This is a genomic window from Streptomyces sp. A2-16 (assembly GCF_018128905.1).
In the GTDB taxonomy this organism is placed as follows: Bacteria; Actinomycetota; Actinomycetes; order Streptomycetales; family Streptomycetaceae; genus Streptomyces.
Genome location: NZ_CP063808.1, coordinates 7,172,198 through 7,229,537, shown reverse-complemented (window position 1 = coordinate 7,229,537; position 57,340 = coordinate 7,172,198). Strand labels below are relative to the sequence as shown.

The following is a 57,340-nucleotide window of genomic DNA, read 5'->3' as shown; positions in this document are numbered from 1 at the left end:
CCTCAACACGTGGTCCGACATCAACCCCTGCCACGTCCATCTGCGCGAGCGCGCCGAAGCCGTCAAGCGCGGGGTGTGGCAGGCCGGCGGCTTCCCGCTCGAATTCCCGGTCGCCACGCTCTCGGAGACGTACCAGAAGCCCACCCCGATGCTCTACCGCAATCTGCTCGCGATGGAGACCGAGGAACTGCTGCGGTCGTATCCGATCGACGCGGCGGTGCTGCTTGGCGGCTGCGACAAGTCGACGCCGGCGCTGCTCATGGGCGCGGCCTCGGCCGATGTCGCCTCGATCTTCGTGCCCGCGGGGCCGATGCTGCCGGGGCACTGGCGGGGCGAGACCCTCGGGTCCGGCACCGACATGTGGAAGTACTGGGACGAGCATCGCGCGGGCAATCTGACGGACTGTGAACTGCGGGAGCTCCAGGGCGGTTTGGCGCGTTCACCGGGCCACTGCATGACCATGGGGACCGCGTCCACGATGACCGCCGCGGCGGAAACTCTTGGCATGACCCTGCCGGGTGCGTCCTCGATCCCGGCCGTCGACTCCGCGCACGAGCGGATGGCCGCTGCCTCCGGCCGACGTGCCGTGGAGCTCGCCTGGACCGGGCTCAGGCCGTCCGAGATCCTCACCCGCGAGGCCTTCGAGGACGCCGTCACCGCGGTGCTCGGGCTGGGGGGTTCCACCAACGCGGTCATCCACCTGATCGCGATGGCGGGGCGCTGCGGGGTCGCGCTCACCCTGGACGACTTCGACCGCATCGCCCGCACGGTCCCGGTGCTGGCGAACGTCCGGCCCGGCGGACAGACCTACCTGATGGAGGACTTCTACTTCGCCGGCGGTCTGCCCGCCTTCCTCTCCCGGATCACCGACCTGCTCCATCCGGACCGGCCGACGGTGAACGGCACCCTGGGCGCGCAGGTGGAGGGTGCGGTCGTCCACGACGACGACGTCATCCGCACCCGCGAGAACCCGGTCGCGAGCGAGGGCGGGGTCGCCGTCCTGCGCGGCAACCTCTGCCCGGACGGCGCCGTCATCAAGCACATCTCCGCCGAGCCGCACCTGCTCAAGCACACCGGGCCCGCGGTCGTCTTCGACGACTACCGGACCATGCAACGCACCATCAACGACCCGGAGCTGAACATCACCGCGGACAGTGTGCTGGTGCTGCGCAACTCCGGTCCCAAGGGCGGCCCCGGCATGCCCGAGTACGGCATGCTCCCCATCCCCGACCACCTGCTCAAGCAGGGCGTGCGGGACATGGTCCGCATCTCCGACGCCCGGATGAGCGGCACGAGTTACGGCGCGTGTGCGCTGCACATCGCGCCCGAGTCGTACGTCGGCGGCCCGCTGGCCCTCGTACGGACGGGGGACAGCATCACCCTCGACGTCGAGGCACGCTCCCTCCAACTCAACGTGGACGACGAGGAGTTGGAGCGCCGACGCACGGAGTGGACGCCACCGCCCACCCGATACGAGCGCGGCTACGGCGCCCTGTACAACGACCAGATCACCCAGGCGAACACCGGCTGCGACTTCGAGTTCCTGGCGAGGTCGGGCAAGGTCCCGGATCCCTACGCAGGCTGACCTGTCCCACCCAGGGGCGCGGGGAACTGCGCGAGCACCCACGACGACCCGCACCCGCCACACCACAGCAAGAGGCACCCGCACCGCGCACCGGGGCCGACCTCCGCACATCGAGAAAGCGCTTCCTGCGCCACGAAAGCAAGCCGCACCGAGCCGTACCGAGAACGGAGACCCTGTCATGGCCCAAGCCGCAGCCGTGGCGAAACCGCCCGCGCCACCCCGGCGGCGCCGTGCCTCCGCCACACCGCGCAGACTGCCGTACCTGCTGATCGCGCCGGCGGCCCTGCTGATGCTGGGCTTCATCGCCTACCCGGTCATCAGCGTCTTCTACTACAGCCTCCAGAACTACAACCCCACCAAGCCGTGGCGGAACGGGTACGCGGGCTTCGACAACTTCGTCCACATCTTCACCGAGGACCCGCAGTTCTGGGACACGCTGACCTTCAGCGCCAAGTGGGTCCTCGTCGAGGTCGGACTCCAGCTGCTGTTCGGACTGGCGCTCGCACTGATCGTCAACCAGACCTTCGTGGGCCGGGCGATGGGCCGCGCGCTCGTCTTCTCCCCGTGGGCCGTCTCCGGAGTGCTGACCTCCGCGATCTGGGTGCTGCTCTACAACTCCCAGACCGGCATCACCCGTTACCTCGCCGACATGGGCATCGGCTCCTACGGCACCAGCTGGCTGTCGGACACTTCCACCGTCTTCTCGGCGGCGGTCGTCGCCGACCTGTGGCGCGGTGTCCCCTTCTTCGCGATCCTCATCCTCGCCGACCTCCAGTCCGTCTCGAAGGACCTGTACGAGGCCGCCGAGGTCGACGGGGCCAGCCGCTTCAAGCAGTTCTGGCACATCACGCTGCCCCATCTGAAGGACGCGATCATCCTGTCCACGCTGCTGCGGGCGGTGTGGGAGTTCAACAACGTCGACCTGCTCTACACCCTGACCGGCGGCGGCCCCGCGGGGGAGACGACCACCCTCCCGCTCTACATCGCCAACACCAGCGTCGACGCCCACAACTTCGGCTACGCGTCGGCCCTGACCACGGTCGCGTTCGTGATCCTGCTCTTCTGCTCGATGGTGTACCTGCGCCTGAGCAAGTTCGGAGGCGGTTCCAAGTGATCACCAAGGAGGCCACGGAGGTCGCACCTGCGCCCGTGCGCGAGACACCCGAACCGCCGCGCTCGGTCAAGCAGCGCCGTTCCTGGGACGAGGTCCCGCGCTGGCAGATCTACACACCGCTGTCGATCTACCTCGTCTTCACGCTCATCCCCTTCTACTGGATCCTCCTCTTCGCGCTGCGCCCGGCCGGCTCGACCTCGCTCGTGCCCTGGCCGATCACCTTCGACCACTTCGAGAAGGTGTGGACGGAGCGGTCATTCGGCACGTACTTCGAGAACAGCGTGTACGTCGGTCTCGCCACGCTGGTGATGACGACCCTGGTCGCGCTGGCCGGCGGCTACGCCCTCGCCCGGTTCGACTTCAAGGTCAAGAACGCGTTCATGCTGGCCCTGCTGTGCTCCCAGTTCGTGCCGGGCGCGCTGCTGCTGGTGCCGCTCTTCGAGATCTTCGCCGAGCTGAAGATGATCAACTCGCTGGGCAGTGTCATCATCGCCGAGACGGTCTTCCAGTTGCCGCTGTCGATGATCCTGATCAGCAACTTCATCAAGAACGTGCCGTACTCCCTGGAGGAGGCGGCCTGGGTCGACGGCTGCAACAGGATGACGTCCTTCAGGATCGTCGTGCTGCCCCTTCTGCGGCCCGGTCTGATCGCCGTCGGCTCCTTCGCCTTCGTGCACTCCTGGAACCACTTCCTGTTCGCCCTGATGTTCCTCAACAACCAGGACAAGCAGACGATCCCGGTCGGCCTCAACACCCTGATGAGCGCGGACAGCGTCGACCTCGGCGCGCTGGCCGCCGGCGGCATCATCGCCGCGGTGCCCGTGGTGATCGTGTTCGCCTTCATCCAGAAGTGGCTCATCACGGGCTTCAGCGCGGGGGCGGTGAAGGGATGAGACTCCGTCGGATCGCGGTGGCCGGCGTGGTGCTGGGCCTCGTGGGTGTCCTCGTCCGGGCCGAGGGGCGGGCCATGGGCCGCGTGCTCCTGCGGAGGAACGACGCGGGGACGTCCGGGACGCCCGGCGACCCGACCGACCGGACCGGCACCGAGACGACGGCGCGACGGGCCGCGACCCCACGGGAACGGCTCGCCTCCGGGTCGGGCACCGGTGATCGGACCGATCCGGTCCCGGGTCCGGGCGAGGGGGTGCGGGGGCAGTCGGTCGTGGCTTCGCGCGTGGGTGCCGAGAACAAGGCCTTCCACACCCCCGGCCACATCGAGGCCGCCGACCTGGTCAAGAGCTGGAACGGCTCCGCGCTGCACCAGACCGGCACCCTCTTCAACGGCTGTCCGGTGGACCTGCTCGCCGTCCACAACGCCTACAACTCCGGCAGTGGGCGCGATCTCACGGCGGACGTCGGCCGGCCGCCTACCCTGCACACAAAGATCGACAGCGCCGAGACGGCCGACCGACAGGTGGCGCGCGGCGCGGGCGCAGGGAGGATCCCATGAGCACCGTAGACATCGTCCTGGCGGGTGCGCGCGGCCACGGCCGCTGGCACCTGGAGAACATCCGCCGGCTTCAGGACAAGGGGATCGTACGACTGGCGGGGATCTGCGAACTGACCCCGCTGACCGCGGACGAGCTCCCCGAAGGACTGGGCACCCCGGCGCAGTCCGCCGACTTCGGCGCGCTCCTCGACTCGACGGGCGCGACGATCGCGGTGATCTGCACCCCGATCCCGACCCACACGGACCTGGCGCTCGCGGCGGCCGGGCGGGGCGTGCACATCCTGCTGGAGAAGCCCCCCGCCCCCTCCTACGCCGAGTTCCGCCGCATGGCCGACGGCGTCGCCGCGGCCGGTGTCGCCTGCCAGATCGGCTTCCAGTCGCTGGGCTCGCACGCCGTGCCCGCGATCCGCGAACTGGTCGAGGAGGGCGCGATCGGCGAGGTGACCGGGATCGGCGGAGCCGGTGCCTGGGCGCGCGCACAGACGTACTACCGGCGTGCGCCCTGGGCGGGCAAGCGGCGGATGAACGGCGTCGACGTGATCGACGGCGTGCTGACCAACCCGCTCGCGCACGCGGTCGCCACCGCGCTCGCCCTGAACGGCACGACCCGCGCCGAGGACGTCACCCGCATCGAGACCGAGCTGCAGCGCGCCAACGACATCGAGTCCGACGACACCTCCTGCGTCCGCGTCACCACCGCGAACGGCCTCCCGGTCACCGTCGCCGCGACCCTGTGCGCCGAGGACCCCGACGAGCCGTACGTGGTCGTGCACGGCAGCCGCGGCCGGATCACCTACTGGTACAAGCAGGACCGCGTGCTGCTCCAGCGGGCCGGGCACGGCCCCGAGGAGTACGAGTACGGCCGCACCGACCTGCTGGAGAACCTGGTCGACCACGTCACCGACGGCGACGAGCTGCTGGTCGTCCCCGAGGTGACCGGCGCCTTCATGAAGGTCGTCGAGGCGATCCGGCTGGCCCCCGACCCGACCCCCCTCCCGGCCACGGCCTGGCACCTGCTCCCCGACGAGGACCGCCGTGTCGTCCCCGGCATCGACGGACTCGTCGCGGCCGCCGCCGACAGCCTCGCCCTCTACTCCGAGCTGGGCGCCGACTGGGCCCGACCACACGACGCGAACGAGGTGAGCACATGACGACCCCCGATTCCCCGGTCCTGCGTGTCGCGGGCCGCCCGGTCGGCCGCTACGTCACCCGGCCCGAGCTGCCCGCCCGGCTCTCCCCGCGCCCCTATCTGCACCCCGTCACCACCCTGGCCGGCACGGCGGTCACCGAACTCGGCCCCGCCGACCACCTCCACCACCTCGGCGTCGGTGTCGCCGTTCCCGACGTCGAGGGGCACAACTTCTGGGGCGGGCGCACCTACGTCCGCGACCAGGGCCCGACCGAGCTCGACAACCACGGCGCCCAGCGCCACAACTCCTTCCAGCTCCTCGACCCCGACGGCTTCGTGGAGGAGCTGCGCTGGGTCGCCTCGGGAACCGAGCTGCTGCGCGAGCGGCGTACCGTAGCGGCCGCCGAACTGACCGCCACCGCCTGGGCGTTGGACTTCACCTTCTCCTTCACCAACGTCACCCAGGGCCCCCTGTCCATCGGCAGCCCGGCCACCAACGGCCGCCCGGGCGCGGCTTACGGCGGCTTCTTCTGGCGGGCCCGGAAGGAGGCCGCGGCACCCGAGGTGTTCACCGTCGACCGCGAGGGCGAGTCGGCGATCCACGGCACCCGCGCCGACTGGGTCGCCCTGACCGGCGCCACCTGGACACTCGTCTTCGCCGGGGCCACCGACCGGACCCGCAAGGACCCCTGGTTCGTGCGGGCCGGCGAGTACCCGGGCGTGGGCTCGTCGCTGGCGTCCGAGGAGCGGCTGCCGATCCCGCCCGGCGAGACCGTCGTACGGCGGATCGTCACCGTCGTGGCCGACGGGCGCCTGCCCGGGCCGGAAGCGGCGGCCCTGGTACGCAAGGCGGTCAGCCAGTGACACACCCGAACCCGGCGCCGCCGGTGACGTACACGAACCCGGTCCTGAACGCCGACTGGTCCGACCCCGACGTCGTCCGCGTGGGCGACGACTTCTACCTCACCGCCTCCAGCTTCGGCCGCGTCCCGGGCCTGCCGCTGCTGCACTCCCGCGACCTCGTCAACTGGACCCTGGTCGGCCACGCCCTCGAACGCCTGGAACCTGCGGGGGAGTTCACCAGGCCACGGCACGACTGCGGGGTCTGGGCGCCTTCGCTGCGCTACCACGACGAACGGTTCTGGATCTTCTGGGGCGACCCCGACCAGGGAATCTTCCAGATCAACGCCCCCGGTGTCAGGGGACCTTGGACCCGCCCGCACCTCCTCAAGTCGGGCAAGGGCCTGATCGACCCCTGCCCGCTGTGGGACGAGGAGAGCGGCGAGGCCTACCTCGTGCACGCCTGGGCCAGGTCACGCTCCGGCGTCAAGAACCGTCTCACCGGCCATCGGATGGACGTCGACGGCCTCGAACTCCTCGACGAGGGCAAGCTGATCGTCGACGGCGACCGGATCCCGGGCTGGTTCACCCTCGAAGGCCCCAAGCTGTACAAGCACGACGGCTGGTTCTGGATCCTCGCCCCGGCCGGGGGAGTGGAGACCGGCTGGCAGGGCGCCTTCCGCTCGCGCGGGTTCTTCGGGCCCTATGAGGAGAAGGTCGTCCTGGAGCAGAAGGACACCGACGTCAACGGGCCGCACCAGGGCGGCTGGGTGCGCACCCCGTCCGGCCAGGACTGGTTCCTGCACTTCCAGCAGAAGGGCGCCTACGGCAGGGTCGTCCACCTCCAGCCGATGCGCTGGGGCGAGGACGGCTGGCCGGTGCTCGGCGACGAGGGCGCCCCCGTCGCCGTACACGCAAGGCCCGACCTTCCGCCGCAGCCGGACGCGGCGCCCGCCACCGGCGACGACTTCCCCGGCGGACGCTTCGGCCGCCAGTGGCAGTGGACCGCCAACCCGCAGCCCGGCTGGGCCACACACCACTCGGGCGACGGACTGCGGCTGACCTGCGTCCGCTCCGCCGACGCGCACGACCTGCGCAGACTGCCGAACATCCTCACCCAGCGGCTGCCCGGCACGCCCTCGGCCGTCGAGGTGCAACTGCGCCTGCACAGTGAGGAACCGGGCGCACGGGCCGGACTCGCCGTCCTCGGGGACGCCTTCGGCTGGATCGGGCTCCAGCGCGGGGCCGACGGGAGCGTCCAGCTCGTGCACCGGTTCGCCGAGGGCGTCGCCGAGCAGGAGCGGGACGCCGACCGTCCCCGCATGGCCCCCGACGGGCGTGCGCGGCTGCGGATCGAGATCGGCGCGGGGGCGCGGTGCCGCTTCCGGTACGACATCGGCGAGGGCCTCCGCCCCTCGGGCCCGGTCTTCGCCGCCACCCCCTGGCGCTGGGTCGGAGCCCTGCTCGGACTGTTCGCCCTCGCCCCCCTCGGAGGCGGACACGCCGGGGCGGCAACCTTCTCGCAGTTCAGGATCGACCACCTGTAACGCACCGAACCCGTAAGCCTGTTGGGAGCCGCAATGACGCAGCACCTTCGTAGCAAGCGCTTGCAGAGACCGGGATACGGCAAGGTCCTGGCCGCTGTGCTCGGCCTGGTGGCCGCGCTGAGCCTCGGGGCGATCGGGCAGTCCAGGGCCGCCGCTGTCGAAAGGACTCCGGTCGACCGCGCGACCGACAGCCGGAGCGACCGTGCCCATGGCGACAGCCGGAGCGACCGTGCCGACGGCGACCGCTGGAGCGACCGCGCCCACGGCTTCGCCTCCCTCGCCGGTGGCACCACCGGAGGGGCCGGCGGCAAGGTCGTCACCGTCACCGACCAGGCCTCGCTGGCGAAGTACGCGGCGGCCGAGGAGCCGTACGTCATCCGGGTCTCGGGTGCGATAGCCGTGCAGCCCTTCGGCTCGGACATCGTCGTGGGCTCGGACAAGACGCTCATCGGCGTGGGTGACACCGGCGAGATCGTCCACGGAGAGCTGCACCTCAACCCAGGTACGCACAACGTGATCATCCGCAACCTGACCATCCGCGACTCGTACGTCGAGGGCGACTGGGACGGCAAGACCACCGACTTCGACGCCGTCCAGATGGACACCGTCGACCACGTCTGGATCGATCACAACCGCTTCACGCACATGGGCGACGGGCTGCTCGACATCCGCAAGGACAGCCGGTACATCACCGTCTCCTACAACCAGTTCACGCACCACAACAAGGCGATGGGGATCGGCTGGACCACCAACGTCCTGACCGAGATGACAATCGACCACAACTGGTTCCGCGGCACCAAGCAGCGCAACCCCTCCGCGGACAACCTCGCCTACGCCCACCTCTACAACAACTACCTGTCGTCCCAGGTCGCCGACGGCGACCCGGTGTGGACGTACGGGAACTGGGCGCGCGGCAGGACCCGCATGGTCATCGAGAACAGCTTCTACGACGGCGTCCAGCACCCCTACCAGGCCGACGCCACCGCCGAGTTGGTGCAGCGCGGCTCGATCCTGCGGAGGACGACCGGACGGACCGACGCCTGGGGCACGGCGTTCGACCCGCGCTCCTTCTACGACTACCGGCTGGACCCGGCCGCCGCCGTGCCCGCGCTGGTGTCCCGCTTCTCCGGGCCGCAGCAGCGGATCGGGGTGACCCTGCACGTCCCCGGTGACCACCCGACCGTGCAGGCGGCCGTGGACGCCGTGCCCGACCGGAACGCCGAACCGGTGACGATCGCCGTCGCGCCCGGCACCTACCGCGCCAAGGTGTACATCCCGGCGACCAAGCCGAACATCGTGCTCCAGGGGACTGGACAGGACCGGTCCGACACCGTCATCGTCCACGACACCCCCGCCGAGTACGGCGGTTCGACGGGCAGCGCGACGGTCCGGATCGCCGCGAACGACGTCACCGCCCGCCACCTCACCTTCAGCAACGACTTCGACGAGGCAGCGGTCGAGCTGAAGGGCGAGCAGGCCCTCGCGATGAAGACGACCGGCGACCGGATCGTCTTCGAGGACACCGCCTTCCTGGGCAACCAGGACACCCTGATGACCGACAGCCCCAAGCTGGACGTGATCAGTCGGGTCTACCTCCGCGACTCGTACATCGAGGGCGATGTCGACTTCGTCTACGGCCGGGCGACGACGGTGATCGAGCGGTCGGTGATCCGGGCGCTGAGCCGGGGCTCGGACTCCAACAACGGCTACATCACGGCCGCTTCGACCTGGACGGGCAATCCGTACGGGTTCCTGATCACCCGGTCGAGGATCGTGAGCGACGCGCCCGCCGGGACCTTCCATCTGGGACGGCCCTGGCACCCCGGCGGTGAACCCGCCGCCGTGGCCCAGGTGCTGATTCGTGACACCGAGCTGCCGGCCGCCGTGAAGTCCGCTCCATGGACCGACATGAGCGGCTTCTCGTGGAAGGACGCGCGGTTCGCCGAGTACCGCAACGTCGGTCCCGGCGCGACCCCGAGCGCCGACCGGCCGCAGCTCGCCGCCGCCGACGCGCGGACGTACACCGTCACGAACTACCTCAAGGGCACCGACGGCTGGGCCCCCCACACCCACCGCTGACCTCCCCCCACACCTTCATTTCTCCGCTGGAACCAGAAGAAGAAGAGAGCCGACCAATGAAGATCAGCATCCGCAGAAGCAGGCGCGCTGCCGCAGCCGTCGCCCTCGGGTCCGTCCTGGCGCTGACCGCCACCGCCTGCGGTGACGACGGCAGCGGAGCCGGCGGTGACAAGGGCGAGGAGGGCAGCGGCAAGGGCAAGATCGTCTTCTGGGACAACAACGGCGGTGTGCGCACCGACGTCTGGAAGGAGGTCATCGCCGACTTCCAGAAGGCGAACCCCGACATCAAGGTCGAGTACGTCGGTATCGCCTCCACCGAGTACCAGTCCAAGGTCGACACCGCCATCCAGGGCGGCGGCCTGCCGGACGTCGGTGGTGTCGGCGCGGCCATGCTCGCCGGGTTCTCCGCCCAGAACGCCCTCGAGCCCCTGGACGACCGGCTCGCGGGCTCCTCCCTGAACGGCAAGCTCAACGAGAACATGGTGGCCTCGCTGAAGGCGGCGGGCGGCGGCGACGGGACCCTGTACTCGATCCCCACCTCCGCCAACAACGGTGTGCTGTACTACCGGACCGACCTGTTCAAGAAGGCCGGCCTCGACGAGCCGACGACCTGGGACAAGTTCTACGACGCCGCGGCCAAGCTCACCGACGCCAAGAAGAACGAGTTCGGCTACACCATCCGCGGCGGGGCCGGGTCCATCGCCCAGGCCCTGGACGCCGCGTACGGGCAGAGCGGGATCACCTCCTTCTGGAACGGTGACAAGACCACCCTCAACGACCCGAAGAACGTGGCGGCGCTGGAGAAGTACGCGGCGCTGTACAAGAAGGACACTCCGGCGGCCGACCTCAACAACGACTTCACCAAGATGGTCGCCCAGTGGGACTCCGGCACGATCGGGATGCTGAACCACAACCTGGGCTCGTACCAGGACCATGTGAAGGCGCTCGGGGCCGACAAGTTCCGGGGTATTCCGCAGCCGGTCGGCTCGTCCGGCAAGCGGGTCCAGGTGTCCAACCCCGTCGACGGGCTCGGGGTGTTCAAGAGCTCGAAGAACAAGGACGCCGCCTGGAAGTTCATCGAGTTCGCCACCTCGCACGCGGAGAACTCGAAGTTCAACAAGTCGGCGGGGCAGGTGCCGTCCAACAACGACGCCGCCAAGGACGCGTGGATTCAGGGGGCCGAGCCGACGAAGCTCGCCGCGGCCGCGTTGACCGACGGGTCGACGTCGATTGTGCAGCTGCCGTACTACCTGCCCGACTGGAACACGATCTCCAAGGCCGACAACGAGCCGAACTTCCAGAAGGTGCTGCTCGGGGACATGAGCGCCAAGGACTTCCTGGACACCATGGCCGACCAGCTGAACAAGGCTCAGGCCGAGTGGAAGGAACAGAACGGCTGAGAGTTCGGGGGATCGCTGTGCGGCCGGCCGCGGGTTCGTGGTGGCCGGCCGCGCAGTCCCCGCGCCCCTAGTGGTTGGAAAGGTGCACCTGAAATGTCACTCACTCGCAGACAAGTCACCGTGGCGGCGCTCGGCGCCGTCCCCCTCGCGGCCGGCGTGACCGGCACCGCGCACGCCTCTCCGCGCAGGACCCGCACTCTCTACATCGCCGGTGACTCCACCGCCGCGCAGAAGTACGCCGACGCCGCCCCGGAAACCGGGTGGGGCATGGCACTTCCCTTCTTCCTCCACAAGGACCTCCCCGTCGCCAATCACGCGGTGAACGGGCGCAGTTCGAAGTCCTTCGTCGACGAGGGACGGCTCGATGCCCTGCTCGGCGTCATTCGGCCCGGCGACTTCCTGCTGATCCAGTTCGGGCACAACGACGAGAAGACCGCGGACCCCGCCCGCTACACCGAGCCCTGGACGACGTACCAGGACCATCTGCGCCTCTACATCGACGGCGCCCGCGCCCGTGGTGCCCGGCCCGTGCTGGCCACCTCGGTCGAGCGGCGGAAGTTCGACGCCTCCGGCAACGCCGTGCCGACCCACGGCGACTATCCGGCGGCGATGCGCGCGCTCGGCGCCGAGGAGGGGGTCGCCCTGCTCGACATCCAGGCACTGTCGCTCGCCCTGTGGCAGAAGCTCGGTGTCGAGGAGACCAAGAAGTACTTCAACTGGACCGACACCGAGCAGGACAACACGCACTTCAATCCGCCCGGTGCCATCGCGGTGGCGCGTCTGGTCGCCCGTGAACTGCTGGGTCACCGTGTGCTGGCGCCCCGGGACGTGCGCCGGCTCGACACCGGGATCCCGGAGTCCTGGATCACCTGGCCGTCGTCGGCCACTGCCTGACCACTCCTTCTGCGCAGTCGAAAGAGAGCCGCACAATGAACGCACAGAGATGGCATGAGCATGTCATAACAAAGGTGACGGCCGTGGCCGGCTGCGCCGCCCTGGTCCTCGCGGTCACCGGCACCACCGCCCAGGCCAAGGGCCACGACGACGCTCGCGAGACCCTCGCCGCCGGTGACGGCTGGGCCTCCGACGGCACCGGCACCACCGGAGGCGCGGCCGCCGACGCCGCCCACGTCCACACCGTCACCGACTGGGCCGGCTTCAAGGCCGCCCTCGTCGCCGGCGGCACCGCACCGAAGATCATCAAGGTGAAGGGGACCATCGACGCCGTCTCCGAGGGCTGCGACTCGCTCGCCGCGCCCGGCTACGACTTCGACGCCTACCTGGCGAAGTACTCGCCCGAGGCCTGGGGACTGGACACCGACCTGAGCGCCGAGCCCGCCGACAGCCCCGAGGGCCTGCGCCGCGCCTCCGCCGCCCAACAGGACCAGACGATCAAGGTGAACGTCCCGAGCAACACCACGATCATCGGCATCGGCAGGAACGCCGGGTTCAAGGGCGCCAGCCTCCAGATCAAGGCCGTCGACAACGTCATCGTCCGCAACCTCACCTTCGAGAGCCCCATCGACTGCTTCCCGCAGTGGGACCCCACCGACGGCGACAAGGGCAACTGGAACTCCGAGTACGACACCGCCGTCGTCTACGGCTCCACACATGTCTGGCTGGACCACAACACCTTCACCGACGGCTCCCACCCGGACAGCGCCGCGCCGACCTACTTCGGCATGCTCTACCAGCAGCACGACGGCGAGCTGGACATCGTCCGCGGCGCGAACTACGTCACCGCCTCCTGGAACGTCTTCACCGAGCACGACAAGACGATCCTGATCGGCAACAGCGACAGCGAGTCCACGGCGGCCGGGGACCGGGGCAAGCTCAAGGTCACCTTCCACCACAACCTGTTCTCGAACCTCGTCGAGCGCGCACCCCGCGTCCGCTTCGGACAGGTCGACTCCTACAACAACCACTTCGTCGCGAACGGCGACTACGCCTACAGCTTCGGCATCGGCAAGGAGTCCCGACTCGTCGCCGAGCACAACGCGTTCACCCTGCCGGCGGGGATCAGCGCGGCCAAGGTGCTCAAGCGGTGGAACGTCTCGCCGCTCACCGCCGCCGACAACTACGTCAACGGCACGCTCACCGACCTGATCGCCGTCCACAACGCCGAGATCCCCGCCGAGACCCTGGAGTCCGGCGCGGGCTGGACGCCCACCCTGCGCACGAAGGTCGACCCGGCCAAGAAGGTGCCCGGGATCGTCGGCCGCGGCGCGGGCGCCGGACGCGACTGCTGACACCCACCCTTCGACCGGCCGGGTCCTGACACCGGCCCCCTGACCGGCCGGGGCGGAATCCAGCGGCCGCCCCGGCCACCCACCTCACCCCCCACGCGAGGCACCCCACCCCTGAGCCGTATGTCCAAGGAGCACCCGCATGCCCTCGCACCACACCCGACTCCCCCTGTCCAGAAGGGGGTTCCTGCTCGCGAGCACCGGATCGGCGGCAGCGCTCGCCCTCGCGACGGCCCCCGCGCGCGCGGGCGCCCGGCGCCCGTTCGGCCGCTTCGGATCCCCCACCGACCGGCTCACCCCGCAGACCCTCTACGTCGACCCGAAGGGCCGCGGCGACCACACCACGGTCAAGGACGCCGTCACCGCCGCCACCGGCACCGGCCGGACCCTCGTCCTCGCCCCCGGCACCTACCGGGAGACCGTCGCCGTCGACGTCACGCGCACCGAGGCGACCTGGATCGGCGCCTCCGAGGACCCCCGCGATGTCGTGATCGTCTACGACAACGCGGCCGGCACGCCCAAGCCCGGCGGCGGCACGTACGGCACCACCGGCTCGGCCACCACCACCGTCCAGGCCGACGGCTTCACCGCCCGCTGGATCACCTTCGCCAACGACTGGCTGCGCGCCGACCACCCCGGGATCACCGGCACCCAGGCCGTCGCCATCAAGGTCCAGGGCGACCGCTCCGCCTTCCACCACTGCCGCTTCCTCGGCCACCAGGACACCCTCTACGCCGACTCGATCGCCCTCACCTCCTTCGCCCGCCAGTACTTCTCGCACTGCTACGTGGAGGGAGACGTCGACTTCGTCTTCGGGCGGGCCACCGCCGTATACGAGCACTGCCACTTCCGGACCCTGAACCGGACCGACCTGGCGAACGCGCCGTACGGTTTCGTCTTCGCGCCCTCGACAGCTGGGGCCAACCCACGCGGATACCTCGTCGCCAGAAGCCGCGTCAGCAGCGAAGCGCCCGACGGCTTCTACAAGCTGGCCCGCCCGTGGGTGCCGAGCTCCGACACCACCGCCCGGCCCTCGCTCGTGGTGCGGGACACCTGGCTCGGCCCCGGCATCGACGCGGCCGCCCCCTACACCAACATGTCGGACGCCTTCCCCTGGCAGAACCAGCGCTTCGCCGAGTACCGCGACACCGGCCCCGGCGCCCGGATCACCGTCCCGGAGAACCGGCCCCAACTCACCGCCCAGCAAGCCGAGTCGGCCACGCGGGAGGCCTGCCTCGGCGACTGGAAGCCGTGGCAGGGGGAGTGCTGACATGCGGCGACGAGCACTGATCAGCGCCGGTGTCGGCCTCGTCGTGGCGGCGTCCGCCCCGGCCCACGCGGGAACACACCGCGTCCTCCACGTCCGCCCCGGCGATTCCGTCCAGGCGGCCGTCGACGCGGTCACCGGTCCCGGCTGGACGATCGTCGTGCACCCGGGCACCTATCGCGAGGTCGTCAGCATCCCGGCGGACAAGGCGGAGCTGACCGTACGCGGCGCCGTCCGTGACCCCCGAGCCGCCGTCATCGTCCACGACAACGCCAACGGCACCCCCAAGCCCGACGGTTCGGGCACCTACGGCACCGCCGGCTCCGCCACCTTCACCTCCGCGGCCCCCGGCCTCACCGTCCGCGACCTCACTCTCGCCAACGACTGGCTGCGCGCCGACCACCCCGACATCACCGGCACCCAGGCGGTCGCCGCCTGCACCTACGGCGACCGCACCCACTTCGAGAACGTCCGCCTCCTGGCCCACCAGGACACCCTCTTCGTCGAGACGACCGCGCTCACCGCCTTCGACCGGCAGTACTTCCGCCGCTGCCACATCGAGGGAGACGTCGACTTCGTCTTCGGCCGGGCCACCGCCGTCTTCGAGGAGTGCCGCTTCCACACCCTCCAGCGGGACGTCGGCTTCACCCCCAAGGGCATGGTCTTCGCCCCCTCCACCGCCCGCGCCAACCCGTACGGCTTCCTCGCCGTCCGCTCCCGCATCACCTCCGGAGCCGAGGACGCGGCGTACAAACTGGCCCGGCCCTGGGTGCCGTCGTACGAGACGACCGCCTGGCCGTCCCTCGTGGTGCGGAACAGCCGGATCGGGCCCGGGATCGACCCGGTCGCGCCCTACACCAACATGCGCGAGACCTACCCCTGGCAGACCATGCGCTTTAGGGAGTACGCCAACTCCGGTCCAGGCGCGGTGATCTCCGTCCCCGACAACCGGCCCCAGCTGACCGCCGGAGAGGCCGCCGTGCACACCCGGCGGACGTATCTCGGGGACTGGAGGCCCTATGAGCGCCGGTGACCCGGTGGGCCGGCGGGCGTTCGTCGTGGGTGCCGGAGCGGCCGTGCCGGCCGGGGGAGCGGTGAGCCCCGCGGAAGCCGGGGTCGTGGACGGTCCGTTGCCCGACTTCCATCAGGCGCTCAAGGCCGAGTTGGACTTCCCGCTGGCCTGGGGCACTTCGCCGGTCCGTGACTTCCGCGCCTGGCGACGGACCGCTCGTGCCAAGGTCGAGGAGCACCTCCTCGTCGACCGCGAGGACGCGACGCCGTACGACGCCGAATTCGACCGGGGCCCACAAGGCGACGGCTACACACGGGAGTTGGTCACCCTCTCGCTCACCCGTCACGAGCGTGTCCGTGCCGCCCTGCTCACCCCGGACGGCCCCGGACCCTTCCCCGCCGTGCTGCTGCTCCACGACCACGGGGCGAAGTTCGACATCGGCAAGGAGAAGCTGGTCCGGCCCTGGTACGACGACACCCGCCTCGCCTCCGCGCGGGCCTGGACGGACAAGTACTTCAGCGGCCGGTTCGTCGGGGACGAGCTGGCCCGGCGCGGCTATGTCGTCCTGTGCGCGGACGCGCTCGGCTGGGGCGACCGCGGACCGATCACCTACGACCAGCAGCAGGCGCTGGCAAGCAACTTCTACAACCTCGGCTCCTCCCTTGCCGGACTCATGGCCCGCGAGGACGCCCGCGCCGCCGGGTACCTCGCCGGGCTGGAAAGGGTGGACGCCAGGAGGATCGCCGCCGTCGGCTTCTCCATGGGCGCCTACCGCGCATGGCAGACCGCCGCGCTGACCGACCACATCAAGGCCACCGCGTCCGTCTGCTGGATGACCGGCCTCAAGGAAATGATGGTGCCCGGCAACAACACCCTGCGCGGGCAGTCCAGTTACTACATGCTCCACCCCGGGCTCCCCCGGTTCCTCGACTTCCCCGACGTGGCGAGCATCGCCGCACCCAGGCCGATGCTGTTCTTCAACGGCGGGCTCGACCCGCTGTTCCCCACCGACGGCGTCCACGTGGCGTACGACAAGCTGCGCGCCGTCTGGCACTCCCGCCGCGCCGAGGAGCGGTTGCACCTGAAGACCTGGCCCGAGCTCTGCCATGTCTTCGTCGACCGCATGCAGGACGAGGTCTTCCGCTGGCTCGACGCCGTCCTGTGAACCATCCCCCCACCCGCACGAGAAGGGACCCGCTCTCCATGTCTCGTCGTACCGCCCTCATCGCCACGGCCGCCCTCGCGCTCGGCTCGGGCCTCGCCGTCCTCCCCACCCAGGCGCAGGCCGCGACCGTGGTCGTCAGCAACTCCACCGACCTGTCCAACGCCATCAAGAACGCCACCGCGGGCACCGTGATCCAGGTGCGCGGCGGCACCTACTACCCGACGGCCACCCTCCAGTCCACGGCCAACGGCACCTCGTCCTCGGCGATCACGCTCACCGCGTACGGCTCGGAGACCGTGAAGATCGACGGCTCGTCCCTCCCCGACGGCGACTGGATCTTCAAGCTGACCGCGGACTACTGGAACGTCTCCAACATCACCTTCCAGAACTCCCCGGACAGCGCGGTCGTCTGCCAGTCCTGCACCGGGACGGTGTGGAACAACATCAAGACCATCAACGGCGGCGACTCCGGTTTCACGCTCACCGGCGACGGGACCGTCAACAACACGGTCAGGAACATCGACTCCTACGGCAACTACGACGCCGCCAACCACGGCGAGAACGCCGACGGCATCGCCGTGAAGTTCGGCTCCGGCACCGGCAACCTCATCACCGCGGCCCGCCTCTACAACAACTCGGACGACGGGATCGACTTCTGGTCCTTCTCCTCGCCCGTCACCGTCGAGCACACCTGGTCCATGGGCAACGGCGTCAACCGCTGGTCCGACTCCGCCTTCGCGGGCGACGGCAACGGCTACAAGCTGGGCGGCGACGGCGAGGTCGTCGCGCACGTCATCAACAACTCCGCGGCCTGGGGCAACGCCGGCAACGGCTTCACCGAGAACTCCAACACCGGCGCGCTCGTCATCAACCGCACCACCGCCTACGCCAACAGCAAGTGGGGCTACTACTTCGCCACCAGCTCCGCGAAGCTCGGCAAGAACCTCGCGGTGAGCAACGGCGGCGGCTCGGTCAACAAGGGCTCCAAGGTCAGCTCGTCCGGCAACAACTGGGACAGCGGGATCAGCACCCCCTCCTTCAAGTCGACCGACGCCTCGACGACGTACAACGCGCGCAGCTCCAGCGGCACCCTGCCCGCCACGACGTTCCTGACGACGGGCAGCACCACCATCGGCGCGACCATGAACTGAGACCGCCCCGGAAAACCCCGGCTCAGGGTGCTTGACCCGTTTTTTACCGGGCGGGTCTCGCGCCCGCCGGGGTGACGCGCGTAGAACCTCTGTCATGCATAAGTCACTGCGTATCGCAGCCGCCACCGCGGCGTGTGCCGTCGCGGCCGGCGCCCTCTACGGCGCCGGCGCGGCCACCGCCGGCCAGTCCACGGCGAACTCCACGCACGAGCCCTACAACATCGGGCTCCTGGTCAAGGACATCGACACCTACTACGGCACCGCGGCCGACGCGAACGGCGTCTACCAGGCGTCGCCCACCAGCCCGTACGCCAAGGACCTGGCGTCCATCGACAAGGCGGCCAGGAAGTACATCGACCAGGCCGCCCGCAAGGCGCACCACAAGGGCGAGAAGCCCGCCGTGGTCTTCGACATCGACGACACGCTGCTGCTCAGCCTCGACTACGAGAAGCGCTACAACTACACGTACAACTCGACCACGTGGGCCGACTACGTGAACCGTGCCGACCGCCCGGCGGTCTTCGGCAGCCCCGAGCTCGTGCAGTACGCCGAGAAGAAGGGCGTCGAGGTCTTCTACAACTCGGGCCTCAGCGAGGCGCAGCGCTCGGCCGCGGTCGAGAACCTGAAGAAGATCGGCGCCGATGTGAACCTCGACGCCGACCACGTGTTCCTCAAGGACAAGGCGAACCCGCCGTCCTACCTGAGCGCCTGCGCCACACCGGGCACCTGGACCTGCACCACCGTGCAGTACAAGTCCGGCACCCGCAAGCACATCGAGCAGGACCTCGGGTACGAGATCATCGCCAACTTCGGCGACCAGTACTCCGACCTCGAGGGCGGCTACGCCGACCGGACGTACAAGCTCCCGAACCCGACGTACTTCGTCAGCTAGTTCTTGACCGGCCGGATCCCTTCGAGGGTCGGCACCACCGGCTTGATCGAACCGTCCGCCGCGAACTCCATGCGGTCGACGGTGGTTTCGCGGTGCATGCCGTCTCCGCCCGGCCTCCCCGGCCCGTTCAGGGCGAACCGGTGATAGACGATGTACCAGTCGTCGGTGCCGGGGACGTTCACCACGGAGTGGTGGCCGGTGGCGAGGATGCCGTACTCGGGACGCTTGGACAGGATCGTCCCCTTCTTGGTCCACGGACCGAGCGGGGACGGTCCCGTCGCGTAGGCGACGTGGTAGTTCTCGCTGCGGGTGTCGTCCTCGGACCACATGAAGTAGTACGTGCCCTTGCGCTTGATCACGAAGGAGCCCTCACGGAAGTTGTCCGGGGTGATGTCCCGGATCCTCGAGGCGTCGTACGAGACCATGTCGTCGTCGAGCGGCACCACGTACCCGTGGCCGTTGCCCCAGTACAGATACGACGTCCCGTCGTCGTCCGTGAAGACGGCCGGGTCGATCATCTGGCCCGGCAGCGCACCCCCCTTCGCCACCAGGGGCCTGCCCAGCGCGTCCTTGAAGGGCCCGGCGGGGGAGTCCGCCACCGCCACGCCGACCTGCTGCTCGGCGCAGAAGTAGAAGTAGTACTTCCCGTCCCGCTCGGCGATCGCCGGTGCCCACGCGTACGTGTCGGCCCACGACACGTCCGGACCCAGGTCGAGAACGACCCCGTGGTCCTTCCAGTGGACCAGGTCCTTCGACGAGTACGCCTTGAACCGCGTGCCGCTCCAGCCGTTGAAGCCGTCGGTGGTCGGGTAGATCCAGTACTCGCCGTTCAGGTAGTGCACGTCCGGGTCGGCGTTGAGGCCGGGAAGGACGGGACTGCCGGTCGGCACGGCCTCGACCGTCCATCTGCGGGTGGTCCCGTCGGCTGCCGTCACCGTGTACGTCTGCGGCTTGCGGAAGTCCCGCCGCGTGCCGGACGCGGGGCTCACCCGGGCCCCCGCGCCGACCGCCAACTCCGGTGCGAGACGGGCGAGATCGGTGCCCGGACGCATCGGCAGCACGACCTTCGACGCGGTGTCCGTGACGATCGCGTACCCCTTCTGGCCCTGCGCGGTCGCGTCCACGACGGAGGTGGGCGTCGACGGATAGGCGGCCAGCAGCCGGTCGTACTCCTTCTGCGTCACCGGAAGCACCGTGCCGTGCCGGGGGCTCGCCGGCAGCTGGTAGTCCGCGGACGGCGACCACCTGCCCGAGTCGAGGTCGGTCGTCTCGAAGGGGACGTAACCCCGGCCGCCGTACTCGTCGATGAACAGGTACCACTTCTTCTCGGTGTTGGACCTGAACACCGTCGGACCCTCGCCGCGGTCCATCGCCCCGCTGCCGATGCAGTCCGCGACCAGGTCGTACGTCGTCGAGGTCAGGCTCGTCGACTTCTCGCCGGTGATGAACTTGGCGCAGGGCGAGCTGGAGGCGGGGTCCCGCTCGTCCTTGGTGTAGCGGTAGTAGGTGTCCTTGTACTTCACGACCGTCGAGTCGATGACCGAGTAACCGGGGTCGTCCCAGACCTTGGGCGCGCTGAAGGTGCGGAAGTCCTTCGTGGTCGCGTACAGCATCTTGTTGTACGTCGATCCCTTGTGCTCCGGGTCGTCGTCGGCGTACAGCTTCGACGCCCAGAAGACGACGTACGCACCGAGGCTGTCGTCCCAGTAGGCCTCCGGGGCCCAGGTGTTGCCCGCGTTGTCCGGGGCGACCTGCACCAGGCGCTGGTCGGTCCAGTGGACGAGGTCGGTGGACTCCCAGATCATGATCGACTTGCTGCCGTGCCGCTGGACGTCGTCCCAACTGCCGCTGCTGTTGCGGTACATGCGCAGATCGGTGGCGATCAGATAGAACCTGTCGCCCTTGGGGGAGCGGATCACGAACGGGTCGCGCAGGCCCTTCTCGCCGGTCGTCGACGTCAGGACGGGCTTGCCCTGGTTGAGCTCGCGCCAGTGCAGGGGGTCGTTGCCGCGGCTGAGGGCGTAGCGGATCTGCTCGCCGTCGGCGGTGCCCTCGCCGGTGAAGTAGGCGAAGAGATAGCCGGCGTACTTGGGGTGGCTCACGGGTGGTGCTCCTGAGTGGGCGGAACCGGGTGGCGCGGTGAGGAGCGCCACGAGTAGCGAGAGACAGGCGACGAGGAGGATACGTGGGCGCATGTCGCTCCTGCGGGTGTGGGGGTGTGGGGGTTTCTGTTGGGGGCTGTGCGCGCCTTCGGAGTGTTACGAGTGGGAAACAGCACGTCAATCGGTGAGCGCGCGATGAGAAGCAGCGAAAGTTTCGGTTGCTTTCGTCGAGGCGCGGCAACCCGGACCGGTACCGACCCCGGCCTTCAGACTGAGCGAGCGGACGCCGGAACGCCCCGCCTGTCGTCACAGGCGGGGCGTTCCTCGTGCCGGCCCGAGGGGGGCTCCAGCCGGCAGCTGTCGGCCGAGGGGGGCTCAGGCCGACAGGTCTGCGGTCGAACGACGCGCCCGCACCGGGCGAGCCGTCGGTCTTCCAGGCACTACTAGGGACGTCGAAGACGGGCGAATGGTTGTTCCCATGGGGCGAACCCATGATGAGAAAGCGGATATTGGGCTGGGTGGGTGGGAACGGCCGAAAACCAGTCGTTCACCGTCAAGTGGCCGCCGCCGGGGAAAAGGTTGCCGCGCCGCGGAGATTTCTCTGCGGGCCCCGGTACGGGGGCCCTGTACAGGGGCCCTGTACGGGGGCTAGGAGTCCCCTGCGTCCGCGGACCCGCCGTCCTGGGAGGCGAAGCCGCCCTTCACCGCGAAGTTCTCGGACTTCGCGGTCGCGGTCGCGGTGTAGCGGTCGTCCTTCGCGTCCCGGCCGCCGCGCTCGTGGTTGTACTGCCCGGCGAACACCCACTCGCCCTTCGGGACCGTACGGCCGTCCTTGAGCACCCAGGTGTAGACGAGGAAGCCGTCGCGCTCGCCGACCGTCAGCGTGAAGTCGTCCTCGGGCAGCGAACGCCAGGCGCCGGAGTTGGTGACCCCGCCCGTCTGCGCGATCCTCAACTCGACGGTGAGCGAGGTCAGTTGCTCGGAGGTCTTGAAGGTCAGATCGCTCTGCGCCCAGAACTCGTTGCTGTGCGGGTCCACCGAGCCGTCCGACCACAGCGGGCCGTCCTCGACGCCGGACGCCCGCACCTCGGTGGAGGGGCTCGACGTGTGCGAGGGCGTGCCGCTCGGCTTCCCGGTCTCGTGCCTCGGGGCGGTGCTCGGCTTCGGGTCCGGCGACGGGGCGGGCGGACGGCTCGTGGCGTCGGGCGAGGGGGTGGGCGTACCCGTGGCGGCGACCGACCCCTGCGCGGGCGGCTCGTCCTTCACCGCGGACGCCACCGCGTACCCGCCGAGGCCCAGCACGCAGGCGACCGCGGCCGTGGCGCTCACCACCCGCACCCAGCCGTAGACCGGCGGCCGGGTCGCCCGGTGGTCGGGGCGGCTCTGCTCCGCCATGCCGCGCTCGACCCGGGCGAGGATCCGCTCACGGTTCGGCTCGTGCGACTCGGCCGCGTCCCGCAGCCGGGCGCGCAGTTCGCCGTGCACGTCCCGCCGCATGGTCATCGGTCCCTTCCTCCGGTGTCACCGGTGCGCGCCATCGCGGCATGCACCCTCAGCGGAGCGTTCCGGGGGCCGAGCAGCCGCTGCAGCTCGGCCATCCCCTTGGAGGTCTGGCTCTTAACCGTACCGACCGACACACCCAGGGCCAGTGCGGTGTCCTTCTCGGAGAGATCGAACGCGTGCCGCAGCACGACACACGCCCGCTTGCGGAACGGCAGTCTGCGCAGCGCCTCCTGGACGTCGACCACGCCCGCCACATCGGGGTTCTCGACCTTCTCCTCGCGCTGGGACCAGAACAGGGCGATGCGCCGGCGCTCACGGACCGCGCTGCGGATACGGGTGCGGGCCAGGTTGGCGACCACTCCGCGCGCGTAGGCGGCCGGGTGGTCGGCCGCGCGCACCCGGTCCCAGCGGTGCCACAGCGCCAGCAGCGCGTCCGCCGCCAGGTCGTCCGCGGCGTCCGGCTCACCGGTCAGCAGCTGGGCGAGACGGGACAGTTCGGCGTAGTGGCGCTCGAAGAAGGCATGGAACTCCACGGAGGCGGCGTCGTCGACGACTGTGCCCACGGGCTCCCTCTCCCTTGTGTGTCATGTGAATGACATGTGATCGTCCGGGGGTGGCCGGGCGGAGATCCGGAAGCGTAGCAGTGACCGATTGCCTGTTCTCGTACGGGTCTTCGAACGATGTATGACGGGGCGGCCCCCGAATCCGTAACACGGGGAAAACCTGAGGCGCGTTCAACGCAGTAACAATCCAGCCAGCATCCGCACACGATCATTCAGGCACCAAGGAGCATCGACCATGTCCGTCGACCGGTACTTCAGGATCTCCGAGAGGGGATCCACCTTCGCCCGTGAGATACGCGGCGGCTTCGCCACGTTCTTCACGATGGCCTACATCCTTGTCCTGAATCCCATCATCCTCGGCAGTGCGAAGGACAAGTTCGGCCACCAGTTGGATGCGGTCCAGCTGACCACCGCGACGGCTCTGGTGGCCGCGGTGATGACGATCATCATGGGCGTGGGCGGAAACCTGCCGCTCGCGCTCGCCGCCGGCCTCGGGCTGAACGCAGTCGTCGCCTTCCAGATCGCCCCGCTGATGAGCTGGGACGACGCGATGGGCCTGGTCGTCCTGGAAGGCCTGCTCATCTGCGTGCTGGTGGTGACCGGCCTGCGCGAGGCCGTCATGCACGCCATCCCGCAACCGCTCAAGCAGGCGATCAGCGTCGGGATCGGGCTGTTCATCGCGTTCATCGGGTTCGTCGACGCGGGCTTCGTGAGCCGTATCCCGGATGCCGCGAACACCACCGTGCCCGTGCAGCTGGGCGGTACCGGCACGCTGACCGGCTGGCCGATCCTGGTCTTCTGTCTCGGGGTGCTGCTGACGATCGGACTGCTCGCCCGCAAGGTCAAGGGCGCGATCCTGATCAGCATCGTGACCATGACGGTCCTCGCGATGATCATCAACTCGGTCGCCGACATCAAGACCTGGGGGCTGACCACCCCCGCGTGGCCGGACAAGATCGTCGACACCCCCGACTTCGGGCTGATCGGTCACTTCAGCCTGTTCGGCTCCTTCAGCGCGCCCGGCGTCGGGATCGTCACGGTCGTCCTGCTGATCTTCACCCTGATCCTGTCCGACTTCTTCGACACGATGGGGACGGTCGTCGGGATCAGCGCGGAGGCCGGGCTGCTGGACGAGGAGGGCAAGGTGCCCAACCTCGGCCGCGTGCTCCTGATCGACGGAGCGGCGGCGGTGGCCGGTGGTGCCGCGTCGGCCTCCTCCGCCACGTCGTACATCGAGTCGGCGGCCGGCGTCGGTGAGGGATCGCGCACCGGCTTCTCGAACCTGATCACCGGCGGGATGTTCGCCCTGGCGCTGTTCCTGACCCCGCTGCTGACCATCGTCCCGCTCCAGGCCGCCGCCCCCGCCCTGGTCGCCGTGGGCTTCCTGATGATGATGCAGGTCAAGCACATCGACTGGGAGCGGTACGACATCGCGATCCCCGCGTTCCTGACCATCGCCGTGATGCCGTTCACCTACTCGATCACCAACGGCATCGGGGCCGGGTTCCTGGCCTACGTCGTGATCAAGGTGGTGCTGGGGAAGGCCAAGGAGATCCACTGGCTGCTGTGGGCGGCCTCGGCGCTGTTCCTCGTGTACTTCGCGATCGACCCGATCGAGCAGCTGCTCGGCACCAAGTAACCACCGGGAAGACTCAGTTCTTCAGGGCCGCCTCCATCATGGCCTTGGCCACGGGGGCGGCCAGCCCGTTGCCGCTGACCTCCGAGCGGGCCGCGTTCGACTGCTCCACGACCACCGCCACGGCGACCTCCTTGCCGTCGGCCTTTCCGTAGGACGTGAACCAGGCGTACGGCGTCTTGCTGTTGTTCTCGCCGTGCTGGGCCGTGCCCGTCTTGCCGCCCACCGTGACGCCGTCGATCCTGGCGTTGGTGCCGGTGCCGTCCTGGATCACCGACTGCATCGCCGACTGGAGCTGCTCGGCCGTGTCCGAGCTGACGACCTGCTTCGTGGTCGCCTCGTCGTCGTAGTTCTTCAGGACATCGCCGCCGTTGTCGGTGATGGTCGACACCATGTGCGGCGAGACCAGCTTGCCGCCGTTGGCTATGGCCGCGGAGACCATGGCCATCTGGAGCGGGGTGGCCGTGACGTCGAACTGGCCGATGCCGGTCAGCGCCGTGGAGGACTTGTTCATGTCCGAGGGGTAGACGCTCTCGTAGGCCCGCACCGGGACGTCCTGCGTGGCGTCGTTGAAGCCGAACTTCTCGGCCATCGCCCGCACCTTGTCCTGGCCGAGGTCGACGGCCATCTTCGCGAAGACGGTGTTGCAGGAGTACTCGAGCGCGACCCGGATCGAGGCGTTCTCGCAGGGTGCCGAGGAGTTCTCGTTGCCCAGCGGGGTCACGGTGCCCGGCAGGGTGTACGGGTCGGGGCTGGCGGTCTTCTCGTCCACCGAGGAGTACAGACCGTCCTCCAACGCCGCTGCCGCCACCACCAGCTTGAAGGTCGAACCCGGCGGCAGCGGCTGGCGCAGCGCGCGGTTGGTGAGCGGCTTGTCGGAGTCCGCGTTGAGCTGCTTCCAGGCGCTGCCCGCGGTGTTGGCGTCCGTCAGCGAGGACGGGTCGTACGACGGCGTCGACACAACGGCCAGGATCTTCCCGGTCGTCGGGTCGATCGCGACGGCCGCGCCCTTCTTGTCGCCGAGCGTGTCGTACGCGGCCTTCTGCACGGCCGGGTCGATCGTCGTGATCACATCACCGGGCTCGGCCCGCTGGTTGGTGATCGTGTCCATGACGGTCTTCAGCCGGCTGTCGGTGCCGTTGAGGAGGTCGGCGTAGATGCCCTCCAGCTGGGTCGGGGCGTAGGCCTGCGAGGCGTAGCCCGTCACCGCCGCGTACAGCTTGCCGTTCGTGTACGTGCGTTTGTACGCGAGGTCGCTGTCCGTCGTCCTCGCGGAACCCGTGATCGCCTTTCCGGCCACGATGATGTTCCCGAGCGGCGAGGAGTACGTCTCGATCGCGTTCCGTCGGTTGTCGTTGTCGTCCGCGAGTGCCTGGCCCTCGTAGAACTGCACCCAGGTCGCCCGGATCAGCAGAGCGAACACCAGGAGCAGCGCGAAGACCGATGCGCGCCTGATCGTCTTGTTCATCCCACTCAGAGGACGATCAGCCGCGCATGTGTCGTTCCCGAACGTCCGCTTTTCTCATCGGACGTTCATCCAGGGCGGTCTCAGGCGTCCAGCGTCAGCACGAACTCGTCGATCTCCGCACCGCGCGCGTTGGCGTACCCGCAGGCCCGGGCGGTCACCAGGAACCCGCACTTCTCGAGCACCCGCAGCGAACCGGCGTTGTCGGCGGCCGCCCGGGCGTACAGGGGCCGCTCGGGCACCTGGGCGACCAGCTCCCGCAGGGCTGCCGTGGCGATGCCGCGCCCCCAGTAGGCGCGGTCGATCCAGTACGTCACCTCGCGCTCGCCCGGCTCGCCGTACACCGCCGCGCTGCCCACCACGTCCCCGTCCGCCAGGACCGTGCGGTGCACGGCGTCGGAGGCGCGGACCCGTTTCCAGTGGGCGTCGAAGGCGTCCCGGTCGGCCGGGTCCTTCGGGGTGAAGGCCGCCATGTGCAGGGCCTCGGGGTCGTTCATCTGCCGGAAGAAGACCGGCAGATCGCTGTCATGGACTTCGCGGAGAACGATCTGCATGCCTCAGAGCCTACGGGTGGCCAGTGTCAGCCGGTCCCGGGCGTCGAACAGGGCGTCCTTGACCATCTGTTCGTGGGCCGGGGTCAGCCGGGCCACCGGCACCGAGCAGCTGATCGCGTCCCGCGCGGGAGTGCGGTAGGGGATCGCCACACCGAAGCAGCGCAGCCCGAGGGTGTTCTCCTCGCGGTCCACCGAGAAGCCCTGCTCGCGGATCTGGTGCAGCTCCTCGATGAGCTTCTCGCGGTCGGTGATCGTGTGCTCGGTGAGCGCCGGCAGGGTCTCCGGGAGCATCTTGCGGACCTGCTCGTCGGAGTAGGTGCTCAGCAGCGCCTTGCCGAGGGAGGTGGAGTGCGCCGGGAGGCGGCGGCCGACCCGGGTGAAGGGCCGCAGGTAGTGCTGCGACTGCCGGGTGGCCAGGTAGACGACGTTCGTGCCGTCGAGGCGCGCGAGGTGGATGGTCTCGGTGGTGTCGTCGGAGAGCCGGTCCAGGGTCGGCCGGGCCGCCGCGACCACCTCGTCGCCGTCGATGTACGAGGTGCCGACGAGCAGCGCCCGCACCCCGATGCCGTACCGCGTGCCCGTCGCGTCGGTCTCCACCCAGCCCAGCTCGACCAGCGTGCGCAGCAGCATGTAGAGACTGGACTTGGGATATCCCACGGCCTCCTGGACCGCCGCGAGGGAGTGCATGCCGGGACGTCCGGCGAAGTATTCGAGCAGTTCGACCGTCCGCACTGCCGACTTGACCTGTGACCCGCCGCCCGTCTCGCCTGCCGACATCGCCCTTGACCCCTTTGTTGGACGAGAACCAGAGTTATAGACTCCGACAGCATATTCACCATCAGAGACAGCGTTCAGCATATCGAACGTTCCTGGTGACTGACCCAGATACACGTGGAGGGACCCGCGGTGGCAGCAGCACCAGTCTGGAGTGTCGACCCCCGAACCGGGAAGCAGCGCGAGCAGGTTGCGGTGGAGGCCACAGCCCAGGAGGTCGACGCCGCCGTCCGCGCCGCGCACGACGCGCGCGCGTCCCTCGCCGACCGCACCGTCCGCGCGGCCTTCCTGCGCACCGCCGCCGACAAGCTGGAAGGCTCCAGGGACCACCTCGTCGAGGCCGCCGACGCCGAGACCGCGCTCGGCCCGGTCCGGCTGACCGGTGAGCTCGCCCGCACCTGCTACCAGCTGCGGGCCTTCGCCGACATCGTCGACGAGGGCGAGTTCCTCGGCGTGGTGATCAACCACCCCGACGACACCGCGACCCCGCCGATCCCGGACCTGCGCCGCTACAAGGTGCCGCTCGGCGTCGTCGCCGTCTACTCGGCCTCCAACTTCCCCTTCGCCTTCTCGGTCGCGGGCGGCGACACCGCGAGCGCGCTCGCGGCCGGTAACCCGGTCGTCGTCAAGGCCCACCCCGACCACCCGGCCCTGTCCGAGCTGGTCGCGTCCGTGCTGCGCCGCGCCGCCGACGAGCACGGCATCCCCGCGGGCGTGCTCGGTCTCGTGCACGGCTTCGAGGCCGGCATCGAGCTGATCAAGCACCCGCTGGTCGCCGCCGCCGGCTTCACCGGCTCCGTCAAGGGCGGCCGCGCCCTGTTCGACGCGGCGGCCGCACGCCCGGTGCCGATCCCGTTCCACGGCGAGCTGGGCTCCCTGAACCCCGTCGTGATTACGGAGGAGGCCGCGGCCGAGCGCGCGGAGGCCATCGGCGCCGGGCTCGCCGGCTCCATGACCCTCGGCGTCGGCCAGTTCTGCGTGAAGCCCGGTCTGGTCCTCGTGCCGTCCGGCGCGGCGGGCGACGGCCTGGTGAAGTCCCTGACCGACGCGGTCAGCGACACCGACGCGGGCGTCCTGCTCGACCACCGCATGCGGGACAACTTCGTCGCCGGCGTCGCCGAGCGCGTGGAGCTGCCCGAGGTCGAGTCGCCGGTGACGCCCGGCGCGGGCGGCGAGCACACGGTGAGCCCGGGCTTCCTCACGGTCGCGGCGGAGAAGCTGACCACCGAGGGGGCGTACGACCTGCTCCTGGAGGAGTGCTTCGGCCCGGTGACCGTGGTGGCCCGCTACGAGGACGACGACCAGGCGCGCGCCGTGCTGTCCCGGCTTCCGGGCAACCTCACCGCGACCGTCCACCTGTCGGAGCAGGAGGCCGCGGGCGAGGGGCGCGGCGCCGAGATCCTGGCCGAGCTGACCCCGCTGGCCGGCCGCGTCCTGGTGAACGGCTGGCCGACGGGCGTGGCCGTGGCCCCGGCCCAGCAGCACGGCGGCCCGTACCCGGCGACGACCTCCACGTCGACGTCGGTGGGCGGCACGGCGATCGAGCGCTGGCTGCGGCCGGTGGCGTACCAGAACGCGCCGGAGGCCCTGCTGCCGCCGGAGCTGAAGGACGACAACCCGCTGGGTCTGCCCCGCCGTTTCAACAACCGCCTCGAGCGCTAGGCACCCGGGGGCCGCACGCGGAGAGGGAACTGGAAAACTCTGAGGATGGACGTCGAACTCCCCGAGCTTCCCTTCTCTCTCCGCACCTACGGTCCCGACGGGCACTGGGCCCACGAGGACGGCATTCTCTCCGGCTGGGCCGGCCCCCGGCAGGACCGGTTCGTGCCGCCCACCGGGGAGTCCCTGGACCCCGCCGCCGACGCACCGCGCCTGCTCGGCGCCCCCGAGGGGGACTTCCAGCTCATAGCCCGGGTCACCGTGGGCTTCAACGGCTCGTTCGACGCGGGTGTCCTCTACGTCCATGTCGGCGAGCGGGCCTGGGCCAAACTCTGCCTGGAGAACTCCCCGGACGTGCCCACCGTGTGCACGGTCGTCACCCGGGGCCACTCCGACGACTGCAACTCCTTCACCGTGGACGGCAGTTCGGTGTGGCTGCGGGTCAGCCGCACCGGCCGCGCCTTCGCCTTCCACGCCTCCCGCGACGGCAAGCGCTGGACCTTCGTGCGCCTGTTCACCCTGGGCGACGAGAAGGAGACCGACGCGGCCCTGGTCGGCTTCATGGCGCAGTCGCCGATGGGGGAGGGCTGTGTGGTGACCTACGACCACATCGAGTTCAGGCCGGACTGGCCGGCGGACCTGCGCGACGGCAGCTGAGCGCCTGGGAATGGAACCCTCTGCTTGAACGTTCATCCAACTGGCGGAGGGAGTCTCCGCACCCGTCCGACCTGGAGAGAGCCGTAGACATGCGCGTCGAGATCTGGAGCGACATCGCCTGCCCCTGGTGCTACGTGGGCAAGGCCCGCTTCGAGAAGGCGCTGGAGGCCTTCCCGCACCGCGACGGGGTCGAGGTGGTGCACCGGTCGTTCGAGCTGGACCCGGGACGGGACAAGGGCGACGTCCAGCCCGTGCTCGCCATGCTCAGCAAGAAGTACGGCATGAGCCAGGCGCAGGCCCAGGCCGGCGAGGAGAACCTCGGGGCCCAGGCCGCCGCCGAGGGCCTCGCCTACCGGACCCGCGACCGCGACCACGGCAACACCTTCGACCTGCACCGCCTCCTCCACCTCGCCAAGGAACACGGCAGGCAGGACGAACTGATCCAGATCTTCTACCGGGCCAACTTCGCCGAGGAGAGGTCCCTGTTCACCGAGGGCGAGGAGCGCCTCGTCGAGCTCGCCGTGGAGGCCGGACTGGACGCCGACGAGGTCCGCAAGGTCCTCGCCGACCCCACGGCCTACGCCGACGACGTCCGCGCCGACGAGCGCGAGGCCGCCGAGCTCGGCGCGAACGGCGTCCCCTTCTTCGTCCTGGACCGCACCTACGGCGTCTCCGGAGCCCAGCCCGCCGAGGTCTTCACCCAGGCCCTCACCCAGGCCTGGGGCAACCGCTCCCCGCTGCAGCTGATCGACCAGGGCGATTCCGGCGCGGACGCGTGCGGTCCCGACGGGTGCGCCGTACCCCACCAGGGCTGAGAACACGCAGGTCGGCGCGGACGTATAAGCGTTGCTTGGCGAAACCACGTAGAAATTCGCAATGGACCGAGAGGTCTCCCGGCCCCACAGTGGAGCCATGGAAACCTTCGAGAGCCTCGTCCGCGCCGAGTTCGCCCCGAAGAACACCTTCCTCAACACCGCGAGCAGCGGTCTGCTCCCGGCCCGGACCGTCACGGCCCTCCAGGAGGCCGCGCTGATCCGCGCCGAGGGCAGGCCGCTGGACCCGCTGTTCCAGGACGTGGAGGCGGCCCGCGCCGCGTTCGCGAGGCTCGCCGGAGTCCCGGTCGCCCGGGTCGCGGCCGGCGCGTCCGTGTCCACCCACTCCGGCCTCGTCGCCGCCTCGCTGCCCCCGGGCGCCGAAGTCCTCACCGCCGAGGACGACTTCACCTCCGTCGTGAACCCCTTCCACACCCGCGGCGACCTCAAGGTGCGGATCGTGCCGCTGGAACGGCTCGCCGACTCCGTCCGCCCCGGCACCGCCCTCGTCGCGGTGAGCGCCGCCCAGTCCGCCGACGGCCGGATCGCCGACCTGCCCGCCCTGCGCGAGGCCGCGCGGGCCCACGGCGCCCGCACCTACGTCGACTTCTCGCAGGCCGCGGGCTGGTTCCCGGTGGACGCCGAGTCGTACGACTACACCGTCTCCACCACCTTCAAGTGGCTGCTCGGCCCGCACGGCGCGGCCTTCCTCGCCGTGCCGGAGGACTTCGGCGACCTGAAGCCGGTGCTCGCCGGCTGGGTCGCCGGGGAGATCCCGTGGGACAGCTGCTACGGCCCCGTCGCCGAACTGGCCCACTCCGCCCGGCGGTTCGACATCAGCCCCGCCCTGTTCACCTACGCGGGCACCCGCAGTTCCCTCGAACTCCTGGAGGAGCTCGGGGTGGACGCCGTGCGCGCCCACGACCTCGCCCTCGCCGACCGCTTCCGCGCCGGACTCGCGGACCTCGGTCACGCACCCCTGCCCGCCCCCGGCTCGGCGATCGTGTCCGTGCCCGGACTCGGCGGGCGGCAGCGCCAGTTGAGCGCGGCCGGCATCGAGGTGTCCGACCGGGCCGGCAACCTGCGGGCCTCCTTCCACCTGTACAACACGGCCGCGGATGTCGACCGGCTTCTGGACGCCCTGTCTCCCTGAACCACTGGCGCCGCGCCGCCCGGGACGCTAGGAAGGGCACCAAGGGGTGGTGGTGCCGTGGAGTCCACGGACGGGACGACGTCCGCACAGCAACCCGCAGACGCGGAGCTGCACCGACGGCTGGTGTACGGCGACGAGTCCGCGCTCGCCGAGGCGTACGGGGCGTACGGCGGGCTGGTGCGGGCGGTCGCCCTGCGCGTGACCCGCAGCCCGGTCGCGGCCGAGGACGTGGCGCAGGAGGTCTTCGCACAGCTGTGGAGCAGGCCGTACGCCTTCGACGCGCGCCGGGGCAGCCTGCGCACCTGGCTGTCGGTGCTGGCCCACCGGCGGGCCGTGGACTGGGTCCGCAGCGAGGCCCGGCACCGCAAGGACGTCCGCGCCGACGACCTGGCCCTGCACGGCATCCCGGACGCCTCTCCGGGCCCCGCCGAGGCCGTCGTCGACCGGGAGCGCTCCCTCCTGCTCCACACCGCCCTCGCCGAACTCCCGCAGCAACAGCGGGAGGTGGTGCACCTCGCCTACTTCGCGGGCCGCACCTACCGGCAGGCCGCCGTCGAGCTCGGCATCCCCGAGGGCACCGCGAAGACCCGGCTGCGCACCGCGCTGCGCACGTTGGCGGAGACTTTGGCCGACCCACCCGACCCGGCGTGGGAAAAGGGCGCATGATGGCGGCAGGGGAACACAGGGAAGGGGGCGAGCGGTGACCGATCACGACGACGTGCGCGACCTGCTGGCCGCCTGGGCCTTCGGCGCCCTGGAGGCGGCCGAGCAGCGCCTGGTCCCGCCGCACCTGGCCGAGTGCGAGAGCTGCGCGGCCGAGGCGGAGCGGCTGCGCGCGGCCGTACGCCTGCTGGACGGGCCGCCCACGGAGCCGGCCCAACCGGCGCCCAACGGCGTCCCCGCGTCCTTCGACGCCCTCCTCACCCGCGCCCGGCGTGCCCGCCCCGCCCCGCCTCCCGTGGCCGGGCACGCCGCCCCCTATGCGGCCGCCGTCACCGGGCTGCGGGCACTGCTGCCCGAGACGGCGGGGCGCTGGTCGACGCCGGTCGTGCACGACTGGGACGTCCACGCGACCGTCGCCCATCTGCTCGCCGCCGACGAACACCTGGCCCTGCGGCTCGGGATCGGCGCCCGGGTACCGGGTGCGCGGATCGACGAGGACACCGACTGGGCGGAGGCCTGGGAGCGGCGCACCGCCGAGGTGATCGCCCACGAGTACGGCCGTACGCCCGAGGAGACCGCCGCCGACTGGTCCGCGCAGGCGGCCGCGCTGCTCGGCACCCCGTACGCCCACGACCTGGAACTCGCCGCCGGGACCACGCTGTCGATGGGGGTCCGGCTGCCCGTCACCGAGCACTTCCTGGTGCGGGCCTTCGAGGCGTGGATCCACACCGACGACATCGGCCGCGCCCTGGGCCTGGCCGTGCCGCCGCCGCCCGGGGAGCACCTGGGGCGGCTGGTCGGGCTGGCCGTCCGCATCCTCGACGGGGCCCTCGGGACCGAGGCGCCGCCGGTGCTGTTCGCGATCAGGGGCGGCCAGGCGTGGGTCCTGGGCTCGCAGAGCGATCCCGTGGCCGCCGAACTCACCCTGGATCCGGTGGACTTCTGCCTGCTGGTCGGCGGGCGGTACGCGCCGGACGCCGTGCCCCGGAACGCGACAGGCGACGCGGCCGCCGTACGGAACGTACTGGAGCGGGCCGCGTCGCTGTCGTGGCTGTGAGGGGGCACCCACCGTCAGGGGCACCCGGCGTCACGGTGCCCCACCGTCAGGGGCACCCCACGCCGAACGTCACTTCACCGGAGTGAAGTCCCTCGCGCCGATGAACTCCGGCCGCCGGATCGGAGCCGCGAACGGCTCCACGGCCTGGTTCTCCACGCTGTTGAACACGATGAACACGTTGCTGCGCGGGAACGGCGTGATGTTGTCCCCGGAGCCGTGCATGCAGTTGCAGTCGAACCAGGTCGCCGAACCGGCCTTGCCCGTGAAGAGCTTGATGCCGTACTCGGAGGCCATCGCGGTCAGCGCCTCGTCCGAGGGCGTGCCCGCGTCCTGCATCTGCAGGGACTGCTTGTAGTTGTCCTTCGGGGTGGCCCCCGCGCACCCGAGGAAGGTGCGGTGCGACCCCGGCATGATCATGAGGCCGCCGTTGGTGTCGTAGTTCTCGGTCAGCGCGATCGAGACGGACACCGTGCGCATGTTCGGCAGGCCGTCCTCGGCGTGCCAGGTCTCGAAGTCGGAGTGCCAGTAGAAGCCGCTGGCCCCGAAACCGGGCTTGACGTTGATCCGCGACTGGTGGACGTACACGTCCGAGCCGAGGATCTGCCGGGCCCGGCCCACGACCCGCTCGTCGCGCACCAGGTTCGCGAACACCTCGCTGATCTTGTGCACCTCGAAGACCGAGCGGATCTCCTTGGACTTCGGCTCGATGATCGAGCGCTCGTCCGCGCGGATGTCCGGGTCCGTGACGAGCCGCTCCAACTCCTGCTGGTACACCGGGACTTCGTCCGGGCGGATCAGCTGGTCGACGGCCAGGAAGCCGTCGCGCTCGAACGCCTCGAGCTCGGCCGTGGCGACCGGTCCCGGCGTGCCGGGCGCCGACCAGACGACCGGGTCCTTGCGGGGGACGGACACCTCGGTGGCGCCGCGGCTGGGGTAGAGATCGGTGACGGTGGTCATGCGGTCACACCTCCTCGGGTTCGGCTTCGGGTTCGGTGAGCAGCGGGTAGACGCCGTTCTCGTCGTGGTCCTCCCGGCCGGTCACCGGCGGGTTGAACACGCACAGGCAGCGGAAGTCCTCCTTGACGCGCAGCGTGTGCCGCTCGTGGCCGTCCAGGAGGTACATGGTCCCGGGCGTGATCGAGTGGGTCAGCCCGCTCTCGTGGTCGGTCAGCTCGGCCTCGCCCTCGACGCAGACGACGGCCTCGACGTGGTTCGCGTACCACATCGACGTCTCCGTACCCGCGTACAGGATGGTCTCGTGCAGAGAGAAGCCGACCCGCTCCTTGGCGAGCACGATGCGTTTGCTCTCCCAGGTGCCGGACGCGGCCTTCACATGCCGGTCGGTGCCTTCGATGTCCTTGAACGAACGGACGATCACGGTGCTGCGATGCCTCCTAGTTAGACGGTTCGCCGAGCCTGATGCTCAGACGGTTTCCCGGACGGCGCGGGCGAGGATGCTCAGCCCCTCGTCCAGCTCCTCGGGGGTGATCGTGAGCGCCGGAAGCAGCTTCACGACCTCGCTCTCGGGGCCCGACGTCTCGATGAGCAGCCCGAGCTCGAAGGCCCGGTGGGCCACCTTCCCGGCGCGCTCCTTGTCGTGGAACTCCAGGCCCCACACCAGCCCGCGCCCGCGGTACTCCTTGATGTCGGCCAGGTTCTCCTCGGTGATCGAGATGAGCCCCTGCTCGACCTGCTCGCCGCGCTGCCGGGTCTGCTTCTCCATCGCGGAACCGTCCGCCCAGTACTGCTCCAGGGTGGCGGTGGCCGTGACGAAGGCCGGGTTGTTGCCGCGGAAGGTGCCGTTGTGCTCGCCGGGCTCCCAGATGTCCAGCTCGGGCTTGAACAGGCAGAGGGACATGGGCAGTCCGTACCCGCTGATCGACTTCGAGACGGTGACGATGTCGGGGGTGATGCCCGCCTCCTCGAACGAGAAGAAGGCCCCCGTCCGCCCGCAGCCCATCTGGATGTCGTCGACGATGAGCAGCATGTCCTGCCGCTCGCACAGCGCGGCGAGCGCCTGCAGCCACTCCCGGCGCGCGACGTTGATGCCGCCCTCGCCCTGCACGGTCTCCACGATCACGGCGGCCGGCTTGTTGAGTCCGGAGCCCTGGTCCTCCAGGAGCCGCTCGAACCACAGGAAGTCCTCGACGGTGCCGTCGAAGTAGTTGTCGAAGGGCATCGGGGTGCCGTGCACCAGCGGGATACCGGCACCGGCCCGCTTGAAGGCGTTGCCGGTGACGGCGAGGGAGCCGAGCGACATGCCGTGGAAGGCGTTGGTGAAGGACACGATGGCCTCGCGGCCCTTCACCTTGCGCGCCAGTTTCAGCGCGGACTCCACGGCGTTGGTGCCGGTCGGGCCCGGGAACATGACCTTGTACGGCAGGTCGCGCGGGCGCAGCACCAGGTCCTGGAAGGTCTGCAGGAAGGCGCGCTTGGCGGTGGTCGACATGTCGAGCCCGTGCGTGACGCCGTCCCGCTCCAGGTAGTCGATCAACGCCCGTTTCAGCACGGGGTTGTTGTGGCCGTAGTTCAGTGAACCGGCGCCGGCGAAGAAGTCCAGGTACGCGTGGCCGTCCTCGTCGTACATGCGGCTGCCCTGCGCGCGGTCGAAGACGGTGGGCCAGCCGCGGCAGTAGCTGCGCACCTCGGACTCGAGGGTCTCGAAGACGCTGAGGTCGGGCTGGGTGATGGTCACGACGAATCGCTCCTCGGGTGCGTGGGGGGTCAGGCGGAGGGAGTGGGGGTGGGGGAGAGGGGCCCGATGCGGTAGAGGACCTCGGGGTCGTGCGGCCCGTCGGGGAACAGGCCCGTGTCGAACAGCACCTCGCGCTCCAGGCCGGCGCCACGGCGTTCGGCGAACGACGTGAACAGCCGCTCGGAGGCGGTGTTGCCCGGCGTGATGGTGGTCTCCACGGTGGTCAGTCCGCGCTCGGCGGCGAGCCGCGCGGTCAGTCCGTCGAGCAGGGCGGCGGCGAGCCCTCGGCCGCGGTACGCCGAGTCCACCGCCACCTGCCAGACGAGCAGGGTGCCGGGCCGGTCCGGGCGGACGTACCCGGTGACGAAGCCGACCGGCTCCCCGCGGTCGTTGCGTGCCACCGCCGACGTGGCGGCGAAGTCGCGGCACCACAGCAGATAGCTGTACGACGAGTTCAGGTCGAGAACCTCGGAGTCGCGGGCGATCCGCCACAGTGCGGCTCCGTCCGCGACCGTCGGTCGGTCGATTTGCAGGTCTGCTTGTGCGGCAGTCATGCGAATTGAATTTACCGAGGGAAATTGAAAAATGCATCGCCGGACGGGGTTACGTACGGGCGCCGCATGTGTTATCAGGCGGGCGCGCACCGACGCGCAGATCTGTCCGTTATGAAATGCTATGCCCGCCAGATAACGGGCAAATGGATCACGATGTGTAACGCGTCACAAGCATGTAACCGCCACGAGATCTACCCGAATTCTTCCGGTTCGCGTTCGCAGAATCTTTGCGTTTAGGCTCGAGGAAAGCGGGCAGAAGAATACGGGAAGCTAATCTCTGATAAACCCCTGAATTACCCTATGAATTATGCACCGGTAACCTGGTCGACGTTTTCCCGCGGCTTCGGATCGCCGTGCTGGAGCCACGCGTCCTCGGCCGCGTGCAGTGCGCCCTCCAGGTCCACCGGGAGGTTCTGTTCCCTCAGCGCCGCCCCCAACGCCGCCAGGCAGGCCCGCACGGCACCCGGCGTCGCGTCCGCCCCGTAGTGGTTGACCCGGATCATCTCGCCGGCCAGCGCACCCCCACCCGCCGCCAGTGGCAGCGCGGGGTCGGACGACAGGGCCCGGGACACCAGTTCCGACGCGTCGGTCCCCGCCGGTGCCCGGAGTGTCGTGGCGACCGGAGCCGCCTCGCGGTCCTCGTGCACATACGGCTCCAGGCCCCCGCCCAGGGCCCGCGCCCCCGCCCGGGTCGCCGCCGCGGCGGCCCGGTGCCGGCCCATCACCGCTTCCGGCCCGTCCGCCTCGATCCGCTCGAGGCACGCCTCCAGCGCCAGCATCTCCAGCTGCGCCGGAGCGTGCAGCAGAGCGCGACGGCCGCCGTCGATCCAGCGTTCCTTCCAGTCCAGCAGCGAGAGGTACGACCGCCGCGGCGCCGCCGGATTCGCCGCCATCCGCGCCCACGCCCGCTCGCTCACCGACACCGCCGACACACCCGCGGGGCCGCCCATCGCCTTCTGCGCCCCGATCACGCACAGGTCGACACCCCACGCGTCCGGCAGCACCGGCTCGGCCCCCACGGAGGCGACCGCGTCCAGATAGAACAGGGCCCCCTGCCGCCGTACGACCTCACCGATCTCCGCGACCGGGTTGGTGTTGCCGGTCGCCGCCTCCGCGTGCACCAGCGACACGAAGTCGATCGCCGGGTGCTCCTCGAACGCCGCGGAGATCTGCTCCGCCGTCACCGCCGTGTGGAACGGCACCGCGAGGTCGATCACCGTCGCCCCGCAGTCCCGCAGCCAGTTCCCGAAGGTCTGCCCGTACGGCCCGGTGATGACGTTGAGCGCGGTCGTCCCCGGCCCGGCCGTGGAGCGGATCGCCCCCTCCAGCGGCAGCAGCGCCTCGCCCTGCATGATCACGACGTCCTGCTCGGTGCGCAGCAACCGCGCCACACGGTCCTCGATCGAGGCGAACTGGGCCGCGCCGAGCGGGGCCAGGTCCAGGAAGGGGTGTGTCACGACGGTGCTCTCTTCGCTCACTGGGGTAGAGGTGAACGAGCGTAACCGTTCCTGCCCCACCCCCCTCGACCGGCGACTTCCCAGGTCGAACAGCCTCACAACCATCGGATTGGTTTGAGAGACTCAAACTTCTCCTTATAATCGGAACCCACAGTTCCCCCACAGGAGGCCTCCCCCGTGAACACCCTCTCCGGGCGCCGGACCCGCGTCCTGGCCGCCACCACCGCGACGGCCGGGCTCCTGCTCGTCGCCGCCTGCACCTCCAGCGACGACGGCGGCAGCGGCTCCAAGACCGCCGCGGGCGGGGTCGAACTCGTCAAGGCCGGACAGCTCACCACCTGCACCCATCTGCCGTACCCGCCCTTCCAGTCGGAGATCGACGGCAAGGTCCAGGGCTTCGACGTCTCGCTCATCGACCTGGTGGCCAAGGACCTGGGCGTGAAGCAGGAGATCCTCGACACTCCCTTCGAGAACTTCAAGACCGGCGCCTTCCTCAACTCCGGCGAGTGCGACCTGGCCGCGGCCGGCATGACCATCACCGAGGAACGCAAGAAGAACGTCGACTTCTCGGACCCCTACTTCGACGCCACCCAGGCCCTGCTGGTCGCCAAGGGCAGCGGGATCTCCTCGCTCGCCGACGCCAAGGCGAAGAAGGTCAAGCTCGGCGCCCAGGCGCAGACCACCGGCGAGGACTACGTCAAGGGCCAGGGCTTCGACCCGGTCTCCTTCGAGTCCTCCGACGCCGTCCTCAACGGCCTGCGCTCCGGCCAGGTCAAGGCCGTCGTCATCGACTACCCGGTCGTCCAGGGCTGGCTCAAGGACAAGGCCAACGCCGCCGCCTTCCAGGTCGCCGACAACATCAACACCGGTGAGCAGTACGGCTTCACGGTGAAGAAGGGCAACACCAAGCTGCGGGCCGCCATCAACAAGGCGCTCTCGGACGCCAAGGCCGACGGCACGTACAAGAAGCTCTACGAGAAGTGGATCGGCCCGTACGACGCGTCGGCCGCGTCGCCCTCCGCCTCATGACCGCGACGGACGCGCAACTCCAGCCTCGCAAAAAGGGCCTGAGCCGGCGTCAGAAGCGCAGCCTGTCCCGCGGCATCCAGTACGTCGTCTTCGTCGCCGCCGTGATCGCCTTCGCGGTCTCGGCGGACTGGGGGCGGCTGAAGAACCAGTTCGCGCAGGCGGACATCGCCGAGCAGATGTTCCCCGACGTCATCACGCTGGCGCTGAAGAACACCGTGCTCTACACGCTGTCCGGCTTCGTCGTCGGGCTCGTCCTCGGCATGGTCATCGCGCTGATGCGGCTGTCCTCGGTGGGCCCGTACCGCTGGTTCGCCGGCGTTTACATCGAGATCTTCCGCGGCCTGCCCGCCCTGCTGATCTTCATCTTCATCGGCGTGGCCGTACCGCTCGCCTTCCCCGGCACGGAGATCATCGGCGGCACCTACGGCAAGGTCGCCCTCGCGCTCGGCCTGGTCGCGGCGGCCTACATGGCGGAGACGATCCGCGCGGGCATCCAGGCGGTGCCCAAGGGCCAGATGGAGGCGGCCCGTTCACTCGGCTTCTCCCCGGCCCGCGCGATGGTCTCGATCATCGTCCCGCAGGCGTTCCGGATCATCCTGCCGCCGCTGACCAACGAACTCGTCCTGCTCTTCAAGGACTCCTCCCTGGTGCTGTTCCTCGGTGTCACCCTGGAGGAGCGCGAACTGTCCAAGTACGGCCGCGACCTGGCCAGTACGACCGCCAACTCCACGCCGATCCTCGTCGCCGGCCTGTGCTACCTGCTGGTGACCATCCCGCTCGGGTTCGTGGTCCGCCGTATGGAGGCCAAGGCCCAGGAGGCCGTGAAATGACCGTTGAGGCGAGCCGGCCGGAGATCGAGGTGCGCGGTCTGCACAAGTCGTTCGGCACCAACGAGGTCCTCAAGGGCATCGACCTGGAGATCGGCCAGGGCGAGGTCGTCTGCGTGATCGGCCCCTCGGGCTCGGGCAAGTCGACGCTGCTCAGGTGCGTGAACCTCCTGGAGGAGCCGACGAAGGGACAGGTCTTCGTCGGCGGCACCGAGTTGACGGACCCCGACGTCGACATCGACGCCGTACGACGCCGTATCGGCATGGTCTTCCAGCAGTTCAACCTGTTCCCGCACCTCACGGTGACCGAGAACCTCACGCTGCCGCAGCGCAGGGTCCTTCGGCGGGACAAGGCGCGGGCCGCGAAGGTGGCCGCCGAGAACCTGGAGCGCGTGGGCCTCGCCGAGAAGGCGGACGCCTACCCCGCCTCCCTCTCCGGCGGCCAGCAGCAGCGCGTCGCGATCGCCCGTTCCCTGTCCATGGGCCCCGAGGTGATGCTCTTCGACGAGCCCACCTCGGCCCTCGACCCGGAGCTGGTGGGCGATGTGCTCGCGGTCATGCGGATGCTCGCCCGGGAGGGCATGACGATGATGGTCGTCACCCACGAGATGACCTTCGCCCGCGAGGTGGCCGATCGGGTCGTCTTCATGGACGACGGGTCGATCGTCGAGGACGGCACCCCGGCCCAGGTGATCGGCAACCCCGGCCATGAACGCACCCGCCACTTCCTGTCCCGCCTCCTCGACCCGGCGATGGCCGACGTGGAGGAGGACGGCGGGGGACAGGACACCCGAAAGGACGGCTGAAAGAGCAGCTGAAAGGGGACGTACGTTCCCCTGTCGTGCACAGCCCCACAACCGCCATCATTCGGGCATGACGACTCTCGACAACACGGGCGGCCCCGGAGCGGGCGGCACCCTGCCCCCGCTGCCGGAGGACTGGGAGCGCGCGCTGGCCGTCGCGGCGCACCCGGACGACATCGAGTACGGCACGGCCTCCGCGGTGGCCCGCTGGACGGCCCGGGGCAAGCGGGTCACCTACCTGCTGGTCACGCGCGGCGAGGCCGGTATCGACGCGATCCCTCCGGACCGGGCGGCACCGCTGCGGGAGGCCGAGGAGCGGGCGGGGGCGCGTGAAGTGGGCGTGGACACCGTCGAGTTCCTCGACCACCGTGACGGGATGATCGAGGAGGGCCCGGCCCTGCGCCGCGACATCGTGCGGGCGATCCGGCGGCACCGGCCCGAGGTCGTGCTGACGGGGGCGTACACGGTGCGGATGGTCGCCGGGGTGGTCAACCAGGCCGACCACCGGGTGGTGGGCCTGGCCGCGCTCGACGCGGCCCGGGACGCCGGCAACCGCTGGATCTTCCCCGAACTCGCCGACGAGGGCCTCGAACCCTGGGGCGGCGTCCGCTTCGTGGCCGTCGCCGGGACCGACCGGCCCACCCACGGCGTCGACGTCACCGGCGAACCGCTGGAGCGGGGCATCGCCTCCCTGGCCGCCCACGCCGAGTACACCAAGGGCCTCGGCGCGGGAGCCTTCGAACCCCGCCCCTTCCTGACCTGGGCGGCCCGGCTGGGCGGCCCGGCCCTCGGCGTCGAGGCGGCGGTCCTCTTCGACGTCCACCAGCTCGCCTTCGAGGGCCCACCGCCCTGGGAGCAGTGACATCCGGCTGGCTAGGGTGCGGTCCATGAACGATCACGCGGTGCTGCACGTGAAGGGCCGGATCCTGGTGGGTCCCGAGGACGTCCGGGACGAGCTGTGGGTGGTCGACGGGCGGATCTCCTACGACCGTCCCGTCGCCGCCCCCGACGTCCGCACGGTGTCGGGCTGGGCGCTGCCCGGTCTGGTGGACGCGCACTGCCATGTGGGCCTGGGCGCGCACGGACCGGTCGACCGGGACGTGGCCGAGAAGCAGGCCCTGGCCGACCGGGAGGCGGGCACCCTGCTGATCCGTGACGCCGGTTCGCCCTCGGACACGCGCTGGGTCGACGACCGCGAGGACCTCCCGAAGATCATCAGGGCGGGCCGGCACATCGCCCGCACCCGCCGCTACATCAGGAACTACGCCTGGGAGATCGAACCCGAGGACCTCGTCGCGTATGTCGCCCAGGAGGCCCGGCGGGGCGACGGCTGGGTCAAGCTGGTCGGCGACTGGATCGACCGCGAGGCGGGCGACCTGGCCCCCAGCTGGCCGCGCGAGGCGGCCGAGGCGGCGATCGCCGAGGCCCACCGCCTGGGCGCCCGGGTCACCGCGCACTGCTTCGCCGAGAACTCCCTGCGGGACCTGGTCGAGTCGGGCATCGACTGCATCGAGCACGCCACCGGCCTCACCGACGACCTGATCCCGCTGTTCGCCTCCCGGGGCGTCGCGATCGTCCCGACCCTCGTCAACATCGCGACCTTCCCGAAGCTGGCGGACGGCGGCGAGTCCAAGTTCCCCCGCTGGTCAGCCCACATGCGCAGGCTCCACGCACGCCGCTACGACACCGTCCGCAGCGCCCGTGACGCCGGCATCCCCGTCTACGTCGGCACGGACGCGGGCGGCACCCTCCCGCACGGCCTGGTCGCGGCCGAGGTCGCGGAACTGGTGACGGCCGGAATCCCCCCGCTCGAGGCCCTGTCGGCGACGACCTGGGGCGCCCGGGCATGGCTGGGACGGCCCGGTCTCGAGGAGGGGGCCGCCGCGGATCTCGTGGTGTACGCGCAGGACCCCCGCACGGACGTACGCGTGCTGGCCGACCCGGTGCGGGTCGTGCTGAACGGACGGGTGGTGCAGTAGAGCCCCGGCCGGTGAGGGTGTGATCGAAAGCGTGCACGGATGCGCCACGATCGTGTGAACTCCCGTGGGAACGCTGTCGAACGACGAGCGGTGCGACATCCTTTCGAGGTCCCGAGCCAGTCCTCTCTGGGGGTCCCACCACCGTGAACAGCACCCACTTCCGCATGCCCGCACGCCGTCTCGCCACCGTGGCGACGGCCACCGTCCTGGCCGCCGGTCCCACGGCACTGGCCGGCGCGGGCGCCGCGCACGCGACCGGCGACCAGGGCCGCGCGAGCGCCGTCGTCCTGCGCACGGGGCTGGACGTCAACCTGCTCGACAAGACCGCGAAGGTCCCGCTCGCGGTCGCCCTCAACGAGGTCCAGGCGCCCCGGAGCGCCCGGCAGACCGCGCTGAGCGCCGAGTTGGACGGAGTGGCCGGCGGACAGCCCTTCAGCGTGCTCGCCGCCGAGGCCGCCGACGCCGAAGCGACGGTCACCGACGGGAAGGCCGAGGCCTCCACCCGCCTCAGCCACGCCAAGCTCCACGTGCCCGGTCTGCCGCTGCTGTCCCTCATCGAGATCGAGGGCATCACCTCCCGGGCGACCTGCGAGGCCGGCCGGACCCCGACCGCCTCCTCGAACCTCCTCGGCGCGGTGACGGTGCTCGGCAAGAAGGTCACGGTGACCGCGGGCGGCCCGACCCACGTCAAGGTCCCCGGTGTCGGAGAGGTCCGCCTCGACCTGTCGAAGAATGCCACCACCTCGCGCACGGCCGCGGCCACCGCGCTCGAACTGAACATCTCCGTCAACCCGTTGAAGCTGGGCGTCGCCGAGGTCGAGGGCACCCTGACCCTGGCGAAGGCGACCTGCGAGGCCCCCGCGGCCCCGGCCGCGTCACAGCCCCCCGCGGACGACGTGAAGCCCCAGGGCGGCCCTGCCAAGGAGGCGGGCCTGGCCGAGACCGGCGGCAGCTCCATGACGCCGTACCTCGCGGGTGGCGCGCTCGCCCTGCTCGTGGTCGGCGGGGGAGTGGTGGCGGTGGCCCGGCGCCGCGGCTGAGCCCCGGACAGTGCCGGGGCGCGCCCACGCCCCGGCACTCACCCGGATGGCGCAGTGGTGCCATCTCTGCGACCGTGGAGGACGAGGGGGTGGGCCCCGTCGGGGGGTGTAGGAGGTCCCCATGCGCGTCGCACCCCTGACCGGTCTGGCGGCCGTGGTGTTCACGGTCGTCGGCTTTCTTCTGTTCGGCGACACCCCGGCGTACGACGCCCCGGGCCGCCAGGTGCGCTTCTACTACGCCGACCACCAGGGACAGCTCGGTGTGAGCCTGTACTTCCTGGTCGTCGCGGCCGTGCTGTTCGTCTTCTTCGCCGCCTACCTCGCCCGTCTGGTACGGGACGTCCCGCCCGGTGACGGCTGGCTGCACCGCGTGGTCTTCGCGGGCGGCGTCCTCGTCGCGGTGGGCTTCCTGATCGGCGCGACCCTCACCCTGGCCCTGCTGGACCTCGCGGACGAGTCCTCGGCGACCCCTCAGGCGCTCCAGGCGCTCAACGCGGTCAACGAGGACTTCTTCATCCCGTTCGTCGGAGGCATGGGCCTGATGCTGCTGGCCACCGGCCTGGCCACGGCCCGCGCCTCCGCATCGCCCCTGCCCCGCTGGCTGAGCTGGGCCGCCGTCGTCCTCGGCGTCCTGGTCTTCGTCCCCTGGGTCGGCTTCTTCGCCTTCATGGCCGCGGGCATATGGGTGATCATCGTGAGCGTCCTCCTGGCCCGCCGTCCCGCACCGGCGTCGAGCTCCGAGGGCGGACTCAGTGCTGGGCCAGCGTCACCGCCTGGTCCAGGGCCTGCAGAAAGGAATTGACCGTCGCCCGGTCCCGCACCGCGAGCCGCAGCCACTCCTCGCCGAGCCCCGGGAACGTGTCCCCGCGCCGCACCGCGAAACCCAGGTCGCGCAGATGCCGCCGTACGGCTGCCGCCCTCGGCAGTCGTACGAGGACGAAGGGACCCTGCGCCGGTTCGACCACCCGGAGTCCGTCCGGGGCGAACTCGCGCAGTCCGGCGACGAGATGGGCCCGGTCGGTGGCCACCCGGTGGGCCGCGTGCGCGGCCTCCGCCAGCGCGCGGGGCTCCACGCAGGCCAGGGCCGCGGCCAGGGCCGGGGTGGAGACCGGCCACAGGGGCTGGGCCCGTTCCAGGTCGGCGATGGTCTCCGGCGCGGCGAGGACGTAACCGATCCGGAGCCCGGCCAGGCCCCAGGTCTTCGTCAGGCTGCGCAGGACGACGAGCCCGGGCACGTCCGTGCGCCCGGCGAGGGCCTCGCGCTCGCCGGGCACCGCGTCCAGGAACGCCTCGTCCACCACCAACGTGCGCCCCGGGCGGGCCAGTTCGGCGACCGTGGCGGCCGGGTGCAGGACCGACGTGGGGTTGGTCGGGTTGCCGACGACGACCAGGTCGGCGTCCTCGGGGACGGCCGCCGGGTCCAGCCGGAAGCCGTCCTCCTCCCGCAGCAGCACCCGCTCGACCGCATGCCCGGCATCCCGCAGTGCCGCCTCCGGCTCGGTGAACTGCGGGTGCACCACCACGGCATGACGGAACGTCAGGGCGCGGGCGAGCAGCACGAACGCCTCGGCGGCCCCCGCCGTCAGCAGGACGCGTGCCTCGGGCACCTCGTGCCGGGCCGCCACCGCCGCGCGCGCCGCCCGCCCGTCGGGGTAGGCGGCGAGCCCGGTCAGCGACGCGGCGATCCGCTCCCGCAGCCAGGCCGGGGGAGTGTCCGCGCGGACGTTGACGGCGAGGTCCGTGAGCCGCGCCCCGTCGTCCCGCACCTCGGCGTCGCCGTGGTGCCGCAGGTCGTGGCCCTCGGCCCGGTCAGTGCGCATGGGTGTGCGTGTCGTGGTGGTGGCCGTGGTGGTGATGGTGGCCGTCGTCGTCCGGGTGGAAGTGCGGCTGCTGCGGAAGGCCCACCTTGTCCTCGAAGCCGGGCAGCGCGATGCGGTACACGCACGAGTCGCAGTTCATCCGCAGATCGCCCTTGACGGCCTCCGCGTACCGCTCCATCACCAGGTCGAGCAGCTCCGGCTCCGGACCGATGACGTCCGCGGCACGCACCTCGACCCCGGGATGCGCGGCCGCCCAGCCTTCGGTCTGCTGCAACACCCGGTCCGGCAGGATCCCGGTGAACAGGAAGTAGGGCAGCACGACGATCCTGCGCGCGCCCAGCGCCGCACACCGGTCCAGGCCGCTCGGCACGTCCGGCGCGGCCAGCGACACGAACGCCGTCTCCACGCCCGCGTAGCCGCGCCCCTCCCACAGCAGCCGGGCCGCCTTGTGCACCTCGGCGTTGGCGTCGGGGTCGGTGGAGCCCCGGCCGACGAGCAGCACGGTCACGTCCGCCCGGTCCAGCGGGGCACGCCCCCCGGTGGCGCCCAGTGCCTCGTCCACCCGCCGCTCCAGCACGTTCAGCAGCGCCGGGTGCGGGCCCAGGGGGCGCCCGTACGTGTACGAGATCCCGGGGTGCCGCTCCTTCTCGCGGGCCAGCGCCGCCGGGATGTCGCCCTTGGCGTGCCCGGCGGACACCAGCATCAGCGGTACGGCGGCGAACCGGCGGACCCCGCGCTCCACCAGCTCGCCCACCGCGTCGGTGAGCGGCGGCGGGGACAGCTCGATGAAGCCGCCCGCGACGGGCAGTTCGGGGTGGCGGGCCCCCAGCTCCCGGACGAAGTCGCGGAACGCCTCGGCTCCGGCCTCGTCCCGGGTGCCATGACCGGCGATGAGCAGGGCGGGCGGCGGGGTGGTCACGATGTCTCCTCAGAGGGGTGGGTGGGGTGGTACAGCAGGGCGTTGAGCGCGGCCGAGGCGACCGCCGAACCGCCCTTCTCGGACACGTTGCTCACGGCGGGCAGCCCGCTCTCGCGCAACGCGGCCTTGGACTCGACCGCGCCGACGAAGCCGACGGGCAGCCCGATGACGAGCGCCGGGGCCGCGTCCAGGGTCAGCAACTCCTCCAGCGCGGTGGGGGCGTTGCCGATCACCCAGATCGCCCCCGGGCCCACCTGCTCGTGGGCGAGACGGATCGCGTGGGCCGAACGGGTCAGCCCGGGGCCCGACCTGGCGTCCCGCAGTCGGCAGACGGTCTCGCGCCGGGTGATGCCCGCCGCGACCATCTCCACGTCCGTGACGACGGGTGCGCCCGAGTGCAGCGCGAGGTGCGCCCTCTCCAGGTCGCTCTCGGCCATGACGAGATCGGTGGCGTACTCCAGGTCGGCGGCGGAGTGGATGACCCGCTCCACGACCGCCCGGGTCAGCGGCGGGAAGTGCGAGGTGTCCAGGCGGGCCCGCAGCCGCCGGTAGGACTCCACCTCGATCGGGTGGACGACACGGTTCACTCGGCGCCCTCCTGCCAGCGGTAGCCGCGCGGCGTCACCATGCGCCCCGCGATGTCCCGGGTGGCCGTGTTGCCCACGGTCACCACCGTCATCATGTCGACCGTCGCCGGGTCGAGAGCGGCCAGGGTCGTCAGCCGGCCGGACTCGTCCGGCCGCGACGCGTTGCGTACGACACCGACCGGCGTGGTCGGCTCCCGGTGCTCGGCGAGGATCGCCAGCGCCTTGGGCAGCTGCCAGTCCCGGCCCCGGGAACGGGGGTTGTAGAAGGTGACCACGATGTCCGCCTCGGCCGCCGCGCGCACCCGCCGCTCGATGACCTCCCACGGGGTGTGCAGGTCGGACAGGCTGATGGACACGTGGTCGTGGCCCAGCGGGGCACCCAGGATCGCGGCCGCCGCGAGCGCCGCGGTCACCCCGGGCACACCGACCACGTCGATGTCGTCGGAGGCCTCGGCGAGCGCGGGGGAGGCCATGGCGTACACGCCGGCGTCCCCGCTGCCGATGAGCGCGACCGCCTGCCCCTTGCGCGCCTCGGCCACGGCGGTCCGGGCCCGCTCCTCCTCGGCCCCGAGCCCCGACTCCAGGACCCGGGTACCGGGCCGCAGCAGGTCGCGGATCTGGTCGACGTACTGGTCGAGCCCGACCAGCACCGAAGCACGCTGCAACTCCGCCTTCGCGCGGGGCGTGAGCAGGTCCCGGGCGCCGGGGCCGAGTCCGACGACCGCGAGCCGGCCGCGCGCGGGACGCCGTACGACGGCACACGTGGCCATGGCAGGTCGGGCAGCGGACTTCCGCTTGGGGACGAGGAGTTCACCGCCGCCGATCAGCGCGGCGGCCTCCGCGACCGACGGGGTGCCGACGGCGGCCAGGGGGGCGTCCGAGGGGTTGGGGACCTCGACGGCGGCCAGCTCCTCGGCGGAGTGGGTGACCAGGGGCACGCCGAGCCGTGCGGCCGCCGCGACGATCCCCGGCTCCTCGGCCTTGGCGTCCACGGTGGCGAGTTCGGCGACGCTGCGCGGGGACAGCCCGGCCTCCCGCAACGCGCCCTCGATCAACTCCAGCACCTCTTCGGCGGGCGCGCCCCTGGAGGCGCCGACGCCGACCACGAGCGTGGGCGGACGCAGCACGACCTCCCGCTCGCCGAGCTCCACGAGCCGGTCCGTGACCCGGATGCCGTACGTCCCCTCCGAGGCGACCGGCAGCGCGGGCAGCGGCAGGCCCGACTCGTTGTGCAGGGCGACGGGCTCACCGTCCAGGAGGGCCCGCGACACCGCCGCGACCGCACCCTCCACCGGCAGCCCGAGCGTGTCGAGCCCCGGCACCCCCACCGCGTCGGTCGCGGTCGTCACCACGGCCTCGGCGCCCAGCAGATCGCCGACCTCCCGGGCGAGTTCGTTGGCGCCGCCGCCGTGGCCGCCGACCAGCGACACGGCGAACCGGCCGCCCTCGTCGACGCACACCACACCCGGGTCGGACGTCTTGTCGCCGAGCAGCGGCGCGATCAGACGGACGACCGCTCCCGTGGCCAGGAAACACACGAGCTGCTCGCACTCCGCGAACGCCCGTCGCACGGCGTCCCCCACGGGTCCGTCGTAGGCGCGCGTGCGGTCCGGCCAGGCCGCGGCCAGCCGGTCGCGTGCCGCCGCCCCCGCCGCGGTGGCGGAAATGAGGCCGATCACTGAGCAACTCCCTCTCGATACGCGGGGTTTCTGACGCCCCACAGCAGGAAAACCGGATTGGTCGCCGCGAGCCGGGTCACGTCCCCGGGCAGCGGCGCCAGCCGGGACGACTGGAGCAGTACGCCGTCGCAGTCCAGCCCGGCGTCGGCGAGGGCCGCGCGTACGGCCGGCACCCGGTCGAGCGCGGCCAGCGCCACGACGACGCCCCGCCGGGCCCGGCGGGCACAGGCGGCGACGATCCCGGGCAACTCGCCTCCGCCGCCACCGACGAAGACGGCGTCGGGGTCGTCCAGAGCGGTGAGCGCGTCCGGCGCCGACCCGTGGACCACCTGCACGTCGACCTTGTGCGCGGCCGCGTTGGCGCGGATCCGCTCGACACCGTCGGCGGCCTTCTCGACCGCGACGACGGCCGCGCCGAGCCGCGCGCACTCCACGGCCACGGACCCGGAGCCGGAACCGACGTCCCACACCAGATCCCCGAGCCGCGGCCCGAGCCGGGCGAGCGCGAGGGCCCGTACCTCGAACTTGGTGATCATGGAGTCGCGGTGGTCGAACGCGTCTTCTTCCAGGGCCCATCGGGAAGGGGCTGCGTGCGGTCCGGCAACCGTGCGCACAGCACCGATGGCCCGCCGCTCGTCGAGACACAGGACGACACTGACGGCCGTCCCCCAGTCACGGGCGGCGGCCTCGGCGGGGGTGACGCGTTCGACGCGTTCGTCATCGGTGCCGAGAGCAGACGCAACGAGGAGTACGCGTGTGAGGGGCGCGGGGAACTGCGCGACCGGCCCGGACGGTGCCGCAGCCGCCCGACGGCCTTCCTCGGCACCCCCTTCGGCGCCCGCCAGTGCCGCACCGAGCTCCGCAGGCCCCGCCCCCGGCCCCGTGAGCACCGCCACCTTCGGATGAGCCCGGCACACATTGACCGCCGTCCGCAGCTCCCGCCCGTGCGCACTGACCACCACCGCGTCGTCCCACGGCACCCCCGCCCGGGCGAACGCGGCCGCCACGGAGGACACACCGGGACGGACGTCCAGCGCGGCCGCCCCGAACCGCTCCGCCAGTACCCGCACGATCCCGAAGAACCCGGGGTCGCCGGAGGCCAGCACGACGACCCGGCTCCCCTTGTCGTGATGCCGTTCGATGACATCCAGCGCCGGAGCCAGCGGCCCCAGGACGACCCGCTCGGCATCCGCGGGGACCGCCGCCGCGTCCAGGTGCCGCCGCCCGCCCACGACCAGCTCGGCCCCGGCCAGCGACTCCGGGGACGGCGCCGCCGTCCCCGTACCCACCACCGTGATCATGTGCCGGACTCCTGAGCGCCCCGCGCCCGCAGCGCCCGCCGGGCCTCCGGGTCGGCCTTGCGGTACCCGTGGAAGTGCCCGGGGTGGTAGAGGTGCGAGCGCGTGCCCTCCGAGTCGAGGGCGGGGCCGACCAGGAAGAGGGTGTGCTTCCAGAGCTTGTGCTCCTTGACCGTCTCCTCCAGCGTCTCGATCGTGCAGCGCGCCATCAGCTCCTCCGGCCAGGTCGCCTGATAGGCGATCACCACCGGGGTGGACGTCGGGTAGCCGCCTTCCAACAGCTCCCGCACCAGCTGCCCGCTGCGGGCCGCGGACAGGAAGATCGCCATCGTGGTGCCGTGCTTGGCGAACTCCCGCACCTCCTCGCCGGGCGGCATCGGCGTCTTGCCGCCGCCGAGCCGGGTGAGCACGACGGACTGCGCGACCTCGGGGATGGTCAGCTCGCGCTGCGCGAGCGCGGCGACCGCCGAGAACGCGGAGACCCCGGGGACGACCTCGGTCGCGATGCCGATCCGCGCACACCGGTCGAGCTGCTCCTGCGTGCCACCCCACAGGGCGGGGTCGCCGGAGTGGATCCGGGCGACCTTGGAACCCTCCTCGTGGGCCCGTTCGTACACCGCGACGACGTCCTCCAGGGACATGGTCGCCGAGTCGAGGATCTTCGCGTCCTCGCGCGCGTGCTGAAGGACCTCCGCCTGCACCAGGCTCGCGGCCCAGATCACGACGTCGGCCTCGGCGATGGCGCGCGCGGCCCGGAACGTCAGCAGATCGGCGGCGCCGGGGCCGGCACCGACGAAGGTCACCTTGCCGGTGGGGGCATCGGCCATGGAAATCGGTCCTCTCATCACAAAAGGTCTTACGGATGCGGTCGGCGCGGTGGCCGGATGTGCGCGAACGGGGGTTGATCGGATACCAAGGCCCTATGGCGGTCTTCGTCGCGCTCGGCGCGTTCCTGATGACGCTGGCCGGCGGCTGGACGGCCCAGCGGGTGACCGACCGTCGTCATCTGGTCCTCGGCCTGGCCGGCGGACTGATGCTCGGCGTGGTCGGCCTGGATCTGCTGCCGGAGGCGCTGCACGCGGCCGGCGACGAGGTCTTCGGCGTGCCCGCGGCCCTGCTCCTGTTCGTGGCCGGTTTCCTGCTGGCCCATCTGGTGGAGCGCCTGCTGGCCGCCCGCCAGGCCGCGCACGGCGGTGAGGAGCACGACGGCCGGGTGCCCGAGGTGGGTCTCACGGCCGCGGCCGCGATGGTCGGCCACAGCGCGATGGACGGCGTGGCGATCGGCGCGGCCTTCCAGGTCGGCGGCGGCATGGGCACGGCCGTGGCGCTCGCCGTCGTGGCCCACGACTTCGCCGACGGCTTCAACACGTACACGATCACGAGCCTGTACGGCAACGCCCGCCGCAGAGCGCTGGCGATGCTCTTCGCGGATGCGGCGGCCCCGGTGCTGGGCGCCGCCTCGACGTCGTTCGTGACCATCCCGGAGGGTCTGCTCGGCTGCTATCTCGGCCTGTTCGGCGGCGCGCTCCTCTATCTCGCGGCGGCCGAGATCCTCCCCGAGGCCCACCACGAACACCCCGCCCGCTCGACCCTGTTGTGCACGGTCGCGGGCGTGGGCTTCATCTGGCTGGTGGTGGGCCTGGCCGGCTGAACCGGCGGCCGGGGAGGGCCGGTCGGCGGAGGTCACAACTTGCCGCCCCGGGTGCCGTCCCGGCGCGCGGGCGCGATCAGGGTGGAGAGATACGGCAGGGGAGCCCCGTCGAGCTCGGCCGCGGGCCGGATGGACTCGGACTCCAGCCCCAGCGCCGATCCCCATACGGCGTCCTCGATCCGCCCGGTCTCCCTGAGGGCCTCGGCCACCTCGGCGGCCTGCCGGCCGAACTTGTACGCGACGACCGTCCCGGGCCCGGCGAGCGCCTCCTTGAGCACGGCGGAACCGGCCGTGACGGGCACGAGGGTGAGCGGCTCGGTGCCCTCGGTCAGGACGGCCCCCGAGCGCGCCGCGAGATCCTGCATGGCGGTGATCCCGGGCACGGTCTCGACGACGACGTCCGGCACGAGGTCGCCGATGGTGTGGGCGAGATAGGTGAAGGTGGAGTAGACGTTGGGGTCGCCGATGGTCGCGAAGGCGACCGACGAGTGGGCGGCGAGCAACTGGGCCACGCGCTGCCCGGCCGCGTCCCAGGCGGCCTCGCGCCGGGCGTGATCACTGCGCTCGTTGAGCGCGAAGACCACGCGCACGACCTTGTCCTCGGGCACGTAGTGCAGCACGGTCGCCTCGGCCCGCCCCCGCTCCCCGCTGTCCATCACGGGCACGACGACCACCTCGGCGGCGCGCAGGGCGTTGACGCCCTTGACGGTCACCAGCTCCGGATCCCCGGGTCCGACCCCGACCCCGACCAACCTGCTGCTGCTCATGACGTCCGGCACCTCTCCACGAACCGACGGGCGACACCGGGCTGCGAGGCCCAGTGCGTGTGCAGATAACTCGCGTGCACACCACGCTGTACAAATCCCTCGAGCCGCCTGCGGGGCACCCGCACACCCCACGCGGCCGCGTCCCCCGCCCCCGGCTCGACGACGGTCCGATGGAACTCGTGCCCCCGCATCCGGGTCCCGGCGACGGCGAGCGAACTGTCACTGACGGCGACGGCGTCCCGGTACCCGAGGGTGAGCCTCTCCTCCATCCGCGCCGAGGCGTCGAGCACCCCGCACATGGGCTGCCCGTCGAGCTCCCGGCACAGATACAGCAGCCCGGCACACTCGGCGGCGACGGGAGCGCCGGTCTCTGCGAGGGCGGAGACGGCTTTGCGGAGGGGTTCGTTGGCGGACAGCTCAGCGGCGTAGACCTCGGGAAAGCCGCCCCCGATGACCAACCCGGCGGTCCCGTCGGGCAGTTGCTCGTCGTGCAGGGGGTCGAAGACGACCACCTCGGCTCCGGCGGCAGTGAGCAGTTCGCTGTGCTCGGCGTAGGAGAAGGTGAAGGCGGGGCCACCGGCGACGGCGACCACGGGAGAGCTCGGCTGCGGGCCCGGTGGGGGCTGGTCGCGCAGTTCCCCGCGCCCCTGACTTGCCCACCTGGTCGTGACTTCCAGCCCGTCCGGCGTTTGAGGACGAGGCCCTTCGGGCCGATGGGGGTCTGGGGGCGCAGCCCCCAGGACCTCAGCCGCGTCCCAAGGCGCATACGGCAATGCCCCCGCACCCCGCGCCAGCCCGACCAACGCCTCCAGATCGCACCCTTGAGCAACCTGCTCCGCCATCGCCGCGACGGAGTCGACCGCATCCCCCCGCCGCTCCGCAACCGGCACCAGCCCCAGATGCCGCGACGGCGTGTCCACCTGCGCCACCCGCCGCAGCACCCCGAACACGGGCACCCCGGCCGACTCCAGCGCCTCCCGCAGCAACGCCTCGTGCCGATCGGAGGCGACCTTGTTCAGGATCACGCCCCCGACCCGCACCTCGGGATCCCAGGACGCGAACCCGTGCACCAGCGCGGCAACGGACCGGGACTGCGACGAGGCGTCCACGACCAGCACCACCGGCGCCCGCAGCAGCTTCGCCACATGCGCCGTGGAGGCCAGCTCCCCTTCCCCCGCGGCCCCGTCGAACATCCCCATCACGCCTTCGACGACGGCGATGTCGCACCCGCGCGCCCCGTGCAGGAACAGCGGAGCCACCAGCTCCGGCCCGCACAGATACGCGTCGAGGTTCCGCCCCACCCGCCCGCTCGCGAGCGCGTGGTACCCGGGGTCGATGTAGTCCGGACCCACCTTGTGCGGGGACACGGCGAGCCCCCGCGCGGCGAACGCGGCCATCAACCCCGTGGCGACGGTGGTCTTCCCGCTGCCGGAGGACGGCGCGGCGATGACCAGCCGGGGGACGGAGACGGACGAGGACATCACCACTCGATACCCCGCTGCCCCTTCTGCCCGGCGTCCATGGGGTGCTTCACCTTGGACATGTCGGTCACGAGATCGGCGAAGTCGACGAGCTTCTCGGGCGCGTTGCGACCGGTGATCACCACGTGCTGGGTCCCGGGCCGCTCCCGCAGCACGTCGAGCACCTCGTCGGTGTCGACCCACCCCCAGTGCATCGGGTAGGCGAACTCGTCGAGCACGTACAGCTTGTAGGTCTCCGCGGCCAGGTCCCGCTTGACCTGCTCCCAGCCCTCCCGGGCCTTCTCCTCGTTGTCCATCTGGGCGTCGCGCTGCACCCAGGACCAGCCCTCGCCCATCTTGTGCCAGTCGACGGACCCGCCCTCGCCGGAGGCTCCCAGCACCCGCAGCGCGTTCTCCTCGCCGACCTTCCACTTCGCCGACTTGACGAACTGGAACACCCCGATCGGCCAGCCCTGGTTCCAGGCCCGCAGCGCCAGCCCGAAGGCGGCGGTCGACTTGCCCTTGCCGACACCGGTGTGCACGACCACCAGCGGCCGGTTGCGACGCTGACGGGTGGTCAGTCCGTCGTCCGGCACGACACTCGGCTGTCCCTGAGGCATTACGCGGCCCTCCTCTGTACGTCCTTCACCAGTCCGGCGATCGAGTCGGCCCGCAACTCCTCCAGCGTCACCGCGGTGCCGCCCAGTTCACCGGCGAGCTGCCCGGCCAGCCCCAGCCGCACGGGCCCGGACTCGCAGTCGACGACCACGGAGGCGAGGCCCTGCGCGGCGAACAGCCGGGCCGCCCGCCCCGCGAGCGCGACCGGCTCGGGCCCTCCGGTGGCCCGCCCGTCCGTCACCACGACGACCAGCGCCCGCCGGGCGGGATCCCGCAGCCGCTCCACCCGCAGCACCTCGTGAGCCCGCAGCAGCCCGGCCGCGAGCGGGGTGCGCCCACCCGTCGGCAGGGTCTCCAGCCGGGCGGCGGCCGCGTCCACCGACGAGGTGGGCGGCAGGGCGACCTCCGCCGCCGACCCCCGGAACGTCACCAGGCCCACCTTGTCCCGCCGCTGGTACGCGTCGAGGAGCAGCGACAGCACGGCACCCTTCACCGCGCTCATCCGCTGCCGCGCCGCCATCGACCCCGAGGCGTCTACGACGAACAGCACCAGGTTCCCCTCGCGCCCCTCCCGCGTCGCCTGCCGCAGATCGTCCCGCCGGACCACCAGACCGCGCCCCGACCGCCCACGGGCCCGCTGATGCGGTGCCGCGGCCTGCACGGTGGCCGCCAGGTGCAGCTTGGTCAGAGCGCCCCGGGGTCGCCGGGCCCCGGTCGTGCGCCCGTGCTCGGTCCGCGCGCGCGACCGCCGCCCGGCAGCGCCGTCCCCGAGCCCGGGCACGCTGAGCACCTTGGTGCGGAAGGGCTCGGCAGCCCGCGCGGCGGCCTGTTCGCCGGCCCCGGCACCGGACGTCTGCGGCTCGCCGCCCTCCCCGGCCTCGGGCTGCGCACCCGAAGAGCCCCCGTCCTCCTGCGAACCGTCCTCCTGCGGACCGTCCGACGGCGGCGGCTGCCCGCCACCCCCGTCGGGCCCGTCCGGGTCCGGCTCGTCGTCACCGGAGTCCCCGGAGCCGCTGAACTCCTCCAAGGTCTCGTCGAGCTTGTCCTCGTCGAGTCCGGGCGCGTCAAAGGGATTGCGGCGCCTGCGGTGCGGCAGCGCGAGCAGCGCGGCCTGCCGTACGTCCTCCGCGAGCACCTCGGTCCGCCCGGCCCACGCGGCCAGCGCGGTCGCCGTACGCGCCATCACGATGTCGGCCCGCATGCCGTCCACCTCGAACGCGGCACAGGTCGCCGCGATCTGCCGCAGCGCCCCGTCGCCCAGCCGCACCGACGGCAGCAACTTCCTCGCGGCGACGATCCGTTGCCGTACCGCCGCCTCCTCGTCCGCCCAACGCGCCGCGAAGCCGGCCGGGTCGTCGTCGTACGCGAGCCTGCGCCGCACGACCTCCACCCGCTGGTCCGGCTCCCGCGAGGCCGCGACCTCGACGGTCAGCCCGAACCGGTCGAGCAACTGCGGGCGCAGCTCGCCCTCTTCGGGGTTCATGGTGCCGACCAGCAGGAACTTCGAGGCGTGCCGCACGGAGACGCCCTCGCGCTCGACGTACGACGCCCCCATCGCGGCCGCGTCGAGGAGCAGGTCCACCAGGTGGTCGTGGAGGAGGTTGACCTCGTCGACGTAGAGGATCCCGCGGTGCGCGTCGGCGAGGAGGCCCGGCTCGAAGGCCTTCACGCCCTCCGCGAGCGCCCGCTCGATGTCGAGGGCGCCGACGAGCCGGTCCTCGCTGGCGCCGACGGGGAGCTCGACCATCCGGGAGGGACGCGTGGAGCCGTCGCCGGGCTCGTGCGGGCCGTCGGGGCACTCCGGGTCCGGCCGGGCGGGGTCGCACGAGAAACGGCAGCCGGGGACGACCGCGACCTCGGGCAGCAGCGCCGACAGGGCGCGCACCGCCGTCGACTTGGCCGTGCCCTTCTCGCCGCGCACCAGCACACCGCCGACCGCCGGCGACACGGCGTTCAGCAGCAGCGCGAGCCGCAGGTCGTCCTGGCCGACGACGGCCGTGAACGGAAACGGGGTACTCACTTCTCGTCACCCTCCAAGTCGCCCTCGAGCTCCAGGTACGTGGCCCGCAGCCGCTCCAGCGTGTCCGCGTCCGGCTCGGCCCACAGCCCACGGTCGGCGGCCTCCAGCAGCCGCTCCGTGATGCCCCGCAGCGCCCAGGGGTTGGACTTCTTCATGAAGTCCCGGTTCTCCGCGTCGAAGACGTACTCCGCGCTGAGCTTCTCGTACATCCAGTCGTCGACCACGCCCGCCGTGGCGTCGTAGCCGAAGAGGTAGTCGACGGTCGCCGCCATTTCGAAGGCGCCCTTGTAGCCGTGCCGGCGCATGGCCGCCATCCAGCGCGGGTTGACCACCCGGGCCCGGAAGACCCGGTGGGTCTCCTCGCCCAGCGTCCGCGTCTTGACCTGGTCGGGCGTGGCCGAATCACCCACGTACGCCTCGGGGTTGGCACCCGTGAGGTGCCGCACCATGGCGACCATGCCGCCGTGGTACTGGAAGTAGTCGTCCGCGTCGACCAGGTCGTGCTCGCGGGTGTCGACGTTCTTCGCGGCCACGTTGATCCGCCGGAACGCCGTCTCCATGTCCCCGCGCGCGGCCCGCCCGTCGAGCCCGCGCCCGTAGGCGTAGCCGCCCCACACCGCGTACACCTCGGCGAGGTCGGCGTCCGAGCGCCAGTTGCGGGC

52 protein-coding genes and 1 pseudogene (2 of these 53 cut by a window edge) are annotated in these 57,340 nt (G+C 71.1%); 31 read left to right on the top strand and 22 right to left on the bottom strand.

The genetic code is table 11. From position 1 onward, the window contains the following. The 16 genes and pseudogenes from araD to IOD14_RS32435 form a co-directional block, all read left to right on the top strand. Positions 1-1,585, top strand: the 3' portion of a protein-coding gene (gene araD / locus IOD14_RS32510) for an L-arabinonate dehydratase (protein ID WP_212672219.1). The gene continues 152 nt to the left of window position 1, outside the view; the window shows 1,585 of its 1,737 coding nt (coding positions 153-1,737); the start codon falls outside the window, past its left edge; the stop codon is at positions 1,583-1,585. A 178-nt stretch (positions 1,586-1,763) separates the two neighbouring features. Continuing rightward, complete coding sequence (locus IOD14_RS32505) at positions 1,764-2,699, top strand: sugar ABC transporter permease (protein ID WP_123988376.1); 936 nt, start codon at positions 1,764-1,766, stop codon at positions 2,697-2,699. Beyond that, positions 2,696-3,592 carry a carbohydrate ABC transporter permease gene (locus IOD14_RS32500; RefSeq protein ID WP_123988375.1) on the top strand — a complete coding sequence of 299 codons (897 nt, stop codon included), beginning with the start codon at positions 2,696-2,698 and terminating at the stop codon, positions 3,590-3,592. The genes IOD14_RS32505 and IOD14_RS32500 overlap by 4 nt, the downstream gene beginning before the upstream one ends. A 269-nt stretch (positions 3,593-3,861) precedes the next feature. After that, a pseudogene (locus IOD14_RS32495) lies at positions 3,862-4,149 on the top strand (pectate lyase); the annotation flags it as partial. Beyond that, on the top strand, positions 4,146-5,300 hold the full coding sequence (locus IOD14_RS32490) for a Gfo/Idh/MocA family oxidoreductase (RefSeq protein ID WP_123988374.1): 1,155 nt from the start codon (positions 4,146-4,148) through the stop codon (positions 5,298-5,300). The pseudogene IOD14_RS32495 and the gene IOD14_RS32490, both read left to right, overlap by 4 nt. Then, positions 5,297-6,142, top strand: coding sequence for a PmoA family protein (locus IOD14_RS32485; RefSeq protein ID WP_123988373.1), 846 nt, complete (start codon positions 5,297-5,299; stop codon positions 6,140-6,142). The genes IOD14_RS32490 and IOD14_RS32485 overlap by 4 nt, the downstream gene beginning before the upstream one ends. Further along, a complete protein-coding gene (locus IOD14_RS32480) occupies positions 6,139-7,665 on the top strand; it encodes a glycoside hydrolase 43 family protein (RefSeq protein WP_249126116.1) in 1,527 nt (508 codons plus the stop codon). The genes IOD14_RS32485 and IOD14_RS32480 overlap by 4 nt, the downstream gene beginning before the upstream one ends. Before the next feature lie 33 nt (positions 7,666-7,698). Continuing rightward, positions 7,699-9,744, top strand: a complete 2,046-nt coding sequence (locus IOD14_RS32475) for a pectinesterase family protein (RefSeq protein ID WP_212672218.1) — start codon at positions 7,699-7,701, stop codon at positions 9,742-9,744. Positions 9,745-9,800: 56 nt separating this feature from the next. Then, entirely contained in the window at positions 9,801-11,144 is a 1,344-nt protein-coding gene (locus tag IOD14_RS32470; protein WP_212672217.1) for a sugar ABC transporter substrate-binding protein, read from the top strand. 93 nt (positions 11,145-11,237) lie between these two features. Then, a complete protein-coding gene (locus IOD14_RS32465; RefSeq protein WP_123988370.1) occupies positions 11,238-12,038 on the top strand; it encodes a rhamnogalacturonan acetylesterase in 801 nt (266 codons plus the stop codon). A 35-nt stretch (positions 12,039-12,073) separates the two neighbouring features. Next, positions 12,074-13,393, top strand: coding sequence for a pectate lyase (locus tag IOD14_RS32460; protein ID WP_212672216.1), 1,320 nt, complete (start codon positions 12,074-12,076; stop codon positions 13,391-13,393). Between the two features lie 139 nt (positions 13,394-13,532). After that, positions 13,533-14,660, top strand: a complete 1,128-nt coding sequence (locus tag IOD14_RS32455; protein WP_212672215.1) for a pectinesterase family protein — start codon at positions 13,533-13,535, stop codon at positions 14,658-14,660. A 1-nt stretch (position 14,661) separates the two neighbouring features. Further along, positions 14,662-15,690 (top strand): pectinesterase family protein, encoded by a 1,029-nt coding sequence (locus tag IOD14_RS32450; RefSeq protein ID WP_212672214.1) that lies wholly within the window; start codon positions 14,662-14,664, stop codon positions 15,688-15,690. After that, a complete protein-coding gene (locus tag IOD14_RS32445) occupies positions 15,677-16,834 on the top strand; it encodes a dienelactone hydrolase family protein (RefSeq protein ID WP_212672213.1) in 1,158 nt (385 codons plus the stop codon). Before IOD14_RS32450 ends, IOD14_RS32445 begins: the two co-directional genes overlap by 14 nt. A 38-nt stretch (positions 16,835-16,872) precedes the next feature. Beyond that, entirely contained in the window at positions 16,873-17,985 is a 1,113-nt protein-coding gene (locus IOD14_RS32440) for a chondroitinase-B domain-containing protein (RefSeq protein ID WP_212672212.1), read from the top strand. Positions 17,986-18,079: 94 nt separating this feature from the next. Next, complete coding sequence (locus IOD14_RS32435) at positions 18,080-18,877, top strand: HAD family acid phosphatase (protein WP_212672211.1); 798 nt, start codon at positions 18,080-18,082, stop codon at positions 18,875-18,877. Here IOD14_RS32435 and IOD14_RS32430 read toward each other — a convergent pair. The 3 genes from IOD14_RS32430 to IOD14_RS32420 all read right to left on the bottom strand — a co-directional run bounded on the left by IOD14_RS32430 (position 18,874) and on the right by IOD14_RS32420 (position 23,045). Then, complete coding sequence (locus IOD14_RS32430) at positions 18,874-21,072, bottom strand: family 43 glycosylhydrolase (RefSeq protein ID WP_212672210.1); 2,199 nt, start codon at positions 21,070-21,072, stop codon at positions 18,874-18,876. The two genes, IOD14_RS32435 and IOD14_RS32430, sit on opposite strands and share 4 nt — an antisense overlap. Positions 21,073-21,627: 555 nt before the next feature. Beyond that, positions 21,628-22,482, bottom strand: coding sequence for a hypothetical protein (locus IOD14_RS32425; protein ID WP_212672209.1), 855 nt, complete (start codon positions 22,480-22,482; stop codon positions 21,628-21,630). Further along, complete coding sequence (locus IOD14_RS32420) at positions 22,479-23,045, bottom strand: SigE family RNA polymerase sigma factor (protein ID WP_212672208.1); 567 nt, start codon at positions 23,043-23,045, stop codon at positions 22,479-22,481. Before IOD14_RS32420 ends, IOD14_RS32425 begins: the two co-directional genes overlap by 4 nt. 235 nt (positions 23,046-23,280) lie before the next feature. On the opposite strand from IOD14_RS32420, the gene IOD14_RS32415 reads away from it, so the two are divergent. After that, positions 23,281-24,684, top strand: coding sequence for an NCS2 family permease (locus tag IOD14_RS32415; protein WP_212672207.1), 1,404 nt, complete (start codon positions 23,281-23,283; stop codon positions 24,682-24,684). 13 nt (positions 24,685-24,697) lie between these two features. On the opposite strand, the gene IOD14_RS32410 is transcribed toward IOD14_RS32415, so the two are convergent. The 3 genes from IOD14_RS32410 to IOD14_RS32400 form a co-directional block, all read right to left on the bottom strand. Then, the gene (locus IOD14_RS32410; RefSeq protein WP_123988359.1) at positions 24,698-26,149 is read right to left on the bottom strand and encodes a penicillin-binding transpeptidase domain-containing protein; all 1,452 of its coding nucleotides are present in this window, start codon (positions 26,147-26,149) and stop codon (positions 24,698-24,700) included. Positions 26,150-26,229: 80 nt separating this feature from the next. Then, positions 26,230-26,700 (bottom strand): GNAT family N-acetyltransferase, encoded by a 471-nt coding sequence (locus IOD14_RS32405; RefSeq protein ID WP_212672206.1) that lies wholly within the window; start codon positions 26,698-26,700, stop codon positions 26,230-26,232. Positions 26,701-26,703: 3 nt separating this feature from the next. Continuing rightward, the gene (locus tag IOD14_RS32400) at positions 26,704-27,477 is read right to left on the bottom strand and encodes an IclR family transcriptional regulator (protein ID WP_007381154.1); all 774 of its coding nucleotides are present in this window, start codon (positions 27,475-27,477) and stop codon (positions 26,704-26,706) included. A gap of 129 nt (positions 27,478-27,606) precedes the next feature. On the opposite strand from IOD14_RS32400, the gene IOD14_RS32395 reads away from it, so the two are divergent. From IOD14_RS32395 to IOD14_RS32370, 6 genes are all read left to right on the top strand, one after another. Beyond that, a complete protein-coding gene (locus IOD14_RS32395) occupies positions 27,607-29,136 on the top strand; it encodes an aldehyde dehydrogenase (NADP(+)) (protein ID WP_123988357.1) in 1,530 nt (509 codons plus the stop codon). A gap of 45 nt (positions 29,137-29,181) precedes the next feature. Beyond that, positions 29,182-29,790 (top strand): DUF1349 domain-containing protein, encoded by a 609-nt coding sequence (locus IOD14_RS32390; protein WP_123988356.1) that lies wholly within the window; start codon positions 29,182-29,184, stop codon positions 29,788-29,790. A gap of 89 nt (positions 29,791-29,879) precedes the next feature. Continuing rightward, positions 29,880-30,605, top strand: coding sequence for a DsbA family oxidoreductase (locus IOD14_RS32385; protein WP_212672205.1), 726 nt, complete (start codon positions 29,880-29,882; stop codon positions 30,603-30,605). 97 nt (positions 30,606-30,702) lie between these two features. Then, positions 30,703-31,755: an aminotransferase class V-fold PLP-dependent enzyme gene (locus tag IOD14_RS32380; protein WP_123988354.1), complete on the top strand. Its 1,053-nt coding sequence runs from the start codon at positions 30,703-30,705 to the stop codon at positions 31,753-31,755. Between the two features lie 57 nt (positions 31,756-31,812). After that, on the top strand, positions 31,813-32,421 hold the full coding sequence (locus IOD14_RS32375; RefSeq protein WP_212672204.1) for a sigma-70 family RNA polymerase sigma factor: 609 nt from the start codon (positions 31,813-31,815) through the stop codon (positions 32,419-32,421). A gap of 34 nt (positions 32,422-32,455) precedes the next feature. Then, positions 32,456-33,475 carry a maleylpyruvate isomerase family mycothiol-dependent enzyme gene (locus tag IOD14_RS32370; RefSeq protein WP_212672203.1) on the top strand — a complete coding sequence of 340 codons (1,020 nt, stop codon included), beginning with the start codon at positions 32,456-32,458 and terminating at the stop codon, positions 33,473-33,475. Positions 33,476-33,544: 69 nt separating this feature from the next. Here the strand turns inward: IOD14_RS32370 and thpD are convergent, their stop codons facing one another. The 5 genes from thpD to IOD14_RS32345 all read right to left on the bottom strand — a co-directional run bounded on the left by thpD (position 33,545) and on the right by IOD14_RS32345 (position 38,181). After that, positions 33,545-34,432, bottom strand: coding sequence for an ectoine hydroxylase (gene thpD / locus IOD14_RS32365; RefSeq protein WP_123988351.1), 888 nt, complete (start codon positions 34,430-34,432; stop codon positions 33,545-33,547). Between the two features lie 4 nt (positions 34,433-34,436). After that, entirely contained in the window at positions 34,437-34,853 is a 417-nt protein-coding gene (locus IOD14_RS32360) for an ectoine synthase (RefSeq protein ID WP_123988350.1), read from the bottom strand. Between the two features lie 45 nt (positions 34,854-34,898). Beyond that, positions 34,899-36,170, bottom strand: a complete 1,272-nt coding sequence (ectB, locus tag IOD14_RS32355; protein WP_123988349.1) for a diaminobutyrate--2-oxoglutarate transaminase — start codon at positions 36,168-36,170, stop codon at positions 34,899-34,901. Between the two features lie 29 nt (positions 36,171-36,199). After that, the gene (ectA, locus tag IOD14_RS32350) at positions 36,200-36,724 is read right to left on the bottom strand and encodes a diaminobutyrate acetyltransferase (protein ID WP_123988348.1); all 525 of its coding nucleotides are present in this window, start codon (positions 36,722-36,724) and stop codon (positions 36,200-36,202) included. A gap of 305 nt (positions 36,725-37,029) precedes the next feature. Beyond that, a complete protein-coding gene (locus IOD14_RS32345; RefSeq protein ID WP_212672202.1) occupies positions 37,030-38,181 on the bottom strand; it encodes an aminotransferase class V-fold PLP-dependent enzyme in 1,152 nt (383 codons plus the stop codon). Between the two features lie 177 nt (positions 38,182-38,358). Between IOD14_RS32345 and IOD14_RS32340 the strand changes: the two genes are divergently transcribed. The 7 genes from IOD14_RS32340 to IOD14_RS32310 all read left to right on the top strand — a co-directional run bounded on the left by IOD14_RS32340 (position 38,359) and on the right by IOD14_RS32310 (position 44,661). Further along, a complete protein-coding gene (locus IOD14_RS32340) occupies positions 38,359-39,210 on the top strand; it encodes a transporter substrate-binding domain-containing protein (protein WP_212672201.1) in 852 nt (283 codons plus the stop codon). Further along, a complete protein-coding gene (locus IOD14_RS32335) occupies positions 39,207-40,040 on the top strand; it encodes an amino acid ABC transporter permease (RefSeq protein ID WP_123988346.1) in 834 nt (277 codons plus the stop codon). Before IOD14_RS32340 ends, IOD14_RS32335 begins: the two co-directional genes overlap by 4 nt. After that, entirely contained in the window at positions 40,037-40,843 is an 807-nt protein-coding gene (locus IOD14_RS32330; protein ID WP_212672200.1) for an amino acid ABC transporter ATP-binding protein, read from the top strand. Before IOD14_RS32335 ends, IOD14_RS32330 begins: the two co-directional genes overlap by 4 nt. Before the next feature lie 67 nt (positions 40,844-40,910). Next, entirely contained in the window at positions 40,911-41,702 is a 792-nt protein-coding gene (locus IOD14_RS32325; protein ID WP_123988344.1) for a PIG-L deacetylase family protein, read from the top strand. A 25-nt stretch (positions 41,703-41,727) separates the two neighbouring features. Beyond that, the gene (locus IOD14_RS32320) at positions 41,728-42,819 is read left to right on the top strand and encodes an amidohydrolase family protein (RefSeq protein WP_123988343.1); all 1,092 of its coding nucleotides are present in this window, start codon (positions 41,728-41,730) and stop codon (positions 42,817-42,819) included. A 143-nt stretch (positions 42,820-42,962) separates the two neighbouring features. Next, positions 42,963-43,859, top strand: a complete 897-nt coding sequence (locus IOD14_RS32315; RefSeq protein WP_212672199.1) for an SCO1860 family LAETG-anchored protein — start codon at positions 42,963-42,965, stop codon at positions 43,857-43,859. 121 nt (positions 43,860-43,980) lie between these two features. Next, positions 43,981-44,661, top strand: a complete 681-nt coding sequence (locus tag IOD14_RS32310; protein ID WP_212672198.1) for a hypothetical protein — start codon at positions 43,981-43,983, stop codon at positions 44,659-44,661. Here IOD14_RS32310 and cobC read toward each other — a convergent pair. Genes cobC through cobM form a run of 6 tightly spaced genes read right to left on the bottom strand, consistent with a single transcriptional unit; the run spans position 44,609 to position 50,989 of the window. Then, positions 44,609-45,679, bottom strand: a complete 1,071-nt coding sequence (gene cobC / locus IOD14_RS32305) for an Rv2231c family pyridoxal phosphate-dependent protein CobC (RefSeq protein ID WP_212672197.1) — start codon at positions 45,677-45,679, stop codon at positions 44,609-44,611. The two genes, IOD14_RS32310 and cobC, sit on opposite strands and share 53 nt — an antisense overlap. Further along, a complete protein-coding gene (locus IOD14_RS32300) occupies positions 45,669-46,598 on the bottom strand; it encodes a sirohydrochlorin chelatase (RefSeq protein WP_212672196.1) in 930 nt (309 codons plus the stop codon). Before IOD14_RS32300 ends, cobC begins: the two co-directional genes overlap by 11 nt. Further along, positions 46,595-47,185, bottom strand: coding sequence for a precorrin-8X methylmutase (locus IOD14_RS32295; RefSeq protein WP_123988338.1), 591 nt, complete (start codon positions 47,183-47,185; stop codon positions 46,595-46,597). Before IOD14_RS32295 ends, IOD14_RS32300 begins: the two co-directional genes overlap by 4 nt. After that, positions 47,182-48,864 carry a precorrin-3B C(17)-methyltransferase gene (cobJ, locus tag IOD14_RS32290; RefSeq protein ID WP_212672195.1) on the bottom strand — a complete coding sequence of 561 codons (1,683 nt, stop codon included), beginning with the start codon at positions 48,862-48,864 and terminating at the stop codon, positions 47,182-47,184. The genes IOD14_RS32295 and cobJ overlap by 4 nt, the downstream gene beginning before the upstream one ends. Further along, positions 48,861-50,165 (bottom strand): precorrin-6y C5,15-methyltransferase (decarboxylating) subunit CbiE, encoded by a 1,305-nt coding sequence (cbiE, locus tag IOD14_RS32285; protein WP_212672194.1) that lies wholly within the window; start codon positions 50,163-50,165, stop codon positions 48,861-48,863. Before cbiE ends, cobJ begins: the two co-directional genes overlap by 4 nt. After that, positions 50,162-50,989, bottom strand: a complete 828-nt coding sequence (gene cobM / locus IOD14_RS32280) for a precorrin-4 C(11)-methyltransferase (protein WP_123988335.1) — start codon at positions 50,987-50,989, stop codon at positions 50,162-50,164. The genes cbiE and cobM overlap by 4 nt, the downstream gene beginning before the upstream one ends. 95 nt (positions 50,990-51,084) lie before the next feature. On the opposite strand from cobM, the gene IOD14_RS32275 reads away from it, so the two are divergent. After that, positions 51,085-51,813, top strand: coding sequence for a ZIP family metal transporter (locus IOD14_RS32275; RefSeq protein ID WP_123988334.1), 729 nt, complete (start codon positions 51,085-51,087; stop codon positions 51,811-51,813). A gap of 32 nt (positions 51,814-51,845) precedes the next feature. Here the strand turns inward: IOD14_RS32275 and cobI are convergent, their stop codons facing one another. The 5 genes in view from cobI to cobN are tightly spaced (each overlapping or abutting the next) and all read right to left on the bottom strand, a layout consistent with a single transcriptional unit that may run on beyond the window. After that, positions 51,846-52,592 (bottom strand): precorrin-2 C(20)-methyltransferase, encoded by a 747-nt coding sequence (cobI, locus tag IOD14_RS32270; RefSeq protein ID WP_123988333.1) that lies wholly within the window; start codon positions 52,590-52,592, stop codon positions 51,846-51,848. Then, a complete protein-coding gene (locus tag IOD14_RS32265) occupies positions 52,577-54,061 on the bottom strand; it encodes a cobyrinate a,c-diamide synthase (protein ID WP_212672193.1) in 1,485 nt (494 codons plus the stop codon). Before IOD14_RS32265 ends, cobI begins: the two co-directional genes overlap by 16 nt. Then, positions 54,061-54,660: a cob(I)yrinic acid a,c-diamide adenosyltransferase gene (cobO, locus tag IOD14_RS32260; protein WP_123988331.1), complete on the bottom strand. Its 600-nt coding sequence runs from the start codon at positions 54,658-54,660 to the stop codon at positions 54,061-54,063. The genes IOD14_RS32265 and cobO overlap by 1 nt, the downstream gene beginning before the upstream one ends. Beyond that, positions 54,660-56,678 (bottom strand): putative cobaltochelatase, encoded by a 2,019-nt coding sequence (locus IOD14_RS32255; RefSeq protein ID WP_212672192.1) that lies wholly within the window; start codon positions 56,676-56,678, stop codon positions 54,660-54,662. The genes cobO and IOD14_RS32255 overlap by 1 nt, the downstream gene beginning before the upstream one ends. Next, positions 56,675-57,340: the final stretch of a cobaltochelatase subunit CobN gene (gene cobN, locus IOD14_RS32250; protein WP_212672191.1), read on the bottom strand. 2,991 nt of this gene lie beyond the right edge of the window; only the last 666 of its 3,657 coding nucleotides appear in the window; its start codon lies beyond the right edge, outside the window — the gene reads right to left on this strand; the stop codon is at positions 56,675-56,677. Before cobN ends, IOD14_RS32255 begins: the two co-directional genes overlap by 4 nt.

Bases quoted from the DNA above. Each gene is read 5' to 3' on its own strand.
- IOD14_RS32440 (WP_212672212.1), top strand. From the start codon at position 16,873: ATGTCTCGTCGTACCGCCCTCATCGCCACGGCCGCCCTCGCGCTCGGC.
- IOD14_RS32385 (WP_212672205.1), top strand. From the start codon at position 29,880: ATGCGCGTCGAGATCTGGAGCGACATCGCCTGCCCCTGGTGCTACGTG.
- IOD14_RS32415 (WP_212672207.1), top strand. From the start codon at position 23,281: ATGTCCGTCGACCGGTACTTCAGGATCTCCGAGAGGGGATCCACCTTC.
- IOD14_RS32400 (WP_007381154.1), bottom strand. From the start codon at position 27,477: ATGTCGGCAGGCGAGACGGGCGGCGGGTCACAGGTCAAGTCGGCAGTG.
- IOD14_RS32380 (WP_123988354.1), top strand. From the start codon at position 30,703: ATGGAAACCTTCGAGAGCCTCGTCCGCGCCGAGTTCGCCCCGAAGAAC.
- IOD14_RS32330 (WP_212672200.1), top strand. From the start codon at position 40,037: ATGACCGTTGAGGCGAGCCGGCCGGAGATCGAGGTGCGCGGTCTGCAC.
- IOD14_RS32430 (WP_212672210.1), bottom strand. From the start codon at position 21,072: ATGCGCCCACGTATCCTCCTCGTCGCCTGTCTCTCGCTACTCGTGGCG.
- IOD14_RS32475 (WP_212672218.1), top strand. From the start codon at position 7,699: ATGACGCAGCACCTTCGTAGCAAGCGCTTGCAGAGACCGGGATACGGC.
- IOD14_RS32405 (WP_212672206.1), bottom strand. From the start codon at position 26,700: ATGCAGATCGTTCTCCGCGAAGTCCATGACAGCGATCTGCCGGTCTTC.
- cobM (WP_123988335.1), bottom strand. From the start codon at position 50,989: ATGGCCGATGCCCCCACCGGCAAGGTGACCTTCGTCGGTGCCGGCCCC.
- IOD14_RS32310 (WP_212672198.1), top strand. From the start codon at position 43,981: ATGCGCGTCGCACCCCTGACCGGTCTGGCGGCCGTGGTGTTCACGGTC.
- IOD14_RS32410 (WP_123988359.1), bottom strand. From the start codon at position 26,149: ATGAACAAGACGATCAGGCGCGCATCGGTCTTCGCGCTGCTCCTGGTG.
- IOD14_RS32390 (WP_123988356.1), top strand. From the start codon at position 29,182: ATGGACGTCGAACTCCCCGAGCTTCCCTTCTCTCTCCGCACCTACGGT.
- IOD14_RS32325 (WP_123988344.1), top strand. From the start codon at position 40,911: ATGACGACTCTCGACAACACGGGCGGCCCCGGAGCGGGCGGCACCCTG.
- thpD (WP_123988351.1), bottom strand. From the start codon at position 34,432: ATGACCACCGTCACCGATCTCTACCCCAGCCGCGGCGCCACCGAGGTG.
- IOD14_RS32490 (WP_123988374.1), top strand. From the start codon at position 4,146: ATGAGCACCGTAGACATCGTCCTGGCGGGTGCGCGCGGCCACGGCCGC.
- cbiE (WP_212672194.1), bottom strand. From the start codon at position 50,165: ATGATCACGGTGGTGGGTACGGGGACGGCGGCGCCGTCCCCGGAGTCG.
- IOD14_RS32485 (WP_123988373.1), top strand. From the start codon at position 5,297: ATGACGACCCCCGATTCCCCGGTCCTGCGTGTCGCGGGCCGCCCGGTC.
- IOD14_RS32265 (WP_212672193.1), bottom strand. From the start codon at position 54,061: ATGTCCTCGTCCGTCTCCGTCCCCCGGCTGGTCATCGCCGCGCCGTCC.
- IOD14_RS32335 (WP_123988346.1), top strand. From the start codon at position 39,207: ATGACCGCGACGGACGCGCAACTCCAGCCTCGCAAAAAGGGCCTGAGC.
- IOD14_RS32465 (WP_123988370.1), top strand. From the start codon at position 11,238: ATGTCACTCACTCGCAGACAAGTCACCGTGGCGGCGCTCGGCGCCGTC.
- IOD14_RS32320 (WP_123988343.1), top strand. From the start codon at position 41,728: ATGAACGATCACGCGGTGCTGCACGTGAAGGGCCGGATCCTGGTGGGT.
- IOD14_RS32505 (WP_123988376.1), top strand. From the start codon at position 1,764: ATGGCCCAAGCCGCAGCCGTGGCGAAACCGCCCGCGCCACCCCGGCGG.
- ectA (WP_123988348.1), bottom strand. From the start codon at position 36,724: ATGACTGCCGCACAAGCAGACCTGCAAATCGACCGACCGACGGTCGCG.
- IOD14_RS32445 (WP_212672213.1), top strand. From the start codon at position 15,677: ATGAGCGCCGGTGACCCGGTGGGCCGGCGGGCGTTCGTCGTGGGTGCC.
- IOD14_RS32470 (WP_212672217.1), top strand. From the start codon at position 9,801: ATGAAGATCAGCATCCGCAGAAGCAGGCGCGCTGCCGCAGCCGTCGCC.
- IOD14_RS32460 (WP_212672216.1), top strand. From the start codon at position 12,074: ATGAACGCACAGAGATGGCATGAGCATGTCATAACAAAGGTGACGGCC.
- IOD14_RS32450 (WP_212672214.1), top strand. From the start codon at position 14,662: ATGCGGCGACGAGCACTGATCAGCGCCGGTGTCGGCCTCGTCGTGGCG.
- IOD14_RS32455 (WP_212672215.1), top strand. From the start codon at position 13,533: ATGCCCTCGCACCACACCCGACTCCCCCTGTCCAGAAGGGGGTTCCTG.
- cobC (WP_212672197.1), bottom strand. From the start codon at position 45,679: ATGCGCACTGACCGGGCCGAGGGCCACGACCTGCGGCACCACGGCGAC.
- IOD14_RS32275 (WP_123988334.1), top strand. From the start codon at position 51,085: ATGGCGGTCTTCGTCGCGCTCGGCGCGTTCCTGATGACGCTGGCCGGC.
- cobO (WP_123988331.1), bottom strand. From the start codon at position 54,660: ATGCCTCAGGGACAGCCGAGTGTCGTGCCGGACGACGGACTGACCACC.
- IOD14_RS32435 (WP_212672211.1), top strand. From the start codon at position 18,080: ATGCATAAGTCACTGCGTATCGCAGCCGCCACCGCGGCGTGTGCCGTC.
- IOD14_RS32425 (WP_212672209.1), bottom strand. From the start codon at position 22,482: ATGACCATGCGGCGGGACGTGCACGGCGAACTGCGCGCCCGGCTGCGG.